Source organism: Amycolatopsis sp. NPDC102522 (genome assembly GCF_055584485.1).
In genome coordinates, this window is the sequence record NZ_JBVJLY010000002.1 from 403,975 (window position 1) to 460,937 (window position 56,963).

Here is a 56,963-nt window from a genome sequence, read left to right on the forward strand (position 1 = left end):
TTTACAGTTTTTGTGGTGGGGGGGGGGGGGGGTGGTCGGTTGTGGGTGTGTTTTTTTTTTTTTTTTTTTTTAAAAAAAAAAAAAAACCCCCCCCCCCCCCCCCACCCCGACCCACTCGCTACTCACCCCTTTGCGCTTAAGGCTCCGAAGTTTCCCTGAAGGACTCCTTGAGGACAGTGACGTAGCGCGGGCTGGGGCACCGGAACCCAGCAGAGTGACGCGAAGGGGACTTTCGCCGCACGCAATGCAACGAAAGTCCCCTTCACCAAACCCGACACATTTACCTTACCCCAAACACTCACGACACCAGGGACTTGACAAGCCACTATGCGGATGGTTCAAGATAGAGCGGCGACCACCGCGGACCCGAGTTCGGCGGTGGTGGACTTCCCGCCGAGGTCAGGGGTCTGCACGGTCCCCTCCTCGAGAACCTTCTCCACCGCCGCGTGAATATTTTGTGCCGCAACGGTTTCTCCGAGATGGTCGAGCATCATCGCACCCGCCAGGATCTGCGCCACCGGATTCGCGATGCCCTGCCCGGCGATATCGGGAGCGCTGCCGTGCACGGCTTCGAACATGGAAGGGAACTCACCTGTCGGATTGATATTGCCCGAAGGCGCCATTCCGAGCCCGCCCGTCACGGCCGCCGCCAGGTCGCTCAGGATGTCGCCGAAGAGATTGGAACCGACCACGACGTCGAGCCGGTCCGGCGCCTGTACCATCCGGGCGGCGAGCGCGTCGACATGGCACTGTTCGGCTTGCACGTCCGGATATTCCGAAGAAACTTCAGCGAAGATCTCGTCCCAGAACGGCATCGAGTGAATGAGCCCGTTGGACTTGGTCGCCGAGCAGACCCGTCCCGTCCGCGTCTTCGCCAGTTCGAAGGCATAGCGGATGATCCGCTCCACCCCGACCCGCGTGAACACGGATTCCTGTAAGACGAACTCGTTTCCCTGGCCGCGATTGTGCCTGCCGCCGATCTCCGAGTACTCGCCCTCGGAGTTCTCCCGGACGATCACCATCTCCAGCTCTTCGGCGGTGCGACCCGCCAACGCCGAAGTCGTCCCCGGCAGCAGGCGGACCGGCCGGAGATTGACGTACTGGGTGAACGCGCGCCGCACCGGAATGAGAAGGCCCCACAGCGACACATGGTCCGGCACGCCGGGAAAGCCGACGGCGCCGAGAAAGATCCCGTCGAACCGGGAAAGCTGCTCGATACCGTCGTCCGGCATCATCGCACCGGTCTTGGTGTACCGCTCACAACTCCAGTCGAACTCCTGCCACGACAAGGAGAAACCATGCGATGCCGCCGCGCGGTCGAGGACCTTGCGGGCCTCGACCGTCACGTCGACACCGATCCCGTCACCGGGAATGCTGGCGATCCGATAAGAGGAAGTCCCTGCTTGAGAAGTCACAAAGCCACCGCGATGTACTTGGTCTCGAGGAACTCGTCGATGCCGACGGTGCCGCCTTCACGGCCGAGCCCCGACTGCTTGATCCCGCCGAACGGTGCCGCCGGGTTCGAGACCAGTCCTTGGTTGAGGCCGATCATGCCGGCTTCCAGCCGTTCCGAAACCCGCAGTGCCCGTTTGAGATCGGAGGTGTACACATAGGACACGAGACCGAATTCGGTATCGTTCGCCGCCGCGATGGCCTCGTCCTCGCTGTCGAACGCAGTGATCGGAGCGACAGGGCCGAAGATCTCTTCCGAAGCGAGCTTGGCGTCCTTGGGTACGTCGGTGAGCACAGTGGCCTGATAGAAGTTGCCCGGACCGTCCACAGCAGACCCGCCGGTGAGGACGCGCGCTCCTCGCTCGGTGGCGTCGGAGACCAGGCCACCGACCTTCTCGACCGCGGCTTTGTCGATGAGGGGGCCGACGACGACGCCTTCCTCGGTGCCGCGCCCCATCGGCAGGGCCTCCATGCGCTCGGTGAGGCGCCGGGAGAACTCGTCGACGATGCCTCGCTGGACGTAGAAGCGGTTCGCGGCCGTGCAGGCCTCGCCGATGTTGCGCATCTTCGCGGTCATCGCGCCATCGATCGCCGCGTCGAGGTCCGCGTCTTCGAAGACGAGGAAGGGAGCGTTGCCGCCGAGTTCCATCGACGTGCGGAGCACCTTGTCCGCGCACTGTTCCAGCAGCTTCCGCCCGACGCCGGTCGAACCGGTGAAGGACAGCTTCCGGGCACGGCCGTCTCGGATCAGTGGCTCCATCACGCCGCCGGAGTCCGACGTCGTGAGCACGTTCAGCACACCTTCCGGCAATCCCGCTTCGGCGAGGATCGCCGCGAGGGCCAACATCGAAAGGGGGGTCTGAGCAGCAGGCTTGATGATCATCGTGCAGCCGGCCGCGACCGCGGGCCCGATCTTGCGGGTGCCCATCGCCATGGGGAAGTTCCACGGCGTGATCAGCAGGCACGGCCCGACGGGCTGCTTCGTCACCAGGAACCGGCCGGTCCCGTTGGGCGCGACGGCGTAGCCACCGTCGATCCGCACGGCCTCCTCCGCGAACCAGCGGAAGAACTCGGCCGCGTAGGTGATCTCGCCCTTCGACTCCGCGAGCGGCTTGCCCATCTCGAGGGTCATCAGCAGCGCGAGCTCGTCGGCGCGCTTGACGAGCAGTTCGTAGGCGCGGCGCAGGATCTCGCCGCGTTCGCGCGGGGCGACGTTCGCCCAGTCGGCCTGCGCGGCGACGGCGGCGTCGAGTGCGCCGACACCGTCCGCCGGTGACGCGTCGGCCACCTCGCACAGGGCTTCACCTGTCGAGGGGTCGAGAACGGGGAAGGTCTTCCCACCCGTGGCGGGCACCCACTTGCCGCCGATGAACAGTTCCTTGTCGACCGCCGCGACTACTCCGGCCTCACTGATCGAGCTCATCCCAACGCTCCTCCATGTTGTCCCGAACGCCATGCTATGGATATTGTCAACAATCGACAACAGCTCAGCCGACCTAGGAGCGCAGCCCATGGCCCAGCTATCACCGCTGCTCAAGCAGGCAACGCCGGTCGTGGTCGACCACGGTGCAGGGGTGTACCTCTACGACACCGACGGCAAACGTCACCTGGATTTCACCGCCGGGATCGGCGTGACCAGCACCGGCCACTGCCACCCGCACGTGGTGAGCGCCGCTCAGGAACAGGTCGGCAAGCTCATCCACGGGCAGTACACGACGGTCATGCACAAGCCGATGCTGGAGCTGACCGAGAAGCTGGGCGGAGTCCTGCCCGAAGGCCTGAATTCACTCTTCTACGCGAACTCGGGCAGCGAGGCTGTCGAGGCGGCGCTCCGGCTGTCGCGGCAGGCGACCAAGCGGCCCAACGTCATCGTCTTCCAGGGCGGGTTCCACGGCCGGACGGTCGCGGCGGCGACGATGACGACGTCGGGCACCCGGTTCAGCGCAGGGATCTCGCCGCTCATGTCCGGTGTGCACGTCGCGCCCTTCCCGTACGCCTTCCACTACGGCTGGGACGAAGAGACCGCGACGAAGTTCGCCCTGCGCGAGCTCGACTACCTGTTCGCGACGGTCTGCGCGCCGAACGAGACGGCCGCGTTCTTCATCGAGCCGGTGCTCGGCGAGGGCGGGTACGTCCCGGCGAACCCCGAGTTCCTTGCCGGGCTCCGGGAGCGTGCCGACAAGCACGGGATCCTGCTGGTGATGGACGAGATCCAGACCGGCTTCGGCCGGACGGGCCGGTTCTGGGGGCACGAGCACTTCGGGGTGCGCCCGGACGTCGTGCTCATCGCGAAAGGACTGGCGAGCGGATTCCCGATCTCGGGTATCGCCGCTTCGGAGGAGCTGATGACGAAGGCGCTCCCCGGTTCCCAGGGCGGGACCTACGGCGGCAACGCGGTGGCCTGCGCGGCGGCGATCGCCACGCTCGAGGTGATCCAGCGGGAAGGGCTGGTCGAGAACGCCGCCGAACGCGGACGCCAGCTGCTCGAAGGGGTCCGGGTGATCGCGGACAAGTCGCCGTCGATCGGCGACGTCCGGGGGCTGGGGCTGCTCGTCGGTTCCGAGTTCACCACACCGGACGGCGAGCCGGACACCGCGAAGGCCCAGGCCGCCCAGAAAGCCGCGTCCGCCAACGGGTTGCTGCTGCTGACGTGCGGGGCGTACATGAACGTCGTCCGGATGGTGCCGCCGCTGATCGTCGACACCGAGCAGGTCGACGAGGCGCTGCGGATCTGGGGCGACGTCGTGGCGGGGGTCGAGTGATGGCCCGCTACATCACGATCACCCTCGACAAGCGCGGGGTGTCCTGCCGGGCCCGGCTGCTCGACGCCGAAGCCCCGCGAACCTGCCGCGCCGTTTGGGACGCGTTGCCGCAAAGCGGCTCGGCCTACCACGCGAAGTACGCGCGCAACGAGGTCTACGCCCTCGTGCCGCCCTTCGCCGAACCGAAACCGGGCCGGGAAAACCCCACGATCACCCCGATTCCGGGTGATGTCGTGTACTTCGGGTTCGAAGCCTGGGAGATCGGCAATCCGGCGTACGGCTACGACCAGGACAGTGAGGCGCACAGCGACCAGGGCGCGACCGACCTCGCGATCTTCTACGGCCGCAACAACCTGCTGATCAACGGCGACGCGGGCTGGGTGCCCGGCAACGTGTTCGCGACGATCGAGGAGGGACTGGCCGAAATGGCGGAAGCCGCGCAGGACCTCTGGCTGCGAGGTGTCGAGGGCGAAACGCTTTCGTTCGCACGCGCGTGAAAAGCCCGTGGGCGGCGAAGGTTCCCCTTCCCTCGCCGCCCACGGGCCGGCACCCCTCCCTGGCTTACTGTCGTTCGCCCGCGAGCCGGTACTCGACGCCACCGACCTCTTCGCCGCGCTGGTCGACCTGGGTCACGTGGACGGTGTACTGCCCACCGGCTGCCTCGGCTCCGGCGGTGAAGCTCAGCTTGGCGTCGATCTGTTCGCCCGCCTTGAACGCCAGACCGCTGATCCTGGCCCGCTGCGGGTTCACGATGGCCAGCTCGGTCTCGCCGACCCGTTCGATGCCCTCACCCTTCGCGCCGCCTGCCCGCCAGCGTGCGGCGAGGTCGGGACCGAGGTCGATGGTGATCCGTCCCGGACCGGTGAACGGCTTGCCCGGCTGGGTGAAGACGATGTCGCCGACCGCCGTGGGGTCAGGACCGTGCCAGCCGAACACGATCGGCCGGATCACCGGGACCTTGATCTTGAACGGGACCGCGTTCACGTTGTGCCACGCGATGTTGTTGTTCTTCCGCGTGTTGACGGAGGTACTGATGCCTTCCGTCGGCAGGTCGGTCGGAGAGAGCCACCTGGCCAGCAGGCAGAAGTGCGAGCCGATCGGGACCTTCCACGGGATGACGACCGTCTTGGTGCCGTAGGGCACGTCCACGTCGAGCTTCGAACCGATGTAGTTCCACTGGTTCGGCCACTGGGCCACGGTGCCCTGCTTGGTGTACCAGACCTGCAGGTTCCCCTTCTCGTACGCGTCACCGTAGGGGCCGGGACGGTTGAGTGTGACGTGGATGAAGGCGTTACCGCCCTGGACGATCGGGTCGTCGGCGGCGCACAGGACCGTCGCCGAGAAACACACCCGGATGTCGGGGCTGGAGTAGAGCGAGCCGGACGAGTCCTCGTACCCGTAGTCGGATCCGTTGTCCCGGATGAAGACGTCGCTGCGGGTTCCCGGTGCGGCCTGCGCCGCCGGTGCGACACCGGCGAACAGCGTCGCGACGGCCAAGACGGCCGAGGCGAGCAGCGTTCGACGGCGCCGCGGGTTCGTGCTGATCATGTTTCCCTCCTTGGGCGAAACATTCGACCTTCTGACCGTCGATCAAGCCGGTTGTGGCGGGGTTGTAGAGATCGTGTGCCCTAATTGGCCGATTTCGGTGAGTCTTCGCCCGGATACGCTCACCGAGGTCACATGCCGGAGGGAGCAGGGTGCCCGGGCCAGGGGAATTACGGGTGCTGGGCCCGGTCGAAGCGATCGGCCCCACCGGGCGGGCGGAGTTGCATGGCGCCCGCCAGCGAGCCGTGCTCGGCGTTCTCGCCCTGCACGCGGGTTCGGTCGTCCCGATCCCCCGGCTGGTCGACGTCCTCTGGGGCGAGGATCCGCCCCGCACCGCGGTGAAGACCCTGCACAGCCACGTCGCCAGGATCCGGCAGGCGCTGGAGGACTGCGGGTTCCCGCCGGTCCTGCTCACGCGCAAACCCGGCTACGTCCTGACGGTCGCATCGTCCTCAGTCGACGCTCTCCGCTTCGAAGAAGAACTCCGTGCCGCCAAGCGGAGCAATCCCGGCCAAGCGGTGACGGTGTTGCGTGAGGCTTTGCGGCTCTGGCACGGCGAAGCGTTCGCGGACGCCGAACTGGACGGTTGGGGGCTACACGAGGTCGAACGGCTCCAGGAACTGCGGCTGTCCGCCTGGGAAGAACTCTGGGACGCCGAACTCAGGCTCGGCGAACACGAGGAGGTCCTCAGGGAACTTCCGCGGCTTCGGGCCGAGCAGCCGTATCGCGAACGGCTCGCCGCGCTCCACATGCTCGCCCTGCATCGCTGCGGAAGGCACCCCGAGGCGCTGGAGACGTTCCAGGCCGTGCGCCGGGGGCTGGCCGACGAGTTCGGTGTCGATCCCGGCCCGGACCTGATCGAGCTGCATACGGCGATCCTGCGCCGTGCGCCCGAACTCGACGCCCCCGTGCGGGGAACCGCTCCCGCGCAGCTCCCCGCCCGTGTCGGGCATTTCACCGGGCGACTGCAGGAGCTCGCTTCGCTCGACAGGCTCCTCGACGAACCGGAGCCGCCGGTCGTGGTCATCTCCGGCGCGGCTGGGATGGGCAAATCCGCGCTCGCCGTGCAGTGGGCGCACCGCATCGCGGACCGCTTTCCCGACGGCCAGCTCTTCCTCGACCTCGCCGGGCACGATCCGCACGAAGCGGTCTCGCCGGGCGACGCGCTCGCGCATCTGTCGCGCGGGCTCGGTCTCCCCGACGATCGGCTGCCCGACGCGACGGCCGAACGCGCGGCCCTCTACCGCTCGCTGCTGCACGGGAGGCGGTGCGTGATCGTCGCCGACAACGCGGGCGGCGTCGACCAGATCCTTCCGCTGGTCCCCGGGACGGCGAAAGCACTGCTGATCGTGACCAGCAGGCAGACCTTGGCCGCGCTCGGCAGCAGGCACGCGGTCCGGGTGTTCGCCCTCGACGCGCTGGCCGATCCGGAATCGATGACCCTGCTCACCCGGGTGCTGGGCGCCGACCGGGTCGCCCGCGAACCCGCGCAGGCCGCGCGGCTGGCCAGGCTGTGCGACGGGATGCCGCTGGCGCTGCGGATCGCCGCCGCGCGCCTGAGCGGCGAACCTGGGCGTCCGATCGCGGAACTCACCCGTGAGCTGACCGGCGTCGGCCGACTGGAAACCCTTGCGGTACAAGGAGATTCCCGGACGGTCAAAACCGTCCTCGCGAGCGCCTACCTGCCGTTGGAGCACGCTCCGGCGCAACTGTTCCGGCTGTCCGGGTTGATCCCGGGGACCTCGTTCAGCTCGGCCCTCGGCAGCGCGCTGTGCGGGGTGCCCGCCGAAGCGGGCCGGACGGCGATCGCCGCGCTGTCCGCCGCGCACCTGATCACCCCGGCGGGCCAGGATCGCCATCGCCTCCACGATCTGATCCGCGAGTTCGCCGTCGCGTGCGCCCGCGCCGACGAAACGACGTCGAGCCGCGCCGAGGCCGCGGACCGGCTGATCGACTGGTACCTGCATGTCGCCGCCGAGGCGAACCGGATCATCGACCCGAACCGTGATCTGGTCACCCCGGCGCTGCGCCACCCTCCGCCGGAGCGGCCGTTCCCGGCGGAAAGGCGTGCGGCGCTGGCGTTCCTGAGCGCCGAGCGCGCGAACCTGCTGCCCGTGGTGCGGTTCGCGCGCGAACACGGCCGCAACACCGCCGCCTGGCAGCTCACCTACCTGCTCACCAGTTTCTACGACACCACAGGTGGCTGGAACGAGCGGATCGGACTGTGCCGCGAGGGGGCCGCGGCGGCCGCTGACCTCGACGATCCCTTGGCGGAGGCGGAAATGCTGCGCGCGCTGGGCGCGGCCTACTTCATGACCCGCCGGCTGACGGACGCGCTCGAAACCAACGCCCGCGCGTTGAAGGCCGCCCGCGCGGCGGGCGATCTCGAAGGCGAAGGGCACATCTACAACAACACCGCGAACGCCTACGCCGCGCTGCGCCGCTTCGACGAGGCGATCACCGCGTACCGGCTCGCGGTGGAGCGCTGCACCTCGGCGGGCAACCGGCTCGGGCGCGCGCTGTCCCAGCGCAACCTCGGTCACGCCTACATCCGCCGCGGCCAGCCGATGGACGGCCTCAGCCCGCTGACGGCCGCGCTGGAGACGTTCCGGGAACTCGGCAACGCCCGGCTGGAAGCCGCCACGCTGGACACGCTCGGCGAGGCCTACGAGGAACTCGGCGATCACGACGTCGCGCTGGAGCATCTCGGCAAGGCGCTGGCCGCGTCCCGGGCGATCGGCGACCGGTGGCAGGAGTGGGAGTCGCTGCTGCACGCCGGCCAGGTCCACCTCGCCCGCCGCGACTTCCGGGCCGCGCGGGACGATTTCGACCAGGCGCTGCTGATCAGCCGGGACGTCGGGAACCGGCACAGCGAGGCGGCCGCGCTCGACAGGCTCGGCCGTGCCCACCTCGGCCTCGGCGACCTGGCCGCGGCGCGCGAAAACCTCGAACGCGGCCTCGCGGTCCGGGAAGGCGTCCCGGATCCGTACGAGGAGGCTCATCTGCACCGCGACCTCGGTGATCTCGAGGCACGATGCGGCGACACGGCCGCCGCGGCCGCCCACTGGGCTCGAGCGATCGAGCTGTACCGGCGGGCGAACGCGACGGCCGACGCCGACCTCGTCACCGGGCGGGGTTGATCACCACGGTCGAGGTCGCGTACACGAGCTTGCCCTGCGACGGCTCGAAGAACTCGACCCGCGCCTTCCCCGCTTGCCCTGGCAAGGGGGTGATTTCGGCGTATCCCCTGGTCTCACCGCGCTGGAAGGTGACGACACCGTCCTTCACCGGCACATGGCCGGAGCCTTCGGTGCGATAGCGGATCGTGAGCGGTCCCGGCCACGGCCGGGAGAGCACGACGGGCACCTTGCAGCTCGTGCCCTGCGCGAAGTTGGGCGGAACGAGCCAGCAGATCTCTCCGTCCTGTGTGGTGGCGAGCGGGGAGGTCTTCGTCGCGTCGTCGTCGGCCACCCACGCCACGCCGACACTGTGGCCGATCCGCACCCCCTTCTCGCCGTAGAGAAGCAGGGAGAACATCTCGTCGTTCTCCACGAGGGAATCGGCGCGGACCTTGACCGCGACGGTCTGCGTTCCCGATCCCCCGGACCAGGTCAGCGTGCCCGCGGCGGGCAGGTAGTCGACCCCTTCCTTGGCGGTGAACGCCGGATCGACCGGCGAGCCGTTGCCCTCGATCGTCCGGTACTCGACCGAGCCCTGCGGCGCGCAACCGCCGTCGTCGAGGGAAACGGTGAAGAGAAAGGTGGTGTACCCGGCGCTTGTCCCCTCGGCCCGGCTGACGCCGCTGACGTTCGCCACGGGCGCCGTGCAGCCCGCTTCCCCGCCTTCGGCCACCGGTACCGTGAGCCCGCACGTGATCGCGAGCGCCGCCCCCAGCGTCGCGATCCGTCTCATCCTTGGTCCCATCGAGCGTCCCACCCCTTCCGGCGGGCCGCCGCGGCCCGCTGCGACATGGGTAACCGAGTGCGGTTGTCGCGAGGTTGTGACCACCGGGAAGTAAACATGAAAATGATTCATGGCCATCCCCGCCCAGGACGTACTACGCTTCGGTAACCAGGCAAAGACGCGTGAGGAAGGGCAGTCGATGGGCGATGTTGCGGCACGGTTCGCCGAGATCGTCGGGGACACGAATTTGCTGACAGGCGAAGCGATCCCCGAGGACTACGCACACGACGAGGCTTTGACCATCAGCCCACAACAGCCCGCCTACCTGGCGAAACCTGGGAGCGCGGAAGAGATCGCGGAGCTGCTCAAGACCGCGAGTGAACACGGTGTGCCGGTGACCGCCAGAGGGTCGGGAACCGGGCTTTCGGGTGGTGCGCAGCCCCGCGAAGACGGCCTGGTGATCTCTTTCGAACGCATGAACGCGGTGCTGGAGATCGACACCGAAAACCACGTCGCCGTCGTCCAGCCGGGCGTCACACTGTCCGAATTGGACGAAAAGACCACGGCTGCCGGACTCGGCTACACCGTCCATCCCGGGGAACTGAGCGCGAGCGTCGGCGGCAACGTCGGAACGAACGCGGGCGGCATGCGCGCGGTCAAGTACGGCGTCACGCGGCACAACGTCGTGGGCCTGCAGGCGGTACTGCCGACCGGCGAGATCATCCGGACCGGCGGCAAGACCTCGAAGGTGTCGACAGGGTATGACCTGACGCAGCTGATCATCGGCTCCGAGGGCACCCTCGCGATCGCGACCGAGGTCATCGTGAAGCTGCACCCGCGCCTGCCGCACGGCGCCACGGTGTTCGCCCCGTTCGAGACGTTCGACGAGGTGATGACCGTCGTCCCGAAGATCGTCTCCAGCGGGCTCTCGCCGCACATCCTCGAGTACATCGACAACCTGACGCTCGCCGCGATCAGCTACAACGAGAAGCTCAGCCTCGGTGTCCCGGACGCCATCCGCGACACCGCGCAGGCTTATCTGGTGGTGGCGCTGGAAAACCGGGACAACGACCGGTTGCACGCCGATATCGAGGAACTCGGCGGCATGCTGGGCGATGTCGGCGCGATGGACGTGTACGTGCTCGAAGGCAGTTCGGCACGCAAGCTCATCGAGGCCCGCGAGAAGGCGTTCTGGACGGCGAAGGCCGCCGGTGCCGACGACGTCATCGACGTGGTGGTGCCGAGGTCCGCGATGCCGGAGTTCATGCGCCGGAGCAGGGAAATGGCGCTCTCGCGCGAGGCGGGCGCACTCGGCTGCGGGCACGCCGGCGACGGCAACGTCCACCTCGCCATCTTCTGCAAGGACCCGGAAAAGCGGAAGAAGCTGCTGACCGACATCTTCGCGCTCGGTATGGAACTCGGCGGCGCGATCTCCGGCGAGCACGGCCTCGGGAAGGCCAAGGCCGGCTACTTCCTCGATCTGGAGGACCCGGCGAAGATCGCGCTGATGCGCCGGATCAAGGAGAGCTTCGACCCGGCCGGGATCCTCAACCCCGGCGTTCTTTTCGCTGAGAGGGCTTGAAAGTGAGTGACATGAACGGCGCCCAGTCCCTGATCCGCACGCTCGTCGACAGTGGTGTCGACGTGTGCTTTTCGAATCCGGGCACCTCGGAGATGCACTTCGTGGCCGCGCTCGACGCCGTGCCCGAGATGCGCGGCGTGCTCGGCCTGTTCGAAGGCGTCGTCACCGGCGCCGCGGACGGGTACGCGCGTATCGCCGACAAGCCGGCCGCCACGCTGCTGCACCTGGGCCCCGGCCTCGGGAACGGGCTGGCGAACCTGCACAACGCACGCCGGGCGCACACCCCGATCGTCAACGTGATCGGCGATCACGCGACCTACCACAAGCAGTACGACGCCCCGCTCGAATCGGACATCGAAGCCGTCGCCGGGTCGCTCGAGGGCTGGGTCCGCCGCTCGGAGCACACGAAGGACGTCGGTGCCGACGCCGCCGCGGCGGTCGCGGCCTCCCAGGACTCCCCCGGGCAGGTGGCGACGCTGATCCTCCCCGCCGACGCGTCCTGGGGCGAAGGCGGCGAGACCTGCGCGCCCATCCCGCCGCGGATCCCGCAGGCCGTCGACGCGACGACGGTGAAGAAGATCGCCGAGGTACTGGCCAGTGGTGAATCGGTCGCGCTGCTCGTCGGCGGCAACGGCTGCCGCGAAGCCGGACTGCTCGCGACCAGCCGAATCGCCGCCGCGACGGGAGTGAAGGCGTTCGTCGAGACCTTCCCCGCCCGGCTCGAACGCGGCGAGGGCCTGCCGACGATCGAGCGGCTGGGCTACCTCGCCGAGCAGGTCGCGTACCAGCTCGACGGGGTCAAGCACGTGATCGTCGCCGGGACGAAGGCGCCTGTGTCGTTCTTCGCCTACCCCGGCAAGGCGAGCAACCTGGTGCCCGAAGGCGCGCAGGTCCATGTGCTGGCCGAAGTCGGGCAAGACGTCCCGCGGGCCCTGAACGACGTCGCGGACCTGGTCGCCGCCGAGACGCAGCCGGTGCTGCAAGAGGCCTCGCGGCCCGCGCTGCCGTCCGGCCCGCTGACGCCGCAGAACTGGGTCGAGGTGATCGGCGCGCTGCTTCCGGAACGCGCGATCATCGCCGACGAGGCGAACACGTCCGGTCTGCTGCTGCCCGCCGCGACCGCGGGTGCGCCGCGGCACGACGTGCTGACGCTGACCGGTGGCGCGATCGGTTACGGCATGCCCGTCGCGACCGGGGCGGCCGTCGCCGCGCCGGACCGGCCGGTGATCAACCTGCAGTCCGACGGCAGCGCCCTGTACACGATTTCGGCGTTGTGGACGCAGGCACGGGAAAACCTCAACGTCACCACGGTCCTGCTGAACAACCGCGCGTACGCGATCCTGCGGCTGGAGTTGCAGCGCGTCGGCGCGGACGCCAGCGGCCCGAAGGCGAACGAGCTGCTCGACCTCTCCCGGCCCGACATGGACTTCGCCAAGATCGCCGAGGGGATGGGCGTGCCGGCGACCCGGGCGACGACCGCGGAGGAGCTGGCCGAGCAGTTCCAGCGCGCGCTCGCCGAGCCGGGACCGCACCTGATCGACGCGATCGTTCCGACGCTGTTCTGAGCGGAGCGCCCTATGTGCGATGAAGTCTCTTCATCGCACATAGGGAGCTACCGGACCGCCGCGACCAGCGGTTCGGGCTGGCGCTGCTTCGGCACGAAAGCGGTCAGGACGAGCCCCAGGAGTGCCGCACCGGCGGCGACCACGAAACTCAGCCGGAACCCGTCCGCGGACGGGACGGAAACCCCGCCGACGGTGATCGCCAGCGACGCGAGCATGGTCGCCATCACCGCGCTGGACGTCGACGTGCCGACGGAACGCATCAGCGAGTTCAACCCGTTCGCGGACGCGGTCTCGGTGACCGGGACCGAGCCCATGATCAGCGCGGGCATGGCCGCGTAGGCGATGCCGACACCGCCACCGATGATGATCGACGCCGTGATCAGCTCGAAGGCGTTGTCCATCAAAACGGTCGCGAAGACGTACCCGGTCGCGATGGTGGTGGCACCGACCATCAGCGTCGTACGCGGGCCGTAGCGCTCGATGAGCCGGGCCGAAACCGGCGACAGCAGGAACATGACGACACCGTTCGGCGCCAGGCAGAGCCCGGCCTGCACCATCGTCAAGCCGAGGCCGTAACCGGTCGACCCGGGCGCCTGCAGCAACTGCGGGAACGACAACGCCATCGAGTACAGCGCGAACCCGATCATGATCGACGCGAGGTTGGTGAACAGCACCGGGCGCCGCGCGGAGACCCGCAGGTCCACGAGCGGATCGCGGCGCCGCAGCTGGTAGACACCCCAGACCAGCAGGATCAGCACCGCGATCCCGGCGAAGCCGAGGGTGCGGCCGCTGCCCCAGCCCCATTCGCCGCCCTTGACGATCGGCAGCAGCAGGCAGACGAGCCCGGCTGTCAGCCCCACGGCTCCGAGGTAGTCGAACGGCGCCGGTGTCTTCACCGGCGACTCCGGCACCACGAACAGGATCAGCAGGCCACAGACGAGCCCGAGCCCCGCCGACGCCCAGAAGAGGACGTGCCAGTCGGCGTTCTGCGCGACCAGCGCCGACACCGGAAGTCCGATGGCGCCGCCGACGCCGAGCGTCGAACTCATCACCGAGATCGCGGCACCGACCCGTTCCGGCGCGAGTTCGTCGCGCATGATGCTGATCCCCAGCGGGATCGCGCCCATCGCGCAGCCCTGCAGCCCCCGGCCGACGACCATCAGCGCGAGCGAGCTGGTCAGCGCGGACACCACCGAACCGGCGACCAGGAAACCCAGGCTGATCAGCAGCAACCGGCGTTTACCGTAGAGATCGCCGAGCCTGCCGCTCACCGGCATCACCACGGCTCCGGCGACCAGGGTCACCGTCACCACCCACGACGCGTCAGACGGGGTCGCGTTGAGCAGCCGGGGAAACGCTGGAATGAGCGGGACGACGAGCGTCTGCATGAACGAGGCCACCAAACCGCAGGTGGCGAGCACGACGACGAAGACCCGGGGCGAAGGTGCCCGTCCGACCGGTTTCACCGTGCGCATCCCATGATCCGACCTTACACAGCACCACCCTCCTGAGTGAACGCTTCACCGACGGGATCACAACCAGGTGCGAACCCCACCATGTCCGGAACAAGTACCGCGGCGATTCTGGCTGTAGCTATAGGAACCGTCTTTGCAGAGGGCTGTCGCGCCGTCGGCGGCTCCGGGCCCTGTCGCCGGCCGATGGACACAGACACCATCGGTGTTGCGGTAGTAGTCGCTTCCGCACGCCGCCGGATTCGGCGCCTTCGCCGTGGGTGTCGTCTTCGGCCGTGCTTGCGACGGTGTCGGATCGGCCTGCTTCGGCACCGCGACCGCGGTCGTGGTCGTGGTCGTGGTCGGCGGCACGAACTGCTGCGGTGCCGGCGTGTCCGTGGTCGTCGGTGCTGCCCAGCTAGTGGTCGGCGTCGGTGATGTTGACGACGTTGACGCCGTCGTCGTTGTCGACGCCGAACTGCTCTGCGTCGTGACCCGCCCGGCGGGCACGGTCTCCACACCGCAGCCTCCGGCGACCAGAAGTCCGATCGCCAGTGCCATGCCCAGCTTCGTTGCTCTCTTCGGCATAACGGCCTCCCCAGCACTTGGTAGTGCCGCGTAGTCGGGAGATCGTTCGCCGGTGTTACTTCCGGCTGGAGGGTCAGTCGACCATCGTGCCGCAACTGATATTCAGCGCTGTCGCCGTCATGCTGCGTGCATGGTCCGACGCGGCGAAGGCGGCCACACGGGCGACGTCTTCCAGTGACGCCGTCCGCTTGAGCATCGTCGCGTCGACCATGTCACGGATCGCCTCGTCGAGTCCGGCGCCCGCCGGGATCGTCTCCGGAATACCGCCGGTACGCAGGGTCACGACACGGATGCCGTGCGGTCCGAGCTCGCACGCCAACCCTCGCCGCAACGCTTCCATCGCGCTGAACGCGACTTGCAACCCGCCGAGGTGGTAGCCAGGCAACGGATCGCCGTCGCCGCCGAACATCAGGATCACCCCGGACCCCTGCCCGATCATGTGCCGGGCGGCCGCCCGCGCGGTCAGGAAGTTCGTCTGAACCGCCGTGCGGACCGGGCTTTCGAAGTCCGCCAACGACATTTCGACCAGTGGGGTGCCCTGGACGTCGTTGTGCGTGATCACGTTCATCGAGATGTCGACGCTGCCCGCCGAAGAAGCCACCGAAGCGGCGTGCTCGTCGATGGCCGCTTCGTCGAGCGCGTCGAACTCCGCCGTTTCGACTTTCCCGCCCGCCGACCGGATTTCGTCGGCCAGCGCGTCGAGCTTCTTCAACGTGCGGCCGACGAGGTGGACTGTCGCGCCCTCCCTGGCGAATCCGCGAGCCACCGCGCTCCCGATTCCGCCCGCCGCCCCGTAGATGATCGCGTTCCTGCCTTCGAGCAACATCTGATCCTCCTTATTTCCCGTCCAGCGTGATGAGTCCTTCGGGCATTCCTTCCAAGTGGACATCGGCCCACAGCGGGAGCCAGCTGTCGATCTCGTGGAACCGGCGCAGTTCCGCCAAACCGCTGAGCCAGCCCATCCAGGCACCGTAGGGCGGCTTCTCGTCGGAGAATCCACTTTGGACGAAAGTCAGCTTCGTGCCACCATCGGAGTCCTCGAGTTCCCAGGAGGCCACGACGCCGTCTTGGTACGCGAGCGACATCCTGGAACCGGGCACCAGGTCGACGATCTTCGCCGGATCCGGATCCTGTTCAAGCGAGCCCATCGCCCACCGGCCGCCGACATGAGGCTCCGCCTCTATCCGGGCGCCGAACCAGCGGGTGAACACGGCGGGGTCGGCGATCGAGGCGTAGACCTCGCCGCGCGGCGCGTCGATCCGCACTTCTTCGCTCATCAGCGGGGAAGTGAGGTCGCAGCGGGCGGTGAGCGGGCGTCCCTCGACGTGATCGACGAGGTTCGCGACGGACAGCGCCCAGAACGTGTACAGCATTCCGGGCGGCGAGTCCGGGTCGGCGAGCATCGCGTCATAGTCCGGCAGACCGGTCTGACTGAGCGACAAGGAGGTCTCGTCCCCCTCTTCCGTCAGCGCGATCTCGACGACGGTCTCCGTCCCGCCGACGGTCCAACCGAACCGCAGGACGTGATTCTCGGCCGCCAGCAAGCGCTGACGCGGAACGTCCCCGTCCGGTGTGTAGCGGCCCCAGAACTCGTACCGGGACGGCAAGTCGACTTCCGCGTGCTCGGAAAGCCACGTCCGCAGTGCCGCGGGATCGAGCAGCGCGTGCCAGACCTCGTCGATCGGCGCGCGCACGCTCACTCGGAATCTCGTCGGTTCAGTCACGTGCCTCTCCCTTCGGGTAACAGGCCACGGCGAGCTTGAAGGCGTCACCTTCCGCTCCGCCGTAGCGGGTGAACAGATCCTGCAAAGTCGTCTTCAGTTCGTCGAGGAACTCCTGGCGGCGCTCCGGCTCCACCCGGATCTCGCCGGAGACGCCGATCGACGGCAGTTCCGGTGCGGCCCTGTCGAGCGCGGCCACGTCCGACTGAACCTCTTCCATGAGGTCGATCAGATAGCCGAGGCTCAGTTCGTCCCGCGCCGCCCGCGGGCCGATCCGGCCCACCAGCCCGGGCGACAGCCAGTACGAACGCGCGCTCGCCTGATACACGCCCTCACTGACGGCGCGCACCTTCCGCTCGGACACCTGCTTCACGAGCCCGGCTTCCACCAGGCGTTTCACGTGGTAATAGACCCGCTGCGGCGTCTGGTCCAGCACCGCCGCCACCTCGGTGCAGGATCGCGGCTCCGCCAGTTGCCGCAGAACGTCCACCCTCTGAGGCTTCAGCAACGCCTCTGCCTGCTCGAGCCGCTCCAGGTACTCCACATCCTTCACGGCGCCACATCCTCGATCACAAAAATGAGTTTGAACGTAAAAATCCATTTTGTCAATCGAGCCGGATCGCGCTACTCTCGTCGTGTGGCGATCCTGCGGCGGTACGCGGCGGACATCGCGGTCACCGTGGCGGTGATCGCGGGCTCTGTCGCGGCTTCACTCGGCGACAGCGCCGAGGCGCCGCGCAACGCGGCCGTCGGCTGGGTCTGCGTGGTACTCGCTTGTGCCGCGTTGTTCCTGCGCCGCCGGTATCCGCTCCCCGTCACGATCTTCACCGCGGTCTGCTGCGCGATCTACTACCCGCAGACCGATCCGGACGGGTTCGTCCTGCTCGCGTTCGCCTTCGCGCTGTACAACAACGCCTCGACAGGGCGGATCCGCAGCGCGGCGGTCGTCGCGGCGGCTTCGCTGGGCGGTGTCGCGATCGGCGAGTCACAGGCCGGCGCCACACGGCAGGTGGACAACTTCGCCTTCCTGCTGATGGCGGGCTGGTTCATCGCGCTGGTCGCGGTCGGAGCCGTGACGTACTACCGCCGCGAAGCCGAGCGCACCAAGGAGGCCGAGGCACAGCGAAGGGCCTCGGACGAACGGCTCCGGATCGCGCGCGAACTGCACGACGCCCTCGGCCACCACCTCGCGCTCATCAACGTCCAGGCGGGTGCGGCGCTGCACGGCAAGGATCCGGCGAAATCCGAGGAAGCCCTGGCCACGATCAAACAGACCAGCAAGGAGGCGTTGCGTGAACTCCGCGCCACACTGGGAATGTTGCGGCAGGCGGATACGCCGAGCCTGGCGAGGGTCGCCGAACTCGCCGAGTCGGCGGGCGCGCACGGGCTGACCGTCCGGACAGAGATCGATGGCACGGCCAAGGATCTGCCGCCCGACGTCGAGCACGCCGCCTTCCGCGTCGTCCAGGAGGCGCTGACCAACGTCGCGCGCCACGCCGCCGCGAGCACCGTCGTGGTGCGGATCGGCTACACGCACCATGATGTGTCCGTGCAGATCGACGACAACGGCCGGGGAGGCACGGCGGAGCCCGGCAACGGGATCCGCGGGATGACCGAACGGGCCGAGGCACTCGGTGGCGAACTCACCGCGGCCGCCCGCGAAGACGGCGGCTTTCGCGTGCACGCCCGGCTTCCCTTGCGGGTGAAGAAATGATCCGGGTCCTGCTCGTCGACGACCAGCGGCTGGTCCGCGCCGGGTTCAAGTCCATCTTGGACGGTGAGCACGACATCACCGTGGTCGCCGAGGCGGCGAATGGGCGTGAATCCCTCGAAGCCGCGCACGAACACAAACCCGACGTCGTCCTGATGGACATCCGGATGCCGGTGATGGACGGGCTCACCGCGACCCGGCATCTGCTCGAAGATCCGGCGCTGACCGGGATCAAGGTCGTCATCCTCACCACCTTCGACCTCGACGAGGACGTTTACGGCGCGTTGCGCGCGGGCGCCAGCGGGTTCCTGGTCAAGGACACCGAACCGGAGGAACTGATCCACGGTGTCCGGGTGGTCGCCCGGGGCGACGCGCTGCTCGCGCCGTCGATCACCCGCCGCCTGATCTCCGAATTCGCGGGCCGGGTGGCGCGGCCCGCGCCCTCGCCCACCCTGAACCGGCTCACCGAACGCGAACGTGAGGTGATGAGCCTCGTCGCGGCCGGTCTGTCCAACGACGAAATCGCGAAGGAACTCGTGCTCAGCCCAGCGACGGCGAAGACGCACGTCAGCCGCATCATGACCAAAGTGGACGTCCGCGATCGCGCGCAACTCGTCGTACTCGCCTACGAATCGGGCATGGTCACCCCTCGCTGGTTGACCCCGTGACCACAACCCCAGTAGTACGGGAAACGCCTTAGGGGTATCCAGAAGTTGTGGCCGGAGTGCCCGCCGCAGCCCGACGATCCGCGGCCCCGGAACGCCGATGCTTTCCGGCATGGACACCATCACACCTTCCGAGAGCCGGCCCGGGAGCCGGCCAGAGGGGCAGCCTGGGGGCGGCCTCTCGAAGCTGGCGGGCTGGTCGCAGCGCCACCGCTGGCTCGCCGTTTCGCTTTGGCTGCTCACCCTCATCGGCGTCACGCTGGGTTCACAGCTGGCCGGAAGCGCCTACCACGACGACCATTCGTTGCCGGGCACCGAATCCCAGCAGATCATGGACCTGTTCAAGACACAGGCGCCCACGCAGACCGGTGCGACCGCCGAGATCGTCTTCAAGACCGCCAGCGGCCTCGCGACCGCACGCGGGCCGATCGACTCGATGCTCGCCGAAGTCCGTACCCATCCCCATGTGAAGGCGGTGACGAGCCCCTTCGACAACCCGTCCGCGGTCTCCCGCGAGGGCACGATCGGGTACGCCGCGATCGCTTTCGACCTGGAGTCGAAGGATCTGCCGTACGACGACATCGTGCGCGTCGTCGACACCGCGAAGAAGGCGGAGTCTGCCGGGCTTCAGGTCGAACTCGGTGGCGAGCCGATCAAGCGGACCAGCGGGGGCGGTGGCCCGTCGGAAGGTGCCGGGTTGCTGGCCGCGCTGGTGGTCCTCGTCTTCCTGTTCCGTTCGATCCTCGCCGCGGGGCTCCCGGTGATCGCGGCGATCTTCGCCGTCGGCAGCACGCTCGGCGTGATCGTGCTGGTCAGCAGGTTCGTCGACATCGCGAGTTACACGGTGCCGCTGATGATGCTGGTCGGATTCGGTGTCGGCGTGGACTACGCGCTGCTCATCTTTTCCCGGTATCGCAGCGAAATCCTGGGCGGTCTCGACCGGGAACGGGCGGTGCGGCGGGCACTCGACACCGCAGGGCGATCGGTGCTGTTCGCCGGTGGCACGGTGATCATCGCGCTGCTCGGCCTGCTCGCGCTCGGCCTCGGTTCGCTGCGCGGTGTCGCTCTCGCGGTGGCGTTGACCGTTCTCGTGACGATGCTCGCGTCGGTCACCCTGCTGCCCGCGCTGCTCTCCCTTTTCGGCCGCCGCCTGGAAAAGGGCATTCGCAAGCACGCCACGAAACGGGAACACGGCAGGACCTGGGGCAAGCTCGGGGACGCGGTCCAGCGACGACCGATGGTGCCGCTGGCGATCGGATTGCTCGTCCTCATCGGACTCTCCCTGCCCGCTCTCGGCATGCGTCTCGGATTCGCCGACGCCGGCACGGACCCCGGGACCTCGACCACCCGCCAGGCCTACGACCTGATGACCGAAGGCTTCGGCCCCGGGTTCAGCGAGCCGCTGATCGTGGTCGCCGAAAACGGCGACGGCGCCGCCCTGCGAGGGAAACTCGAAGCCACCCCCGGCATCGCCGAGGTGACGCCGCCGATGGGGCAGGGTGTCACGACCGTCCTCGCCTTCCCGACGTCGTCGCCGCAGGACGAAGCGACCGCCGATCTGGTGGAACGGCTCAGGACAGAGGTGTTGCCGACTCTGCCCGGCAAGTACCTGGTCGGCGGGAGTGTCGCGGCCGCGGTGGACTTCGCGGACGCCGTCGGCGACCGGCTGCCGCTGTTCGTGCTGGTGGTCGTCGGGTTGTCGGCGTTGCTGCTGATGGTCGTGTTCCGCTCGATCCTGATCCCGCTGAAGGCGGCCGCGCTGAACCTGCTGAGCATCGGCGCCGCGCTCGGCGTGATGACGGCGGTGTTCGGCGACGGCCTGTTCGGGGCGCAGCCGGGACCGATCGAGGCGTTCGTGCCGGTGCTGATCTTCGCGATCGTGTTCGGGCTTTCCATGGACTACGAGGTGTTCCTGGTGTCCCGGATGCACGAGGAATGGCGGCGCACCGGCGACGCGCGCCACGCCGTCCGCGAGGGGCTCGCCTCCACCGGCGGGGTGATCACGGCCGCGGCGGTGATCATGATCCTGGTGTTCGGCGCGTTCCTGCTCAACCCCGATCGGATGCTGGCGCAGTTCGGTCTCGGGCTGGCGGTGGCTGTGCTGGTGGACGCGTTCGTGATCCGCTGTCTCGTGGTGCCCGCGGTGATGCGGCTGCTCGGGGAACGCGCTTGGTGGCTGCCGCGATGGCTGGACCGACGGCTGCCGCACGTGGCCCTGGAACCGTCGTCCCGCTAGACCCCCGAACGCTATGAAAGGTCCTTTCCTTGCAAATTTCGCAAGGAAAGGACCTTTCATAGCACGCTAAAGCGGGCGAAGCGGCTTACTCGTAGATCTCGCCCTTCGCGGCCTTCTCGACCAGCGAAGCGGGCGGGGTGAAGTGGTCGCCGTAGCGCTCGGCCAGCTGACGCGAGCGGTCGACGAAGCCCTGCAGGCCACCCTCGTACTGGTTGATGTACTGGATGACACCACCGGTCCACGCCGGGAAGCCGATGCCGAAGATCGAGCCGATGTTGGCGTCGGCGATGGTGGTGAGCACACCCTCGTCGAAGCACTTCACGGTCTCGAGCGCCTCGGCGAACAGCATCCGCTCCTTGAGGTCCTCGAACGGGACATCGGCGCTGCCCGACTTGAACGCGTCGCGCAGGCCCGGCCACAGACCGGTCCGCTTGCCCGCCTCGTCGTAGTCGTAGAAGCCCGAGCCCGTGGAGCGGCCCTTGCGGTCGTGCTCGTCGAGCATCTTGTCGATGACGGCCTCGGACGCGTGCGGCGTCCAGGTGCCGCCGGCCGCCTCGATCGCTTCGCGGGTCTCCTTGCGGATCTTGCGCGGCAGCGTCAGGGTCAGCTCGTCCATCAGCTGCAGCGGCGGGGCCGGGTACCCGGCCTGCGCACCGGCCTGCTCGATCGACGCCGGCTCGACACCCTCGCCCAGCGCGGCGACGGCCTCGTTGATGAAGGTGCCGATGACGCGCGAGGTGAAGAAGCCGCGGCTGTCGTTGACGACGATCGGGGTCTTCTTGATCTGCAGGGTGTAGTCGAAGACCTTCGCCAGCGTGGCGGGCGAGGTCTTCTCACCGCAGATGATCTCGACCAGCGGCATCTTGTCCACCGGCGAGAAGAAGTGGATCCCGATGAAGTCCTCGGTCCGCTGCACGCCCTCGGCCAGCGAGGTGATCGGCAGGGTCGAGGTGTTGGAACCGAGCACCGCGTCGGGGTTGACGAAGCCCTCGATCTCCTTGAACACCTTGTGCTTCAGCTCGACGCTCTCGAAGACGGCCTCGATCACGAAGTCGACGCCGGCGAAGTCCTCCGCCTTGTCGGTCGGCTTGATCTTGGCGAGCAGCGCGTCGGAGCGCTCCTGCGTGGTCTTGCCGCGGGAGAGAGCCTTCTCCTCCAGCTTGACCGCGTAGCCCTTGCCCTTTTCGGCGCCTTCGAGCGTGACGTCCTTGAGCACGACGTCGATACCGGCCTTCGCCGAGACGTACGCGATCGCGGCGCCCATCATGCCCGCGCCGACGACGCCGACCTTCTTGGCCGTGTACTTCTCGAAGCCGTCCGGCCGCGAACCGCCGGAGTTGATGCTCTGCAGGTCGAAGAAGAACGCCTTCGTCATGTTCTTCGAGACCTGGCCGGTCGCGAGGCTGATGAAGTAGCGGGTCTCGACGGTGATCGCGGTGTCGAAGTCGACGGTCGAACCCTCGATGGCCGCGGCCAGGATCGCGCGCGGGGCGGGCATGTTCGCGCCCTTGATCTGCTTGCGCAGGTTCGCCGGGAACGCGGGCAGGTTCGCCGCGAAGCTCGGGTTCGACGGGGTGCCGCCCGGGATCTTGTAGCCCTTGACGTCCCACGGCTGCACGCCGCCCTCGGGGTTGGCCTTGATCCACGCCTTCGCGGCCGGGACCAGTTCCTCGACGGTGCCGACGAGCTCGTGCACGAGGCCGAGTTCCTTGGCCTTGGCCGGGCGATGCCGCTGGCCCTGGAGCAGCACGTTCAGCAGCGCGCTCTGGATGCCCAGCAGGCGTACGGTGCGGACCACGCCACCGCCGCCGGGGAGCAGGCCGAGGGTGACCTCGGGGAGACCGATCTGGCTGCCCTTGACGTCGGCCGCGATGCGGTAATGCGTCGCGAGCGCGATTTCGAGGCCGCCGCCGAGCGCGGCGCCGTTGATGGCGGCCACGACCGGCTTGCCCAGCTGCTCGAGCCGGCGCATCTGGCCCTTCATCAGGCCACTGCTCTCGGTGATCTCGGCCGCGTTCTCGGGCTTGGCCTTGATCAGGTCGTTGAGGTCGCCACCGGCGAAGAAGGTCTTCTTGGCCGAGGTGAGGACGACACCGGTGATGCTGTCCTTCTCCGCCTCCAGGCGGTCCACGACCACGCCGAGCGACTCGCGGAAGTCGGCGTTCATCGTGTTGGCGGACTGCTTCGGGTCGTCCAGGGTCAGCACGACGATGCCGTCGGCGTCCTGCTCCCAGCGGATGGTCTTCGCTTCAGTCATTGTCTCTTCCTCAGACCCGCTCGATGATGGTCGCGACGCCCATGCCGCCGCCGATGCACAGGGTGACCAGGGCGCGGCGCGCCTGACGACGCTCCAGCTCGTCGACGACGGTGCCGACCAGCATCGCGCCGGTGGCGCCCAGCGGGTGCCCCATGGCGATGGCGCCGCCGTTGACGTTGACCTTCTCCTCGTCGAGGTGCAGGTCCTTGATCCACTTGAGGACGACCGAGGCGAAGGCCTCGTTCAGCTCCCACAGGTCGATGTCGTCGGGGGTGAGGCCGGCGATCTTGAGGACCTTCTCGGTGGCCGGGGTCGGGCCGGTGAGCATGATCGTGGGCTCGGAGCCGACGGTCGCGGTGGCCACGATGCGGGCGCGCGGGGTCAGGCCGAAGTCCTTGCCGATCTGCTCGTTGCCGACCAGCACCACCGCGGCGCCGTCCACGATGCCGGACGAGTTGCCGCCGGTGTGGATGTGGTTGATGCGCTCGACCGAGTGGTACTTCTGCAGCGCGACAGCGTCGAAGCCGCCCAGCTCACCGATGCCGGCGAAGGCGGGCTTGAGCTTGCCGAGGCTTTCGACGGTGCTACCGGGGCGACGGTGCTCGTCGTGGTCCAGGATCGTGACGCCGTTGATGTCCTTCACCGGGACGACGGACTTCGCGAAGTAGCCGCCGGACCAGGCCGCTTCGGCCTTCTCCTGCGAGCGGACGGCCCACGCGTCGACGTCCTCGCGGGAGAAGCCCTCGATGGTCGCGATCAGGTCGGCGCCGGTGCCCTGCGGGACGATGTAGTTGTCGTACGCGGTGGCGGGGTCCATGAACAGCGCGCCGCCGTCGGAGCCCATCGGCACGCGTGACATCGACTCGACGCCACCGGCGATGATCAGCTGGTCCCAGCCGGAGCGCACCTTCTGCGCGGCGGTGTTGGTGGCTTCGAGGCCGGAGGCGCAGAAGCGGTTCAGCTGTACGCCGGCGACCGTTTCGGGAAGGCCCGCGTTCAGCGCGGCGGTGCGCGCGATCACGGCGCCCTGCTCGCCGACCGGGGACACCACGCCGAGGACGATGTCGTCGATCACGGCGGGGTCGAGGTTCGGGTGCCGGACCTTCAGTTCCTCGATGAGGCCGACCACGAGATCGACCGGCTTGGTGCCGTGGAGGGCACCGCCCTTGTTCTTGCCGCGAGGCGTACGGATCGCCTCGTAGATGTAGGCCTCGCTACTCACAGAAAAACTCCTCCGCGTACGGCGCTGTATCAAGGATGAACACAGCCGGATCGTACCGGCCAGTAGCCATGCTAATGGTCATTAACATAAACCGCGATAACCCCATGGTGTCAATGGGTTGCGATGCACGCAACCGACGCTATCGTGTGTTCACCTATGGATCACCCGACCGAGCGTTCAGCCCGACCGCGCGACCGCAAGGCCCAGCTGGCCGGCATCGCCGCGGAGCTGTTTCGCGCCCGCGGGTTCCACGGCGTCGGCATCAACGACATCGCCGCGGCGGCGGGCATCACCGGGCCCGCGCTGTACCGGCATTTCTCGGACAAACAGGCGGTGCTGTCCTACGTCGTGCTGTCCGGCATCGACGACATGGAGACGGCCACCCTCGAGACGCTCTCGGACCTCGACACCCCGGTTCCCGCCCAGGTCAAGGCCCTGTTGGACACCCTCGCCGCGCAGGCCGTGGAGCGGCGCGAGGTCGCCGCGCTGTGGCGCTGGGAGGGCAGGCATCTACCCCGGGAGGGACGGCGGGAGATCCGCCGCCGGTCGAGCGCGGTCCTCGCGGCGTGGTCCAAAGCGCTACTCGCGCTGCGTCCCGAACTGACCGCCGACGACGCCGAGCTGCTGTGCTGGGCGGGGCTGAGCGTCTTCGGCAGCGTGTCCGTCCATCACACGTCCGTGGCGAAGAAACGCTTCGCGCAGATCCTGGTGCAGCTGGCGGAGTCGGTGCTGCATGTCACACTGCCCGAGCCCCTGGAGCCCGCGGACGAGACGCCGTCGATCGCGCTCGGCGAGCCGTCCCGCCGCGAGCAGATCCTCGCGGCCGCGACAGAGCTCTTCGGGCAGCGCGGCTTCCGCGCGGTGAGCATGGAGGAGATCGGCGCGGCGGCCGGGATCGCCGGGCCCAGCGTGTACCGGCACTTCCCCAGCAAGGCCGCGCTGATGGTGGCGATCGGACATCGAGCGGCCGACAGGCTGGCGCTCGCGGCGGAACGCGCGCTGCGGACCGAAGACGCACGCGACGCGCTGCGCAGGCTGGCAGCGTCCTATGTCCACACCCTGCTGCACACGCCCGAGCTGCTGGTGTCCTTTTCCGGCAGCCCCATGGAGCTGCCGGAACGCGACAAGGCGGACCTGCTCCGGGTCCAGCGGGACTACGTCGCGCGCTGGATCGCGCTGACTTCGGACGTCCGCCCAGAACTGAGCCTGCGCGAAGTGAAGATCACCGTGCACGCGGCGCTGACCATCGCGAACGACCTCGCGCGCACCCGCCGGGTCAACGGCCGGGCCGGCATCGAAGCCGAGCTGACGGCGCTGATGCACGCGGTCCTGAAAGTCAGCTCTCAGTAAACTCGCGTGTCCCGCAAAGGCCCGCGGTGCACGATATGCGCGTGCCCACGAAACGCGGCCTGCATCTGGTGACCAAGGAAGAAGACCACAAGGTCACCACGCTGGAGCTCTTCTTCGATTTGGTCTTCGTCTACGCCATCACCCAGACCACGCAACTGATGGCCGATCACCTCACCCCGCTCGGCATCGGGCAGGGGGTGGCCATGATCGCCGTGCTGTGGTGGTGCTGGTGCGCCTACGCCTGGCTGGCCAACACCCTCCACGTGGACCGGGGCAGCACCCAGCTGGTGATGTTCGCCGCGATGGGGACGATGTTCCTGGTCTCACTGACCATTCCCGAGGCGTTCACCGACCTGCCTGGCGGCCTGTACGCGCCGCTGATGTTCGTCGGCTGCTACTTCGTCGTGCGGCTGCTGCACCTGACCGCGTACATCGGCGCCGCCCGGACCGATCCGGAGCTGCGCAAGGTCGTCCTGAAGATGTTCGTCGGCCTGCTGCCGAGTGTCGCACTACTGACGGCCGCGGCGTTCTTCACCGGCTGGGTCCAGCTCGGCATCTGGGCGGTCGCGATGCTGGCCGACTACGTCAACGTCTTCCGGACCCGGTCCTCGGACTGGCGGCTGCACCAGCCCGGTCACTTCGCCGAGCGGTTCGGGCTGATCGTGATCATCGCGCTCGGCGAGTCGATCGTGGCGATCGGCATCGGGATCAGCTCGTATCCGATGTCGTGGCCGATCACGCTGGCCGCCGTCTTCGGGCTCGTGCTGGCGTCGGCGATGTGGTGGATGTATTTCGCCGTCGTCGCGCACGTCTCCGAGCGCAACCTGAAGCTCGCGGAGGGCGTGGAGCGGGTGCAGATCGGGACGGACACCTACACGTTCCTGCACCTCCCGCTGATCGCCGGGATCGTGCTCGTGGCCCTGGGCCTGAAGAAGTCGCTGCTGTACGTCTCCGACACCGAGCACCACAGCCTCTCCGACGGCCTGCACGGGACGCCGATCTGGGCGCTGACCGGCGGGCTCGCGCTCTATCTGATCGCGTTGAGCGGGCTGCGGCGGCGGAACCTGGGCGCGTGGAACGTGCGACGGCTGGTGCTCGCGATCGTCCTGCTGGCGGCGACGCCGCTGCTCGAACTGGTGCCTGCGGTCGTGCTCGTGGGGATCGTGGCGACGGCGGTGCTGGGGCTGGTGTTGTTCGAGAGGCGCAAGGTCGTGAGTAATCCGGACCTGCACGACCACCCAAATCACTCACGAGCGTGACGTTCGCCTCCCCCCTGGTGGCGCATCGGCCCCGAGGGAGTTAACCTACTCACGAGTAGGTAAGCGAGGCAGGGAGACTCACCGTGGGTGCGCCTAGGAAACGAGACGCGATGGGCCTTGGCCTGTCCGCGCTCACCCGGCTGGCCGGGAGCAAGGTCATTGAACGGGCCGGACTTCGGAAGCCCGTGCAGAACCTGGTCAGTGCCGGGACGCGCAACGGCTTCCGGGTCGCGGGCGCGGCGGGACGGACGTTCAAGTCCGCACAGAAGCTCGGCAAGCCCGCGCGGCTCGCGCCGGCCGAGGACACGGGACTGTTCGACCTCACCCCGAGTGAGGACCAGCAGCTCATCGTCGAGACCGTGACGGAGTTCGCGGCCGAACAGCTGCGGCCCGCCGCGGCCGACGCCGACGCCAAGCTCCAGGCCCCCGAAGGCCTGCTGAGCCGCGCCGCCGAACTCGGCATCACGCTCGTCGGCATCCCCGAGGAGCTGGGCGGCATCGGCACCGAGCGGTCGGTCGTCACGAACGCGCTGGTCGCCGAGGCCCTCGCGCACGGCGACCTCGGCCTGGCCGTCGCTGTGCTCGCGCCGTCCGCGGTCAGCACCGCGCTGGTGGCCTACGGCGACGAGCAGCAGCAGGCGGACTACCTGCCCGCGTTCGTCGGCGAGAACGTCCCGGCCGCGGCGCTCGCGCTGCAGGAACGCACGGCGTTGTTCGATCCGTTCAAGCCGGCCACCAAGGCCCGCCGCACGCCGAAGGGCTACCAGCTCGACGGCGTGAAGTCGCTGGTCCCGCGCGCCGCGGACGCCGAACTGTTCATCGTCTCGGCAGACCTCGAAGGTCGCGGCCCGGCGCTGTTCCTCGTGGAATCGTCGAACTCCGGCGTCACCATCGAGACCGAACCGGCGATGGGCCTGCGCGGCGCGGCGACCGGGAAGCTGCACCTGGAGAAGGTCGCCCTGCCCGCCGGAGCACTGCTCGGCGGCGGCAAGGCCGAGGTCTTCACCGAGGTCGTCCGGCTCTCGCGGCTCGGCTGGGCCGCGCTGGCCGCCGGTACCGCGAAGGCCGTCCTCGACTACGTGGTGCCTTACGTCAACGAGCGCAAGGCGTTCGGCGAACCGGTGAGCCACCGGCAGGCCGTCGCGTTCTCGGTGGCCGACATCGCCATCGAGCTGGAAGGACTGCGGCTGGTCGCGCTCCGCGCCGCCGCCCGCGCCGAACAGGGCAAGCCGTACGCCCGCGAGGTCGCGCTGGCCCGGAAACTGGCCACCGACAAGGGAATGCAGATCGGCAGCGCCGGTGTGCAGTTGCTCGGCGGGCACGGGTTCGTCAAGGAGCACCCGGTCGAACGCTGGTACCGCGACCTCCGTGCCATCGGCGTGATGGAAGGCGCCGTCCTTCTTTAGGTCGTGCCCTGCAAGTCATGTCCGCGGTCTTCGCGCCCATGCGGCCCCTGACGGCACGGGCGGTCCAGCCGAGTACGACCCCGGTACGAGGCTGAACCGCCCGCACCGCCAGGAACCACCTGGATCACGAAGCCCATCGAACGGACTCACAGGACACGACCTAGGACTTTCGAAAGGCAATCATGATCAACCTTGAGGTTCCGAAGCAGGCCGGCGCCCTGGTCAACCAGGCGTACCAGGCCGCGGCCGAGGTGTTCCGGCCGATCTCGCGCAAGTACGACCGCGCCGAGCACACCTATCCGGCCGAACTCGACATGTTCGCCGCGTTGCTGGACGGGCTGAACTCCTCCGGCGAGGGCGGCGCGGGCGCGGCGGGCGTCCGCCGGTCCGAGAAGAACGAGAAACCGGGCAACCGCAACGGTTCCAACCTCAACATCGTGCTCGGCACGATCGAGATGTGCTGGGGCGACGTCGGTTTGCTGCTGTCCATGCCGCGCCAGGGGCTCGGCAACGCCGCCATCGGCTCGGTCGCCACGGACGAACAGCTCAAGAAGTTCTCCGGGCTGTGGGCCGCGATGGCGATCACCGAACCGGACTGCGGTTCGGACTCGGCCGCGATCACCGCCACCGCGCGCCTGGACGGCGACGAGTACGTGATCAACGGCGAGAAGATCTTCGTGACCGCCGGCGAGCGCGCCGACGCCGTCGTCGTCTGGGCCACTCTGGACAAGACGAAGGGCCGCGCGGCGATCAAGTCGTTCGTCGTCGAGAAGGGCACGCCCGGCTTCGAGGTGGTGCGCGTCGAGCACAAACTCGGCATCCGCGCCTCCGACACCGCCGTGCTGCGCTTCGAGAACGTCCGCGTGCCCAAGGAGAACCTCCTCGGCACGCCGGAGATCGACACCGCCAAGGGTTTCGCCGGGGTCATGCAGACCTTCGACAACACCCGTCCGCTGGTCGCCGCCATGGCCATCGGCGTCGCCCGCGCGGCGTTGGAGGAGACCCGGAAGATCCTCGCCGACGCCGGCGTGACGATCGACTACGACAAGCCCGTCCACAGCCAGCACGCGGCCGCCGCGACCTTCCTGCAGCTGGAAGCCGACTACGAGGCGGCGTACCTGCTGACCATGGAATCGGCGTGGATGGCCGACAACCGCAAGCCGAACTCGCTGCAGGCTTCGATGGCCAAGGCGAAGGCGGGCCGGTCGGTCGTCGAGATCACGCTGAAGTGTGTCGAGCTGGCCGGAACCCTGGGCTATACCGAGGAATCGCTGCTGGAGAAGTGGAGCCGGGACGCGAAGATCCTCGATATTTTCGAGGGGACACAGCAGATCCAGCAGCTGATCGTGGCTCGCCGGATCCTGGGCAAGACGTCGGCCGAGCTCAAGTAGCGCCGAAAGTGCCATGAAGGGGCCCGTGCAGCTGCACGGGCCCCTTTTTTGTTTATTCCCAACAGACTCCGCCAGTACGACAACACCATCAAGTGAACCTCCGCCGCGGCCGAACGGAGGTAGTCTCGTAGCTTTCCCTGCCCGCGAAGGCCGGAGTCGCGATGAGGCTCGCCGCTCGACAGCTGTCCCCTGCCGCACGCTGGTGCCTCATCGTCCTCGGCATCACGGCCTGCTACTTCGCGGCGGGCCAGATCGGCATCCAATGGGCGATCGTGCGGGGGCAGATCTCGCCGCTGTGGCCGGCGGCCGGGGTCGCGCTGGCGGTGCCGATGCTGCTGGGGCCGCGGTTCTGGCCGGGGATCTTCCTCGGCGCCCTCCTGACGAACATCACCCTCGGGCCCTCGCTGCCCACGGTCCTGGCGATCTCGTCGGGGAACACGATCGGCCCGCTGCTGGCCTACGCGGTGATGCGGCGGCTGGGTTTCCGCAACCAGCTCGACAGGCTTCCCGACGCCGTCCTCCTGGTGGCGGTCGGGGCGGCCGGGGGCACGGCCGTCAGTGCCGGACTGGGCACCGGCATGCTGGTCCTCGACGGCGCGTTGAGCCCGGGTGACTTCTGGGACACGGCGCTCGTGTGGTGGACAGGCGACGCGATGGGCGTCCTGACGATCACGCCGCTGCTGCTCCTGGCGCCGAGGTTCCGCCTGCCGGCACAGGTTTCCCTCGCCCGTTGGGGTGAGGCGGTGGCGCTCGCGTTCTGCGGCCTCGGCACGGCGATCCTCGCGGCCGCCACCACGTCGAAGCTGTTCTTGGTCTTCCCGGTGCTCGTCTGGGCGGCTTTGCGCTTCCGCCAGGCCGGGGCGATGCTGTGCTCCCTGTGCGTCTGCACCTTCACGATCTACGCCGCCGTACACGGGCACGGCCCCTACGGCACCTACGAGCTGGCCGCCCGGATGCTGCACGTACAGGCCTTCGACGCCACTGTCGGGTTGACGGCGCTGGCGTTGTCCACGATCGTCCTGCAACGCGACCGCGCGACCGCCGAAATCACCGACGCCTGGCGCCAGATCACCGAAATGGTCGACCTCATCGAGCCACGCCAGTCCTTGCGCAGCGCGATGACGACCCAGCGCGAGCCGGAGGACGACGAACTCGCCGGCTGAGGCTCAGGCGGCCTGATCGTCGAGGAAACGGTCGAGGTAGCGCCAAGTGGTCCCGCGCGCCTTCCGGCCGGTGAGGACGCCCAGGTGCCCGCCGGGCGCGGTCTCGAAGGTCACCGACGGCGAGTTGTCCAGCAGGTCGGTGAGCCGTTCGACGGCCGCGCGCGGGGCGATCGTGTCGTTCTGCCCGGCGATGATCAGGGTCGGCACCTTGACCCCGGACAGCGCGATGATGCGGCCGTTGAGGTCGACAGTGCCCTCCGCGAGGTCGTTCGCGCGGAAGAACCGGTGGTAGATCTGGCCGAACGTCCGCCCGGGGTAGGCGATCATGTTGTCCATGAAGTGGTCGACGGCCTCGATCTGCGCCAGGTAGTCCCGGTCATCGAGATTCTTCAGGATCGCGAGGGGTTTGGTGATCTCCTTGCTGATCCCGGTCGCGCGGAAGACGCGGCTGACCAAATAGGACGGTGCGCCGCCGAGCACGCGGTAGATCGGGGTCAGCAGGTGGCCGCCGGTGAGGTCCACCAGCGGGCGGAACGGGGCGATCAGCGGGATCGCGGTGAAGTCGAACGGCGACGCGATGGTCGCGATCGACTCGATCGGCAGATCGGGCTGGTCGGCGGAGGTGAGCAGGGAGAAGATCCCGCCGAGGCACCAGGCGATGACGTGCACGCCCTGGCCGCCGGAGTCCTCGCTGACCTTGCGGATCGCGCGCGGGAGAACCTCTTCGATCCAGTGCTCGATGCCGAGGCGCCGGTCCGAGAAGGCGACGTTCCCGTAGTCGACCAGGTAGGTGTTGCGGCCGCCTTCGACCAGGTGCTCGGCGAGGCTGCAGCCGCGGCGCAGGTCGAAGCACAGCGCGGGCGCGGCCAGCGGCGGCACCAGCAGCACCGGCGGGCCGGACTCCGGGCCTTTGCCGTTCGTCAGCCGGTACACCGACCGGTTGGGACCCTGGTCGATCAGGACACGCGGAACGGGGCGGAGATCGGCGACACCACCGTGCAGCACCTTCCCGACGACGTTCGACGCGGCGGCGGCGAGCCGTGCCGGGGGTGTGGCCATGAGGTGCCTCCTGAGGAATCAACGCGGTAAGACGTAATCTTGCCGCCTGGGGGCGCACGACTCAACACCACGGCCGTCACAGGCCGTCCATTTCGGACAGTGGCTAGGCCGTCCGAGTTAAGTATCCGCGTTCTTTTCCGCCGCCGGGGCACTACGCGCGGCACGCGACTCGTACTCGGCGCGAGCGCTGGAATGCGTTGCGGAGGACAAAATCTTGTCGCCGCCGAGTGCGCGAAGCAGGCCTTCACCGAGGCGGCGCGGAAGCAGCCGTGTGATCCTGCCCATGGCGTCCAGCGATGCGGGAACGAAGACGTCGAACTTGGGACGGCGCAACGCATCGACAATGGCCTGCGCCACATCTTCGGGCTGCACCGACTTGAAGAACTTCGCCTCGCCGAGCCCGCTGGCCAGTTCCGTGCGCACCACCGCGGGCATCACGCAGGACACCAGCACGCCCGTTCCGTGCAGTTCCAGATGCACCGATTCCGACAGGCCGACGACGGCGTGCTTGGTGGCGCAGTAGGTGGCGGCGCCGGGGAAGCCGGACTTGCCCGCCATCGAGGCGATGTTGACGATGTGGCCGGTGCCACGCGGGCGCATCCGTTTCACGGCTTGCCTGGTGCCGTGGATGACCGCGTGCAGGTTGATCTCGAGGAGCCGCCGGGTCGCCGCGTCCTCCTCTTCTTCGAGCGGCGCGAGCGGCATGATGCCCGCGTTGTTGATCAGCACGTCGATCGGGCCGACGCGCCGCTCGACCTCGTCGAGGAACTCGGTGAAGCCCTTCGTGTCGGTGACGTCGAGCGGCAGCGCCTCCGCGCCCAGTTCGGCCGCGGTCTTCTCGGCGAGGACCTGGTCCAGGTCGCCGATGACCACCTTGGCGCCGAGCCGGGACAGCGCCGTCGCGGTACTGGCGCCGATGCCCTGCGCCGCTCCGGTGATCACGACGACCTTGCCTGCCAGGGAACGTTCACGCTTGGCCACGGGGGCCTCCTCTGCGACTTCGCTGTCCGGGGCACTGTTGGCGATGTGTCAACTATGGTGCACCCGTAGCCGCGAGGACGCCAGCCCTACGGCCGCTGTTCGAACACCTGCCCGATCCAGCCCTTGACGTCGAACTGCTCTGTCGGCTTGAAGCCCTGGCTTTCGTAGTACCGCTGCAGGTCGCCGTCGCCGCCGGCCCAGCAGTCGACCCGCACCAGCCCGATCCCGCGTTCCCGCGCCTCGGCCAGCGCGAACTCGATGAGCCGCGAGCCGACCCGGTGCCCGGTGAACCTGCGCGAGGTCAGCAGCAGGCCGAGGTAGATCTCCGGCTCGTCGACCGGCGAGACGTGCGGAAAGCGGTCGCCGAGGACGATCGCCCCGGCCGCCTCGCCGCCCACCTCGCCGATGTACAGCCCCGGCCCGTCGGCCATCCCGCGGACCCGCTCGATCCGCTTCGGGATCGTGGACCACGGCTCGGTCCCCCACTGGCCCGCGCTGCCCCGTCCGGCCAGCCACGCGACGGCCTCGTCGAACATGTCCAGCAAGGTTTGGAAGTCCCCGGAACCACCCTGGCGGATGATGAAGTCGCTCATGCTTCCGTTCTACAACATCGCGTGATCAGAGCCGTAACTCACGTGACCAGAGCCGTGACTCACGTGACCAGAGCCGTGACGGCCCCGATCACACGAGTCACGGCTTCAAGCACGGTCAGGCGACGCCGAGGTGCCGCGCGATCAGCATCCGCTGCACCTCCGAGGTCCCCTCACCGATCTCCAGGATCTTCGCGTCCCGGTAGAAGCGGCTCACCGGGAACTCGTTCATGAAGCCGTACCCGCCGAAGATCTGCGTCGCGTCGCGCGAGTTGTCCATGGCGGCGTTCGACGCCACGAGCTTCGCGATCGATGCCTCCTTCTTGAACGGTTCGCCGCGCAGCATCTTCGACGCCGCCGCGTAGTACGCGAGCCGCGCGGTGTGCGTGCGCACCTCCATGTCGGCGATCTTGAACTGGATCGCCTGGTACTCGCCGATCTTGCGCCCGAAGGCCTCGCGTTCCTTGACGTACTTGAGGCATTCGTCGACACAGCCCTGCGCGAGCCCGACGCTCAGCGCGGCGATCGCGACCCGGCCTTCGTCCAAAATGGACAGGAACTGGGCGTAGCCGCGGCCGCGTTCGCCGACCAGGTTCTCGGCCGGGACGCGGACGTCGTCGAACGAAAGTTCGTGCGTGTCCGAGCAGTTCCAGCCGACCTTGGAGTACTTCGGCGCCACGGCGAAGCCCGGGGTGCCGGACGGGACGATGATCGCCGAGATCTCCTTGCGCCCGTTCTCCTTCACGTCGGTGACGGCGGTGACCGTGACCAGTTTCGTGATGTCGGTACCGGAGTTGGTGATGAACGATTTGCTGCCGTTGATCACCCAGGTGTCGCCGTCGAGTTTCGCGCGCGTGCGGGTGGCGCCGGCGTCCGAGCCGCCGCCGGGTTCGGTGAGCCCGAAGGCGCCGAGAGCGGTTCCGGCACACAACTCCGGGAGCCACTTCTCCTTCTGTTCCTCGGTTCCGAACCGGTAGATCGGCATGGCGCCGAGGGAAACCCCGGCCTCGACGGTGATCGCGACCGAGGAGTCGACGCGCGCGAGCTCTTCCAGCGTCAGGCAGAGCGCGAAGTAGTCGCCGCCCATGCCGCCGTATTCCTCGGGGAACGGCAGGCCGAACAGGCCCATGTCGGCCATCTTCGCGACGATTTCGTACGGGAACTCCTCCCGTTCGTACAGGTCGCCGATGACCGGGGCGACCTCGGAGCGCGCGAATTCCTCGACCGTCTTCCGCAGCGCCTCGTACTCGTCATCCAGCCGAAAGTCGATCATTGGCCATCCTTTTGGGGTGTCACAACGGCTACTGTTTCGTCCAGCGCGACCTGTTGGCCCGCCCGGACGGGGAGTTCACTGACCACGCCGTCGATCGGCGCGGTGATCGTGTGCTCCATCTTCATCGCCTCGACGACCACGAGCGGCGTCCCGGCGCTCACGACGTCGCCCGCGGCGACCTTGACCACGAGCACGGTCCCGGGCATCGGGCTGGTCACCGGTCCGGCGCCGCCCGCGGCACCGGCGGCCGAGCGCAGCCTTTCGCGCTCGCCGATCGCGAAGCTGTGACCGTCACGCGCGAGCCACACGGTCTTCCCGCTGCCGGCCGCGTGCCGGTAGCGGTGGAAACCGGTGGGATGCCGGACTTCCAGCAGGTCACCCTCGCGCCGCGCGGAAACCCGCACGGCCTCGGCGCCGTCAACACTGACGAGCGCGTTCGCCGGAGTGCCCTGCACGCGCACGACGGCCTCGGAACTTCCCGACTTCAGGGCGAAATCGATCCCGCCCGACGCGCCGAGCCGCCAGCCGTCGGGAACGTCCCACGGATCGACGACGGATCCTTGCGGCTGCAAGGAAAGCAGCCTGTCCAGCGCGGCGGCCACGAAGAACTCCGACGGCACTTCTTCGGAGACCAAAGTGGACAGTTGCCTGTCGACGAGGCCGGTGTCGAGCTTGCCGTCACGGACGTCACTGTCGGCGAGAAGCCCGCGCAGGAAGGCGACGTTCGTGCCGAGACCGAGCAAAGCGGTGTCGGCGAGCGCCAGATCCAGCCGGTGCAGCGCGGCCGCGCGGTCCGGCCCCCAGGCGATGACCTTGGCCAGCATCGGGTCGTAGTTCGACCCGATGACCGCGCCCTCGCTCATCCACGAGTCGACGCGGACACCCTCGCCGGACGGTTCGTGGACCGCGAGCACGGTCCCGCCCGTCGGGATGAATCCGCGAGCGGGATCTTCGGCGTAGACACGGGCTTCGACGGCGTGACCGTTCAGCCGGACGTCCTCCTGCGCGACGGTGAGCACGTCACCGGCGGCGATCTTGACCTGCCACTCGACGAGGTCGAGGCCGGTCACCAGTTCGGTCACCGGATGCTCGACCTGCAGGCGGGTGTTCATCTCCATGAAGAAGAACTCGTCCGGCGCCTTGGCCGACACGATGAACTCGACCGTCCCCGCGCCGACATAGCCCACCGAGCGTGCGGCCTCGACAGCGGACGCGCCCATCTTCGCGCGCGTGGCTTCGTCGAGGAGAACGGACGGCGCCTCTTCGATGATCTTCTGGTGCCGCCGCTGCAGGCTGCATTCGCGCTCACCGAGGTGGATCACGTTGCCGTGGGTGTCGGCGAGCACCTGGATCTCGATATGGCGCGGTGTCGTGACGAACCGCTCCATGAGCAGCGTGTCGTCACCGAAGGAACCCTTGGCCTCCCGGCGGGCGGATTCGATGGCGGGGTCCAATTCGGACAGTTCGGTGACGAGCCGCATCCCCTTGCCGCCACCACCGGCGGACGGCTTGAGCAGCAGCGGGAAGCCGACCTTCTCCGCGGCGTCGGCGAAACCGCCTTCGGGAATGTCCACATCGGACGCACCGGGCACCACCGGGACGCCCGCCTTGGACACCGTCGCCTTGGCGCGGATCTTGTCGCCCATGGCGTCGATCGCCTCGACCGGCGGGCCGATGAAGACCAGCCCGGCCTCGGCGCAGGCACGGGCGAATTCCGCGTTCTCCGCGAGGAAGCCGTAGCCCGGGTGGACCGCTTGCGCGCCCGTGTCGAGCGCCGCCTGGACGATCGCCGGAATGGACAGATAGCTTTTCGCCGCTTCGGCGGGGCCGATGCGGACAGCCGTATGCGCCTCGCGGACGTGCCGGGCGTCGGCGTCCGCGTCGCTGTAGACCGCGACCGAGCGGATGCCGAGCCCCTGCAGCGAACGGATCACGCGGACGGCGATCTCACCGCGGTTGGCGACCAGAACCGTGTCGAACATGCTCACATCCTGAAGACGCCGTAGTTGACATCGGAAAGTGGCGCGTTGGCCGTCGCGGACAGCGCGAGGCCGAGCACCGTGCGGGTGTCCGCCGGGTCGATCACGCCGTCGTCCCACAGCCGCGCCGTCGAGTAGTACGGGCTGCCCTGCGCCTCGTACTGCTCGCGGATCGGGTCCTTGAAGGTCTCTTCGTCCTCCGTGGACCACTCGCCGCCGCGGGCCTCGATGGCGTCGCGCCGGACGGTCGACAGCACCGAAGCCGCCTGCTCGCCGCCCATCACCGAGATCCGCGCGTTCGGCCACATCCACAGGAAGCGGGGCGAGTACGCGCGGCCGCACATCGAGTAGTTGCCCGCGCCGAACGAGCCGCCGATGACGACTGTCAGCTTCGGCACCCGGGCGCAGGCCACCGCGGTGACCATCTTCGCGCCGTGCTTGGCGATGCCGCCGGCTTCGTAGGCCTTGCCGACCATGAAACCGGTGATGTTCTGCAGGAACAGCAGCGGGATGGAGCGTTTGTCGCACAGCTCGATGAAGTGCGCGCCCTTCATCGCGGACTCGGCGAACAGGACGCCGTTGTTCGCGATGATGCCGACGGGGTGGCCGTGGATCCGGGCGAACCCGGTGACCAGCGTCGAGCCGTACTCCTTCTTGAACTCGCCGAACCGGCTGCCATCGACGATCCTGGCGATGACCTCGCGGACGTCGTAGGGCACGCGCGGATCGGTCGGGACGACGCCGTAGAGCTCGTTCGGATCGGCGACGGGCGCCTCCGTCGGGAGGACGTCCCACGGGCGCGGCGCGCGCGGGCCCAAAGTAGACACGATCGAGCGAACAATGCGCAGAGCGTCCGCGTCGTCTTCGGCCAAGTGGTCGGTGACGCCCGACTGACGCGAATGGACGTCTCCGCCGCCGAGCTCCTCGGCCGTGACGACCTCGCCCGTCGCGGCCTTCACCAGTGGCGGGCCGCCGAGGAAGATCGTGCCCTGATTGCGCACGATGACCGCTTCGTCGCTCATCGCCGGGACGTACGCGCCGCCCGCGGTGCAGGATCCGAGCACCGCGGCGATCTGCGGGATACCGCGCGCGGACATCGTGGCCTGGTTGTAGAAGATCCGGCCGAAGTGCTCACGATCCGGGAAGACCTCGTCCTGCCTCGGCAGGAACGCGCCGCCGGAGTCCACCAGGTAGACACACGGCAGATTGTTGTGCAGCGCGACCTCTTGCACGCGCAGGTGCTTCTTGACCGTCAGCGGGTAGTACGTGCCGCCCTTGACCGTGGCGTCGTTGGCGACGATCACGCATTCACGGCCCGAGACCCGCCCGATCCCGGTGATGATCCCGGCCGACGGCGCCTCGTCGTCGTACAGTCCGGTGGCGGCCAGCGGGGACAGCTCCAGGAACGGTGAACCCGGGTCGAGGAGGGTGTCGACCCGGTCGCGTGGCAGGAGCTTCCCTCGCTCGACGTGGCGGATCCGGGACTTCTCCGGGCCGCCGAGCCGGGCCGCGGCGAGACGCTTGCGCAGGTCCTCGACCAGCTCGGCGTGGGAGATGACACCGCGGGCGTATTCGTCGCTGCCGGGGTCTGCGGAAGTGCTCAGTACGGGTGTGTCCATGGCTCCTCGTCGCCAAGTTAGCCGTCGTTAACTCGCGCCGTCAGGTTAACGCCCACTAACCTCACTTGTCCACCAGGCCCGGGGGCTGAAGGACGCCATACCCGCGTCAGACGCGACGAAGGGGCCCTTCACCGCGCGCAATGCGGTGAAAGGCCCCTTCAGCCCTCGCAGGAGAAATCAGCCGATCGCGGAGACCAGCGGGTTGTAGTAGCCACCACGCTGGCCGGTGGCCGTCGGGTGGTACGAGTTCACGATCGGCCAGGTGAGGCTGTGCAGGTAGTCGTCGGCCGACGAACAGATGTTGTGCCCGGTGAAGGCACTCCGCACGTCGACGAACTTCGCGCCGTTCGCCGAGGCACGGGCCGAGAGCACCGACGCCAGCGCGTCGGAACCCGAGTTGATCGCCGAGCGCTTGGTGTCGCTCAGCCCGACCGAGCACGAACCCGGCACCGTGTAGAAGCGCGGGTAACCGAGGACGACCAGCTTCGCGTTGGGCGCCTTCGACTTGATCTTGCTGTAGACGTTGTTCAGCAGCCCGGGAAGCGTGTTGTTCACGTAGGTCTTCGCGGTGTTGACCCGGTTGACGCAGGTCTGGTCGCTGCCGGTGGTGCAGCTGGTCATGACGTCGGCGAACCCGGCGTCGTTGCCGCCGACCGAGACCGTCACCAGCGTGGCGCCGGAGGTGACGTTCGCGATCTGGTTGAGGACGTCGCCGGTGCGCGCCCCCGAGCACGCGACGAACTTGAAGGTGGTCCCAGCGTGGGCGTTGGCCCACAGCTGGGGGTAGGAATTGGTACTGCGCATGCAGTCGCCCGAGTTCCCGTAGCTGCCGGCACCGACGCCGGACGAGTACGAGTCACCGAGCGCCACGTAGTTGGTCGCCGCTTGGGCGGTGCCCGCGAGACCGAGCGTGGCGAGGACAGCGACCCCCAGGGCCGCACCTAAACGAGTGAAGGAAAGTGCTTTGATCCGAGCAGGGACGGACATGGTCACTCCTTTGTGACAAGTTAACGAGTCACAGCATTACCAGGTGGTAGCCCCACGCAAAAGGGTCATTTCCCCAGGTAACCCGCTTGGCTCAGGCTGGAAGTACGGCTGCGTGTTAGCGCTCGCTAACACACGGCCCTAATATGGCCAGATGCCGGCGAACCCCACCCCACTCGTGAACGGCGAGAAGGCGAACAGGCGCGAACAGATCATGGCCGCCGCCGCGGAGCTCTTCGCCCACCACGGCTTCCACGGCGTCGGCATCGACGACATCGGCGCGGCCGTCGGCATCTCCGGCCCGGCGCTGTACCGGCATTTCCGCAGCAAGGACGCCATCCTCGGCGAGATGCTGAACTCGATCAGCCGCTACCTCCTCGACGGTGGGACGGCCAGGGCGAGCCAGCGGGACGAGCCGGGCGAGGTTCTCGAAGCACTGGTGAATTTTCACGTGGACTTCGCGCTCGCGCATCCCGCGTTGATCACCGTCCAAGAGCGCAACCTCGCCAATCTCACCGACAGTGACCGCAAGCAGGTCCGCGCCATGCAGCGCCAGTACGTCGAGGTCTGGGTGCGCGCGATCAGCGACGCCGTCCCCGGCATCGGCGAGCGGCAGGCGCGCTCGGCGGCGCACGCGGTCTTCGGGTTGATCAACTCGACGCCGTACAACCGCCATCTCGGTGACAGCGAACTGGCCGAGATGCTCTGCCGTCTCGCGCTGGGTGCACTGCACGCCGCGATGTGACCACGTCCGGGTTTCGGCCTGTCCCCACTTTTCCGTCCTCTGGTGTTTGATAGGCACGTGGAGCCGGACAGGAGCGAGTACGAGCGGAGGCTCGTCGAAAAGGCGCAGCGTGCGCTCGTGGCGATCAGCCTCGGGGAGGACGCCGAGGCGCTCGACGAGCTCACTCCGACCGCCGTCGAGCCCCGGGCCCGCTCGGAAGAGACCAAAGAGCTCGTGATGATGCTCTTCGGCGAATGCAGCGCCATGGTGTCGACGCTGGGTGATGGAGGAAGTGCGCCGGTCAAGGTGCAGGTGTTCGACGAGGACGGTGAAGAGGTCTCGATCGATCAGGCGGATCCGCCCGTGCGGACGGCCGTGCGCACCCTGCTCGCCGAAGTGCACGGCAACAGCGAGGCCGCGCAGGAGCAGGTCGAGATCGCGCTCGCCAACGCCGCACCGGACGAGGTGGACAGCCTGGTGCTGCAGGCGCTGCGCTGGACGATCCGGCTGTCGGCGGAATGCCTGGACCGGGATCTGCCGGTGGCGCCCTGGATTTCGGACGCTGTCGCGGACTAGGGCGGTCGCTCAGTGGCCGCTTGCGAGTACATGAAGGACCCCTTCCTTGCGCTAGGCGCAAGGAAGGGGTCCTTCATGTACTTGGCGGAGCCCGGAAGGCGTCGCTAGCCGAGCAGGAGTTTCACCAGCCGCGCGATCTGGTCGGTCTCGATCAGGAACGAGTCGTGCCCGTAGGGCGAGCCGATGACGGCGAATTCCGCCCCGGCGACCCCGTCCGCGATCGCCTGCGACTGGTACAGCGGGTAGAGCCGGTCACTGTCCACTCCGGCGGCGACAGTGCGCGCGGTGATCCGGCCGAGCGCGTTCGCGACGCCGCCCCGGCCGCGGCCGACGTCGTGGGTGTTCATCGATTCGGTGAGCACCACGTAGCTGCCGGCGTCGAACCGGCGGGACAGCTTCCCGGCGTGGTGGTCCAAATAGGACTCGACGGCGAACCGGCCACCACGCAACGGGTCCTCTTCGTCCTGGTAGCGGCGGCCGAAGCGTTGCTCCAGCTCGGCTTCGCTGCGATAGGTCGCGTGCGCGATCCGGCGGGCGACACCGAGACCGGCGTGAGGGCCGCCGCCGGGGACGTCGTAGTAGTCGCCGCCGTGCCAGCCCGGATCGGAGCGGATGGCGTGCAGTTGCGGCGCGGCCCAGGCGATCTGGTCCGCCGACGCCTGCGCCGTCGACGCGAGGACGAGCAGTGCGGCGACCCTGCCGGGCTCGCTCACCGCCCATTCCAGCGCCCGCATCCCGCCCATGGAACCGCCGAGCACCGCGGCCCACCGGCCGATGCCCAGCGCGTCGGCCAGGACGACCTCGGCGGCCACTTGGTCCCGGACGGTCACGGCGGGAAACCTGCCACCCCAGGGACTTCCGTCCGGATGCGACGAGGACGGGCCGGTCGAGCCCTGGCAGCCGCCGAGCACATTCGGGACCACGACGAAGAAAGCGTCGGTGTCGATCGCCTTGCCCGGTCCGATCAGGCCGTCCCACCAACCAGGGCTGACGTGGCCTTCCTCCGCTGGTCCGACGGCGTGGCTGTCCCCGGTGAGCGCGTGCTCGACGAGGATCGCGTTGGAGGCGCGCGAATTCAGTGTCCCCCAGGTCTCGTAGGCGAGCGTGAACGGGATTTCGCCCCCGGTTTCGAGCGGCTGGACGCCGGTGACGAACCGGCGACGGCCGGGCGGGTCCCCCTCCCGCCACGCACCGGTGGCGGGAGGGGGATCGGGAGCCTGGGTCACAGAGCCGCCTTGGCCGCCCGGAATCCGGCCTCGAGGTCGGCCTTGAGGTCCTCGACTCCTTCCAGCCCGACGGCGAGCCGCACGAGGCCCGGCGTGACACCGCTGGATGCCTGCTCCTCCGGCGTCAGCTGGCTGTGCGTCGTCGAGGCGGGGTGCACGATCAGGCTGCGCACGTCGCCGATGTTGACCAGCTGGCTGTGCAGTTCCGTACCGTCCACAAAGGCCCGTCCGGCCTCGACACCGCCGCGCAGGTCGAACGACAGCACGGCGCCGGCGCCCTTCGGCAGGTATTTCTTCGCGGCCTCGTGGAACGGGCTCGACGGCAGCCCGGCGTAGTACACCTTCTCGACCTCGTCGCGCTGCTCCAGCCATTCGGCCAGCGCCTGCGCGTTGGACACGTGCCGCTCCAAGCGCAGCGACAGCGTCTCGATCCCTTGCAGGATCAGGAAACTGTTCAGGGGCGCGATCGCGGCACCGGTGTCACGCAGGATCTGGACGCGGGCCTTGGCGGCGAACGCGCCGGGGCCGAGCGCCTCCCAGTACTTGAGACCGTGATAGCTCGGGTCGGCCTCGTTGAAACCGGGGAACCGCGCGGGGTCCTTGCCGAAGTCGAACGTTCCGCCGTCGACCAGCACACCGGCGACCGTGGTGCCGTGGCCGCCGAGGTACTTGGTCGCCGAGTGGACCACGATGTCGGCGCCGTGCTCGATCGGGCGGACGAGGTACGGGGTCGGCACGGTGTTGTCCACGACCAGCGGGACCCCGACCTCGTGCGCGGCGTCGGCGACCTTGCGGATGTCGAGGACGTTGCTGCCCGGGTTGGCCAGGGTCTCGGCGAAGAACAGCTTGGTGTTGGGCCGGGCCGCGGCCTTCCACTGCTCGATGTCGTCCTGGTCCTCGACGAACGAGACCTCGATGCCGAGTTTCGGCAGCGTGTAATGGAAAAGGTTGTAGGTGCCGCCGTAGAGCGCCGGGCTGGAGACGAAGTGGTCACCCGCGTTCGCGAGGTTGAGGATGGCCGCCGTCGTGGCCGCGCTCCCGGAGGCGAAGGCCAGCGCCGCGACACCGCCTTCGAGCGCGGCGAGGCGCTGCTCCAGCACGTCCTGCGTGGGGTTGTTGATCCGCGTGTAGATGTTGCCCGGCTCAGCGAGACTGAAGAGGTCGGCGCCGTGCTGGCTGTCGCGGAACACGTACGAGGTGGTCTGGTAGATCGGGGTCGCCCGCGCGCCGGTGGCGGTGTCCGGCGCCGCACCCGCGTGGATCTGCTTGGTCTCGAACGACCATCCGTCCGCGCTCATCGCGATTCTCCTAGCGGTTCAAGGGTTTCGGCTGTTGCCACCGAAGTTAGCTCCGCCGAACGGAGCACCCAACCGCTCTCAGGACGTGGGATGCCGCCCCGAAAGGGCGAACCGATTGCCCTCCGAATCGGTGAACATCGCCCACCAGCCCCACGACCCACTTGCCCCCGTCGTCACCGTAGGGCGCGTCGGTGGTGACCTCCGAATCCGGCGACCTCGGTCCAGAACTTCTTCGCCCGTTCTTGATCGCTCACCTCGACGACGATCTTGTGCACGACTCGAATCGCCACCGCCGGCCGCGGTGTTCGCGGGCGCCCGGGTGGAGGCGCCGGTCGAGGAGATGTTCTTCGGCGAGCGCTACGGCCGGATCGTCGATCCCGACGGACACCGCTGGGCGCTGACGACCAAACGTGAGCGGTTCACGCCCGAGGACATCGACGCCAGGACACCGCGCGAGGTCTGACGTGTGCGGCGGTCCCACCTGCTGGACAATCGCACCATGGTTTCCGTACGCAGTGTCGTCGACCGGGTGGGACCGACGCTGTTGCACGCCCTTCAGGTCCCCGAGGAGTCCCCCGCCGTCGGCGACGTCGTCATCGCCGAACCCGGCAACTCCCTCGCCGCGGGCGACCTCGTCCTCGGCGTCGCGATCACCGAAACCGCGGACGCCGCGGAACTCGTCAAGCACAGCGCGGCCAAAGGCGCCGCCGCCGTCCTGCTGAAGCCGCCGCTCGCGGCGAAACCGTCGGTGAAGCGGGCGGCGAAGTCGGCGGACATCGCGTTGATCGAAGTGCGGTCGGCGACGTCGTGGGCCCAGCTCGTCTGGCTGCTCAGGACGGTTCTCGACGCGCTGGCCGACGAGTCGGACGCCCTGGAGGACGGCGGCGGCCCCGGTTCCGGCGACCTGTTCCGGCTCGCGGACGCCGTCGCTTCGGTGGTCGACGCGCCGGTGACGATCGAGGACACCAACTCGCGGGTGCTCGCCTACTCGGCCCGCCAGGACCTGACCGACTCGGCGCGCGTGTCCACGATCATGGGCCGCCGCATTCCCGACGACGTGCTCGCGCGGTTCCGGTCGCGGGGGGTGTTCCGCGAGCTTTCCCGTGGGCGGCAAACGATCTTCGTGCCCGCCCAGCGCGACGGCACCCTGCCCCGGCTCATCGTGCCGATCAGGATGGGCGGCGAGCTGCTGGGGTCGATGTGGGCGGTCGTCGCGGGCCCGGTCTCCGACGAACGCGCGGCCGCGTTCGCCGACGCGGCGCCCGTCGTCGCGCTGCACCTGCTGCGCCGTCGCGCGCACACCGATTCCCAGCGCCGGGTCTCGGCCGAGCTCCTGCGTGCCGTACTCGAAGGGAAAGCCAGCCCGCGCAAGGCGATCGCGGAACTGGACCTGTCCGAGGAGCCGCACCGCGTCGTCGTCATCGAGGTCTCCGGCGGCGACGGGCGCGACGACGAAGGGCTGCGGCTCGCCCTTCTCGAACGGATCTCGCAGGGTGTCGGCAGGCGGCCGGTGGCCACCGAACTCGGTGGCGTGCTCTACGCCGTCGTCCCGGACGGCGACAGCTGGGGCGAACTCCGGGCCGCGCTCGAAGCCCTGCCGTCGTCGAGGAAGGGCGGGACCCCGCGGGCGGCCGCGGGCTCGGCCTGCGAAATCGGCGAGCTCGCGACATCGCGGGTCCAGGCCGACGAGGCGCTGAGCCTGCTCCGCGCGAAGCTCGTTCCCGGCCGTGTCGTGGTCTTCGACGAGGCGTGGACGGCCCTTTCACTGCACCGCGGAGCGACGGCGGCGAGTACGGCGAAGGTCGCCGAGCTCGGCCCGCTCGGCCTGTTACGCGCGCACGACGAAGCCCACGAAAGCGGCTACGTCGACACGCTCTACCAATGGCTGAGGCATCCCGGCGACCCGCGCGCGGCCGCGAAAGAACTTCGGATCCATCCCAACACCTTGCGATACCGCATGCGGCGGCTGCTCGACCTCGTCCCGCTGGATCTCGACGATCCCGACGTCCGGCTGGCGCTGATCACACAACTCGTTTCCCTGCGCTGGAGCTGATCGGCATTCCACGAGAAACTGTTCATTGACGAACACTTTGTAGCGCGACGAAACTGCGTGCAGACGTCATGAAAGGGTCTTTCAGGACGAAAAACGTCTTGAAAGACCCTTTCATGACATCCGACAGATTAGTGCGCGCTGGCGCGATATCCGTCCTCAATGGTCTGCCGTACCGCGGCGAGCAGATCGGCACCGGGGTAAAGCGGCAAAAGCACACCGGGGCCACCGTCGACCCGCAGCGCGGCTTCGTAGCCGTGCCCAGGGGTTTCGACCAGGCCGACGACGACATCAGCCGGATTGCCTTCGGTGTCGACGGTGCGGACACGCCGCTCCCGCCGCCAGTCCTGATTTGTCATGCGGAACAGAATGGCAGCTTACCGGCCAGTAAGATCAACATCTTGACTCGATCGTGCTGCATTTACCGTTTCGCAGGTTGCACGGCCGCGTCCACCCCCAGCGAACGCGGCCGTGCGTCATACCCGATAACCGAGGTCGTCGGCGACGAATCGCTTCGGCACCATCCGGAGCCAGACCGTCCCTTTGGCCTCGGGATCATCGTGCAGGTAAGAAAGAAAACGCGCATCCCATTTGTCCTCGTCGGACCCGAGGTACCGGCTCAGCAGCCGTCGTCCACGAGGGACGTCGAACGGCCGCACCTCCGCTTCACCTCGCGCGAGCACCTGCCGCACCAGGCCGGTGCCGACGTCACAGACGTCGACGGTCACCGCGATCGACGGTGCTTCGCGGACGAGACCGGCCAGCTTCGCCCACGGTCCGGCGAGGATCCAAAAGGCCCGGTCCTCCCAGAGATACCAGGTCGGGCGCACGGTCGGCCCGGCCGTGGCGACCCTGGCCGTCAGCGGACCGGCGAGGAATTCGTCGACGTCGAACATCAGATCTCGAGCACCGTCTTGCCGATCGCGCCCCGCGACTGCATGACCGCGTGCGCGTCCGCCGCCCTGGCGAGCGGGAACCGTTGGCCGATCACGGGTTTCAGCCGCCCGGCGGCGGCTTCGGCGAGCGCGGACCCGGTGAACGCCCGCATCTCGGCCGGTCCGCCGAGGTCCCGGATCACCGTGACCCCGCGCGCGGCGGCGTCCTCTTCGGGCACCTCCGTCCACGAACCACTCGACAGCCCGTAGATCAGCATCCGGCCGCCGGGCCTCAGCAGCCCGAACGACGTCGTCCCGATCTCGCCCCCGACCCCGTCGAACACGACGTCGACCTCGCCCGCCTTCGCCGCCCAGTCCGGCTCGCGGTAGTCGACAGCCAGATCGGCGCCGTGCTCCCGGACATGCTCGACCTTCGCCGGGCCTCCCGCCGCACCGACGACCTCGGCGCCCGCGGCCTTGGCGAGCTGGACGATCAGCCCGCCGACACCGCCCGCCGCGGCCTCGACCAGCACGCGCTCCCCCTGCCGGAGGCCCGCCGCCGTCACCAGCGCCGTCGCCGTGCGGCCGTCGGCGAGGATCGCCACCGCGGCGTCGAGGGCCAGGCCGTCCGGCACCTCGAAGACGGAATCGGCGGCGACAGCGACCCGTTCCGCGTACGCCCCGGAGCCGCCTGTCGAGGTCACGACGCGCTTCCCGACCAGGTCGAGGTCGACCCCGTCGCCGACAGCGCTGATCACGCCGCCGACACCATTGCCGGGGATCAGCGGCGGTTCGGCCCGGAACGGCCCGCCGCCGCCGGCGCGGAACTGCGTCTCGACGAACGTGATGTTGGCGAACGCCACCTCGACCAGCGCCTGGCCCGCCCCGGGGACCGGATCGGGAGCCTCGCCCGCGACGAGCACTTCGGGCCCGCCGAACTCTTTCAACCACACCGCTCTCATGTGACCCAAGGTGCAAGCTCGACTTGACTGGAGGTCAAGCGATTGTGCCGGGAAAACCATGACCGGCTCTCAATATTGTCCCGGGCACACGATGACACCGCCGTCCGGGTACATCACCGTGAGTGGCAGCACTTGTCGTAGACCCCGCCGCTGGAGGCACTCCGTGCGTATCGCCGTCCCCCGTGAAATCAAGAGGCACGAGTACCGGGTGGCGCTCACCCCGGCGGGCGTGCACGAACTGACCGGGCGCGGCCACGACGTCTTCGTCGAGACCGGCGCCGGCCTCGGCTCGTCCATCACCGACGAGGAGTACCTCGCCGCGGGCGCGAAGATCCTCGCGACGGCGGAGGAGACCTGGTCCGAGGGCGAGCTCGTGCTCAAGGTCAAGGAGCCGATCGCCGAGGAGTACCCGCGGCTGCGCGCCGACCAGGTGCTGTTCACCTACCTGCACATCGCCGCGGACCGGCCGCTGACCGACGCGCTGCTGGCCGCGGGCACCACCGCGATCGCCTACGAGACCGTGCAGACCCCGAACCGCGCGCTGCCGCTGCTGGCGCCGATGTCCGAGGTCGCCGGACGGCTGGCGCCGCAGGTGGGCGCGTACTCCCTGATGAAGCCCAGCGGGGGCCGCGGTGTGCTGCCCGGCGGCATCCCCGGTGTCCACCCGGCGCGCGTGGTCGTGATCGGCGGCGGTGTCGCCGGCATCAACGCGGCGCGGGTCGCGCTCGGCCTCGGCTCGGACGTCGAGATCCTCGACACCAACGTCGACCGCCTCCGCCAGATCGACAACGACTTCGGCGGCCGCATCCGCACGGTGACCTCGAACGCGCTGTCGGTCGAGCAGTCCGTGCTGGAGGCCGACATGGTCATCGGCGCGGTGCTCGTGCCCGGCGCGAAGGCGCCGAAGCTGGTCTCGAACGATCTCGTTTCGCGGATGCGTCCGGGCAGTGTGCTGGTGGACATCGCGATCGACCAGGGCGGCTGCTTCGCCGACTCGCGGCCGACCACGCACGACGAGCCGACCTACAAGGTCCACGAGTCGGTGTTCTACTGCGTCGCGAACATGCCGGGCGCGGTGCCCCGCACGTCGACCTACGGGCTGACCAACGTGACGCTGCCGTACGCCGTGCAGCTCGCGGACCACGGCTGGCACAAGGCGCTGCAGGCCGACGCTTCGCTGGCGAAGGGCCTCAACACGCACGCGGGCGCCCTGACCAACGCCCCTGTCGCGGCCGCGCACGGCCTGCCCGCCACCGATCTGGCCGCCGTCCTGGCCTGATCCCCCAAGCCACTCTCCTACGCGAGGGGCCTTTGCCACCCCAGTGGGCAAAGGTCCCTCGCTCCCAAGCACCACGAAGGCCCCTCGTTCACACGGGGGGGCCTTCAGCCTTTCGGGACCTAAAACACCGTTCAACCCCTCGGAACCGAGTAAACCTCGCGAACCGCCACCGACCGCACCGTGGGGTCTGGGGCTCGGGCCCCAGAAATAAGGGCGGCCCGCTCAACCAACCTGGGGGTCATTGGGAGCGGGCCGCCTCCTACATCGTAGGTAATAAGTCGCCGCCGCGCTGCATGGGGTTGCCATGTCTTCGGAATTACTTCTTCACAGACCACCCCGACAGTCGGTGATTTTCCGCGCTCTACGGCGCATATCCGGTAGTCAGCGGCCATTCGGCCCAGTTCCGGGTGCGCTGAGGGACGGAGTCGTCACCGCGTCGAACGTGACGAACGTCGCTTTCGACGGATTGACCCCTTCCGCGAGTGCGGACACACCCCGTGAGGCAGGATGTCGCGTGATCGGCCTTCGTCAACAAAAGGGGACGGTATGCACGACGGCAGTGGCCGCATCGCGGTGCAGAACCTGAGCAAGCAGTTCGGCGCGGTCAACGCGGTCCAGAATCTGAGCTTCACGGTGGAGCCCGGTTCGGTGACCGGCTTCCTGGGGCCCAACGGGGCCGGGAAGACCACGACGCTCCGGATGCTGCTCGGGCTGGTGACGCCCACGAACGGCACGGCGACCATCAACGGGCGCCCGCACGACCAGCTGGGGAATCCGGCAAGGGTCGTCGGTTCGGTGCTGGAGAACGAGGGTTTCCACCCGGGACGCACGGCACGGAATCACCTGCGCGTGTACGCGGCGGCGATCGGGATGCCGGATCAGCGCGTGGACGAGGTGCTGGGCCTGGTGGGCCTCTCGTCGGCGGCGGACCGCAAGGCGGGCGGGTTCTCGCTCGGTATGCGGCAGCGGCTGGCGCTGGCGACGGCGTTGCTGGGGAACCCGCAGGTGCTGGTGCTGGACGAGCCCACGAACGGTCTCGACCCCGAAGGCATCCTGTGGCTGCGGAACTTCCTGCGCGCGTATGCGCGTGAGGGGCGCACGGTGCTGGTCTCGAGCCACCTCCTGAACGAGGTGGAGCAGACGATCGACCAGGTCGTGATCATCAGCCAGGGCATGACGCGCTACAACGGCTCGCTGGACCAGTTGCGCAAGGGCAACCAGTCTCGCGTGCTGGTGCAGTCCGCCGACGCGAACGGCCTCGTCGCCGCGTTGCAGGAGGCGGGCATCACGCAGGTCTCGCCGATGCAGGACGGCCGGGTCGCGGTCTCCGGTGCGACGGTGCAGCAGATCGGTGACATCTCCGCCAAGGCGAGCATCGCGGTCTACGGCATGCAGGAGGAGACAGCGGATCTGGAGCGGATGTTCTTCCAGCTGACGCAGGGCCAGTACTCCGCGCCGCAGCCCGGTTTCCAGCAGCAGGGCCCGCCGCCGGGCTACCAGGGTCCGCCCCCGGGTTATCAGGGCCCGCCGCCCGGATATCAGGGTCCGCCTCCCGGCTACGCGCCCCAGAACACCGCTGCACCGAACACGCCGCCGCCCGGTTTCGCGCCTCCGCAGCAGTACCAGCAGCAGGGTCAGCCGCCGCAGCAACAGCAGCAGTACCAGCAGGCGCCGCCTCAGCAGCAGGCGCCGCAGCAGGGCCAGAACGAGGGCTGGGGAGGCCAGGGCTGATGGGCAACCTGATCAAGGCGGAGTTCCGCAAGACGCTCACGCTCAAGGCGTGGTGGGCGCTGATGATCCCCGCGGTGGTCTTCGCGTTCGCGTTCGCCCTGTTCTGGGGCATGGTCACGAACGACTTCAGTGACTTCCTCGGCCGCTCGGACACCCGTGAGCTGACCGAAGCGCTCGGCATCTCGACCGGCGCGCTGCCCGTCGGCCTGCTCGCCCTCGGACACGGCATCAACATCGGCACGATGATCCCGATCATCTTCGGTGTCTTCGCCCTTGCAGGCGAGTACACGAAGAAGACGATCACCACGACGTTCCTCACCGCCCCGAACCGGGTTTCGGCGTTGAGCGCGAAAATGATCACCTACGTCGCGTGGGGCGCGATCTACGGCGTGATCATCGTGGCCGCGGCGAGCCTCGGCACCGTGATCACGGTCGACAGCGAGCGCCTGCCCACGGCGGGCCAGTGGCTGGGTGTGCTCGGCGCCGGTGTCCTCGCGACGATCCTGGCGACCCTGTTCGGCATCGGGGTCGGCGCCGTATGGCGCAGCGTGATCGGCAGCATCATCACGCTGACCATCTGGATGCTCGTGGTCGAGAACGTCCTGGTGTTCGTGTCCTTCGGCGCCTGGGACATCACGTGGCTGGGCGGAGTCCTGCCGAACGGCACGGTCAACGGCATCGTGGGCGCCATCGGCGCGGAGGCGTTCGGCGCCGCCGGCGTGAAGGTGCCCGGCCTGCAGGACGAGACGGCGTGGGCGCTCCAGTACGCGGCGGGTGCGCCCGGCGCGTTCTCGTGGTGGGCCTCGGCGCTCATCTTCTTCGGCTGGACGATGGTCTTCTTCCTCGCCGGCTGGGCCGTGAACCAGAAGAAGGACATCACCTGATTTATCGCGCGCTGACGTAAACGTGCCGAAGGGGCGTCGGACCGCTTCAACCTGCGGGTTGGGTGGGAAGGCGCCCCTTCATCACGTTTACGTGGGCCTTCGGCCCGAAAGAGGGCGCGCGACGGGTGAAGTCTCCGTCGGGCGCGGGGCGCCCTTGGGGAGACCGTTCTGGGGCGTCGACGTAGGTCACCCTTTCGCTGGACGTGCGGCACTTGGTCCGCGGACGTGGGCTACCTCACCACCGGGCGTGCGGCACTCGCTCTGCCGACCGTGGGCTATCGCCCCGCTCTCCATGGATCACGTCTCGCTGGACGTGGGTCACCTTCCCTCTCGGCGTGGGGCACGGCTCCACCACGTGTGACGTGAAGGGTCCTTTCCTTGCGAAATTTGCAAGGAAAGGACCCTTCATGGCGTTCGGCCCTCCGCGAACCGGCCGATCATGTCGGTGGGGCCGCCTAGGCTGACGGGGTGACTACTGCTCCACCTCGTCCGCGTCAAGCCAGTCCGGCTCGTGAGACCACCCCCGCACCCGCCGGAGGCTGGATCCGCCGCCTGGCCGCTTCGTGCTGGAAACATCCGTGGCTGGTCGTACTGTCGCTGGGCGCGGCGATCATCGGCGTCGGACTGCAGGCCGCCGGACCGCTGCTGATCCGCGAGGCGCTCGACGGCGCCGTCGCGGGCGACACCTCCAACCTCGGCCTCCTCGCCGCCGTGATGGCGGTGCTGCAGGTGCTGACCTTCGGCAACGCCTTCGCCCGCCGGTACGTCGGCGGACGGCTGGCCCTCGACGTCCAGCACGATCTGCGCCGCCAGGTGTTCAACGCGGTCTCCCGGCTCGACGGCGGCAAGCAGGACGCGCTGCGCACCGGGCAGGTCGCCTCCCGCGCGATCTCGGACCTGCAACTGGTCACGTCGGTCCTGATGCAGGTGCCGCTCTCGGCGGGGTCGGTGATCTTCGCGCTCCTGTCGCTCGGCGCGATGCTGTGGATGTCGCCGACGCTGACCCTGATCGCGATGGTGGTCGCCCCGGCGATCGCGATCATCATGGCCGTGAGCCGGAAGCGGCTCTTCCCCGCGACCTGGGCGGCCCAGCAGCGCGCGGCCGACGTCGCGCAGCAGGTCGAGGAGACCGTCACCGGCGTACGCGTCGTGAAGGGCTTCGGTCAGGAAGCGCGCGAAGTCGCGAAGCTGGAGAAGACGGCGAAGAAGCTCTTCGCGGAACGCATGCGCGCGGCAAGGCTGTCCTCTTTGCCCACGGCGACGACAGCGGCACTGCCCGCGGCCGGTCAGGTCGCGGTACTGGCGGTCGGCGGCGTCCTGGCGCTGAAGGGCGAAGTCAGCCTCGGCACCTTCCTCGCCTTCGCGACCTATCTGTCCATCCTGATCGGCCCGGCGCGGATGATCTCGAGCCTCGTCGTCCAGGCCCAGCTGACCAGGTCGGGCGCGGAGCGGGTCAACGAACTGATCGACGCGCAGCCGGACGTCGTCGACAGCCCGGACGCGCGGCCGCTGCCCGATGGCCCTCTCGGCGTCCGGCTGGAGGACGTCTCCTTCGGCTACACGCGGTCGGATCCCGTGCTCGACGGGCTCACCCTGGCGGCACTGCCGGGCGAGACGCTCGCTCTGGTCGGCACGGCCGGTTCAGGCAAGTCGACGATCTCCTTGCTGCTGCCCCGGTTCTACGACGTGCACAGCGGTTCGGTCCAGGTCGGCGACCTCGACGTCCGCGACGTGCGGCAGCACGACCTGCGCAGCGTGATCGGCGTGGTCTTCGAGGAGGCGTTCCTCTTCTCCTCGTCGGTACGCGACAACATCGCCTACGGCAGGCCGGACGCGAGCGACGAGGAGATCCGCGCGGCCGCGCGGGCGGCGGAGGCGGACGAGTTCATCCAGCGGCTTCCCGACGGCTACGACACGCTCATCGGCGAGCGCGGCCTCACGTTGTCGGGCGGCCAGCGGCAGCGGCTCGGCCTGGCCAGGGCACTGATGACCGACCCGCGCGTACTGGTCCTCGACGACGCGACGTCCGCCATCGACACGGTCACCGAGGCCGCGATCCACGACACGCTGCGTTCGGTCACCGCGAGCCGGACGACCCTGCTGATCGCGCACCGCCGCTCCACCCTCGCCCTCGCCGACCGGATCGCCGTGCTGGACAAGGGCCACGTCGTCGACGTCGGCACCGAGGAAGAACTGCTGGCCCGCTGCCCGCTGTTCCGCGAACTCGTCGCAGGGCCGGGTGACGACGTCGAGGAACCGCATCGCTGCGAGGGTCTCGACTGCGGCCCCGCGGGGATCACCCCCGCCCTGTGGCCGGAGCAGGACAAGGCCGACGACCTGGCGGACGAGCGGAAGGGCACCGGCGGCGAGTGGGACGTCAACCTGCCGCCGAGCGAGGAACTCATCGAAGGCGTCCGGAAACTGCCACCCGCGAACGACGTCCCGGTGTTGCCGGGTACCGACGTCACCGCGCCCGAACCGAAGTTCCGCCTCGGCCGCCTGCTGAAACCGGTGCGCGGCCCGCTCGCCGTGGTGATCGGCCTGGTCGCGGCGGACGCGCTGGCCACCATCGCGATGCCCGCGCTGTACCAGTACGGCATCGACAACGGGGTGCGCGCCGGCGCGGAGGCGGTGATCTGGCTGGCCGCCGGGATCGGCGCGCTGGTGATCCTCGCGGACTGGCTGGTGATCTACCTCCAGACCAAGATGACCGCGCGCGTCGGCGAGACGGTGCTGTATTCGCTGCGCGTGCGCAGTTACGCCCATCTGCAACGGCTCGGGCTCGACTTCTACGAACGCGAACTGTCCGGGAAGATCATGACCCGGATGACGACCGACGTCGACGCGCTCTCGACGTTCCTGCAGACCGGCGTCGCGCAAGCGGTGGTGAGCGCGCTGACCCTGGTCGGGATCGCGGCGGCGCTGATGGTCACCGACCTCGGGCTGGCGGCGTACGCGCTCGCGGTGCTGCCGATCCTCGTCGTGGCGACGGTGATCTTCCGCCGGGCTTCGTCCAAGGCGTACACCGAAGCCCGGGAGCGGGTCAGCGTCGTCAACGCGGACATGCAGGAGAACGTGAACGGCCTGCGGGTCGCGCAGGCGTACACGCGCGAGGAGCGCACGGCGGAGAAGTTCGCGTCCCGAAGCGACGAGTACCGGCGTTCGAGGCTTCGCGCCCAGCGCCTTGTCGCGACGTACTTCCCTTTCGCGGCAATGCTTTCCGGACTGGCCGAGGTCGTCGTGCTGATCGTCGGCGCGAACCGGGTCGCGGCGGGCACGCTGTCTGCCGGTGTCCTGGTGGCGTTCCTGTTGTACCTCGGCCAGTTCTTCTCGCCGATCCAGCAACTGTCCTCGGTGTTCGACGGCTACCAGCAGGCACGGGTCGGCCTGTCGCGCATCGGCGATCTGCTGCGCACGCCGACTTCCGTCCCGGAGGCGGAGAAACCGGTCGCGGTCCCGGAGCGGCTGCGGGGAGAGGTCTCCTTCAAGGACGTCGATTTCGCTTACACCGCAATGGACGAGCCTGCCCTGACGCAGCTTTCACTGGAGGTCGCGCCCGGGGAGACCGTCGCCTTGGTCGGGGCGACAGGCGCCGGGAAGTCGACGGCGGTGAAGCTCGTCGCACGCTTCTACGACGCGACAGGCGGTGTGGTCCGGATCGACGGAACCGACATCCGCGAGTACGACCTCGCCGCCCTGCGCACCCGGATGGGCGTGGTGCCACAGGAAGCGCATCTGTTCTCGGGGACCGTCGCGGATAATGTGCGCTACGGCAGGCCTTCCGCGACGGACGCGGAGGTCGAGGAAGCGGTCCGGTCCGTCGGCGCGCTCGACGGTGTCGCCGCGCTCCCCGCCGGTTTCCACCAGCCCGTCGGTGAACGCGGACGGTCGCTTTCGGCCGGACAGCGACAACTCGTCGCCCTCGCCCGCGCCGAACTCGTGGACCCGGACGTCCTCCTGCTCGACGAGGCGACCGCGGCCCTGGACCCGTCCACCGAAGCCGCCGTCCTGCGCGCGACGGAACAACTCGCGCGCCGCCGCACGACTTTCGTGGTCGCGCACCGCCTCGCCACCGCCGCCAAGGCGGACCGGATCGTGGTGCTGGACCACGGCCGGATCATCGAACAGGGCACGCACACGGACCTGGTCGCCGCCGGCGGCCATTACGCGCGCCTTTGGTCTCTGGGCTGAGCGGGTCGTGAGTGGCGATTCGGACCGACGCGCCACCGCCGCCTCACCCACCTGAAGTACGTGAAGGCCCCCTTCATTGCGCTAGGCGCAATGAAGGGGGCCTTCACGTACTGCGGCAAAGTGCGAAGGGTAGGCAAGGGGCCCTTCACGGACCGCACCCGCTCTCGGCCCTAACCGCCGGCACCGCTCACGAGCCCGCGGTCGCGAGATCCAGCTGGAACTGAGCCCCCGGAGCCGTTGGTTCCCACCCGCGCTCCAGCGCCAGCCGGATCGCCCGTTCGACATCCGAAGGCAGCACCGCTTTCGACGGGACTCCCATGTAGTTCAACGGATGCGCATGATCCGTCTGGACCACCAGCACCGCACCCCGCGCGTCCTCGAGTTCCACCCCGTACGAAAGGAAATATCCGCCCTCTTGCGCATAGGTCGGCTTCCGTCGGATGTTCCACCGATAGACGGCCTCGTCGACCACGATCCGTCGCGACCCCTTACGCAACAATGCCATGGAGTCAGCATGCCCCGACGGGCAAGGGAATTTCGGTCGCGCAGGAACACCCCACCTGTCACGCCGAGCGGCAAAGGGAAGAAGAGACCCCGGCGCGCCTTCCTCTGGATGGCGTACCGCTGCGGCTGGGCCGCGAAGCCCGGCCAAGAGCGCGCGCTCGCCCTCGATCGCCATGTCGACAAATAGATCACCCGCGGCCATGCGCGAGATCGGCGCCCTGGTCGCGGCGAACCGCATCGAAGACGCCGAAGCGCTGCTAGCTGCTACCCCCAGAGCGCCCGTACCGGCTAAGGCCGCCACTTGAGGCCGCTCATCCCGGCGACCTCGACGTCCTGGGCCGAAGCCCACCGGAAGGTCCCGGGCCGGACGTGCACCCCGGCCGTCACCGCCCAGTCCGGCTCGTCGGGCTCGACGTGCTCCATCTCCTTGAAGTCGGCCAGCGTCGGCCACACCGCGAAGCACGAGTCGCACATCAGGACGACCTTGCCGGACTCGGTGACCAGTGGGCGCACACGCCCCTCGTCCCAGAACGACGGACACTCGTCCAGCCACATCGGCTGCCACCACCTCGCGGGCGATCGGCGGCCGGCACGACACCGGCCGCATCCTCCACCGAGCAAAACCCTCCGACGTGAACTCCAGGCTGTCCCGACACGACCACCTCGTCAATCTTTCACCACAAAACAGTGACCTGACCTGCACATACTGCGAAACGACAGCAAAGGTCCCCCGCTCCCCCGAACGGTCGCGAGCCGGTTGGCGGGGTGTCCGGGTTTCGATCTCTTGATCGAGACAGTGACCCATCGCCTAGTGCGCCACGCCTCACACAGGCCAGTTCCATCACACGGCCGCCACCGAGGGGGTTAGCCTGGTAGGCGCATCAGCGGTGTTCAAGATCTCGAGACGGATAGAGGCGAGTCCAAGCCGTGTCCAGCAGCAGCCCTGCGT

At 68.5% G+C, this 56,963-nt stretch carries 48 protein-coding genes (1 of these 48 running past the window's edge); 23 read left to right on the plus strand and 25 right to left on the minus strand.

Going from position 1 to position 56,963, the window contains the following annotated elements; translation table 11 throughout:
* Window positions 1–338 precede the first annotated feature (338 nt).
* Together ACZ6YV_RS07835 and ACZ6YV_RS07840 are read right to left on the minus strand one after the other, a co-directional pair.
* Window positions 339–1,415 carry a tartrate dehydrogenase gene (locus tag ACZ6YV_RS07835; RefSeq protein WP_465508898.1) on the minus strand — a complete coding sequence of 359 codons (1,077 nt, stop codon included), beginning with the start codon at window positions 1,413–1,415 and terminating at the stop codon, window positions 339–341.
* Complete coding sequence (locus ACZ6YV_RS07840; RefSeq protein WP_465508899.1) at window positions 1,412–2,875, minus strand: NAD-dependent succinate-semialdehyde dehydrogenase; 1,464 nt, start codon at window positions 2,873–2,875, stop codon at window positions 1,412–1,414. The genes ACZ6YV_RS07835 and ACZ6YV_RS07840 overlap by 4 nt, the downstream gene beginning before the upstream one ends.
* An 88-nt stretch (window positions 2,876–2,963) precedes the next feature.
* Here ACZ6YV_RS07840 and ACZ6YV_RS07845 point away from each other — a divergent pair, with 88 nt between their 5' ends.
* Both ACZ6YV_RS07845 and ACZ6YV_RS07850 read left to right on the plus strand, forming a co-directional pair.
* The gene (locus ACZ6YV_RS07845) at window positions 2,964–4,214 is read left to right on the plus strand and encodes an aspartate aminotransferase family protein (RefSeq protein ID WP_465508900.1); all 1,251 of its coding nucleotides are present in this window, start codon (window positions 2,964–2,966) and stop codon (window positions 4,212–4,214) included.
* Window positions 4,214–4,711 (plus strand): DUF3830 family protein, encoded by a 498-nt coding sequence (locus tag ACZ6YV_RS07850; protein WP_378239945.1) that lies wholly within the window; start codon window positions 4,214–4,216, stop codon window positions 4,709–4,711. Before ACZ6YV_RS07845 ends, ACZ6YV_RS07850 begins: the two co-directional genes overlap by 1 nt.
* A 64-nt stretch (window positions 4,712–4,775) precedes the next feature.
* Here the strand turns inward: ACZ6YV_RS07850 and ACZ6YV_RS07855 are convergent, their stop codons facing one another.
* A complete protein-coding gene (locus ACZ6YV_RS07855) occupies window positions 4,776–5,762 on the minus strand; it encodes a hypothetical protein (RefSeq protein ID WP_465508901.1) in 987 nt (328 codons plus the stop codon).
* Window positions 5,763–5,911: 149 nt separating this feature from the next.
* On the opposite strand from ACZ6YV_RS07855, the gene ACZ6YV_RS07860 reads away from it, so the two are divergent.
* Window positions 5,912–8,899 (plus strand): AfsR/SARP family transcriptional regulator, encoded by a 2,988-nt coding sequence (locus ACZ6YV_RS07860; protein WP_465508902.1) that lies wholly within the window; start codon window positions 5,912–5,914, stop codon window positions 8,897–8,899.
* Here ACZ6YV_RS07860 and ACZ6YV_RS07865 read toward each other — a convergent pair.
* Window positions 8,883–9,671, minus strand: a complete 789-nt coding sequence (locus ACZ6YV_RS07865) for a Calx-beta domain-containing protein (protein ID WP_465508903.1) — start codon at window positions 9,669–9,671, stop codon at window positions 8,883–8,885. The genes ACZ6YV_RS07860 and ACZ6YV_RS07865 overlap by 17 nt on opposite strands.
* 190 nt (window positions 9,672–9,861) lie before the next feature.
* Between ACZ6YV_RS07865 and ACZ6YV_RS07870 the strand changes: the two genes are divergently transcribed.
* Window positions 9,862–11,244 carry an FAD-binding oxidoreductase gene (locus tag ACZ6YV_RS07870; protein ID WP_465508904.1) on the plus strand — a complete coding sequence of 461 codons (1,383 nt, stop codon included), beginning with the start codon at window positions 9,862–9,864 and terminating at the stop codon, window positions 11,242–11,244.
* An 11-nt stretch (window positions 11,245–11,255) separates the two neighbouring features.
* Window positions 11,256–12,809 carry an acetolactate synthase large subunit gene (locus ACZ6YV_RS07875; RefSeq protein WP_465508905.1) on the plus strand — a complete coding sequence of 518 codons (1,554 nt, stop codon included), beginning with the start codon at window positions 11,256–11,258 and terminating at the stop codon, window positions 12,807–12,809.
* A gap of 47 nt (window positions 12,810–12,856) precedes the next feature.
* Here the strand turns inward: ACZ6YV_RS07875 and ACZ6YV_RS07880 are convergent, their stop codons facing one another.
* From ACZ6YV_RS07880 to ACZ6YV_RS07900, 5 genes are all read right to left on the minus strand, one after another.
* Window positions 12,857–14,284 carry an MFS transporter gene (locus ACZ6YV_RS07880; RefSeq protein ID WP_465508906.1) on the minus strand — a complete coding sequence of 476 codons (1,428 nt, stop codon included), beginning with the start codon at window positions 14,282–14,284 and terminating at the stop codon, window positions 12,857–12,859.
* A gap of 57 nt (window positions 14,285–14,341) precedes the next feature.
* Window positions 14,342–14,848 carry a DUF3761 domain-containing protein gene (locus ACZ6YV_RS07885; protein ID WP_465508907.1) on the minus strand — a complete coding sequence of 169 codons (507 nt, stop codon included), beginning with the start codon at window positions 14,846–14,848 and terminating at the stop codon, window positions 14,342–14,344.
* 73 nt (window positions 14,849–14,921) lie between these two features.
* A complete protein-coding gene (locus tag ACZ6YV_RS07890; RefSeq protein WP_465508908.1) occupies window positions 14,922–15,674 on the minus strand; it encodes an SDR family NAD(P)-dependent oxidoreductase in 753 nt (250 codons plus the stop codon).
* 10 nt (window positions 15,675–15,684) lie between these two features.
* Window positions 15,685–16,572: an SRPBCC domain-containing protein gene (locus tag ACZ6YV_RS07895; RefSeq protein WP_465508909.1), complete on the minus strand. Its 888-nt coding sequence runs from the start codon at window positions 16,570–16,572 to the stop codon at window positions 15,685–15,687.
* Window positions 16,565–17,122, minus strand: coding sequence for a helix-turn-helix domain-containing protein (locus tag ACZ6YV_RS07900; RefSeq protein ID WP_378239935.1), 558 nt, complete (start codon window positions 17,120–17,122; stop codon window positions 16,565–16,567). Before ACZ6YV_RS07900 ends, ACZ6YV_RS07895 begins: the two co-directional genes overlap by 8 nt.
* 84 nt (window positions 17,123–17,206) lie before the next feature.
* On the opposite strand from ACZ6YV_RS07900, the gene ACZ6YV_RS07905 reads away from it, so the two are divergent.
* The 3 genes from ACZ6YV_RS07905 to ACZ6YV_RS07915 all read left to right on the plus strand — a co-directional run bounded on the left by ACZ6YV_RS07905 (window position 17,207) and on the right by ACZ6YV_RS07915 (window position 21,181).
* A complete protein-coding gene (locus ACZ6YV_RS07905; RefSeq protein ID WP_465508910.1) occupies window positions 17,207–18,283 on the plus strand; it encodes a sensor histidine kinase in 1,077 nt (358 codons plus the stop codon).
* A complete protein-coding gene (locus ACZ6YV_RS07910) occupies window positions 18,280–18,948 on the plus strand; it encodes a response regulator (protein WP_465508911.1) in 669 nt (222 codons plus the stop codon). The genes ACZ6YV_RS07905 and ACZ6YV_RS07910 overlap by 4 nt, the downstream gene beginning before the upstream one ends.
* A gap of 109 nt (window positions 18,949–19,057) precedes the next feature.
* Window positions 19,058–21,181, plus strand: coding sequence for an MMPL family transporter (locus tag ACZ6YV_RS07915; protein ID WP_465508912.1), 2,124 nt, complete (start codon window positions 19,058–19,060; stop codon window positions 21,179–21,181).
* An 85-nt stretch (window positions 21,182–21,266) separates the two neighbouring features.
* Here ACZ6YV_RS07915 and ACZ6YV_RS07920 read toward each other — a convergent pair whose 3' ends face one another.
* Together ACZ6YV_RS07920 and ACZ6YV_RS07925 are read right to left on the minus strand one after the other, a co-directional pair.
* On the minus strand, window positions 21,267–23,438 hold the full coding sequence (locus tag ACZ6YV_RS07920; protein WP_465508913.1) for a 3-hydroxyacyl-CoA dehydrogenase NAD-binding domain-containing protein: 2,172 nt from the start codon (window positions 23,436–23,438) through the stop codon (window positions 21,267–21,269).
* Between the two features lie 10 nt (window positions 23,439–23,448).
* The gene (locus tag ACZ6YV_RS07925; protein WP_378239929.1) at window positions 23,449–24,660 is read right to left on the minus strand and encodes an acetyl-CoA C-acetyltransferase; all 1,212 of its coding nucleotides are present in this window, start codon (window positions 24,658–24,660) and stop codon (window positions 23,449–23,451) included.
* A gap of 156 nt (window positions 24,661–24,816) precedes the next feature.
* Between ACZ6YV_RS07925 and ACZ6YV_RS07930 the strand changes: the two genes are divergently transcribed.
* From ACZ6YV_RS07930 to ACZ6YV_RS07950, 5 genes are all read left to right on the plus strand, one after another.
* On the plus strand, window positions 24,817–26,010 hold the full coding sequence (locus ACZ6YV_RS07930) for a TetR/AcrR family transcriptional regulator (RefSeq protein ID WP_465508914.1): 1,194 nt from the start codon (window positions 24,817–24,819) through the stop codon (window positions 26,008–26,010).
* A gap of 35 nt (window positions 26,011–26,045) precedes the next feature.
* Window positions 26,046–27,269 (plus strand): low temperature requirement protein A, encoded by a 1,224-nt coding sequence (locus ACZ6YV_RS07935; protein WP_465508915.1) that lies wholly within the window; start codon window positions 26,046–26,048, stop codon window positions 27,267–27,269.
* Window positions 27,270–27,379: 110 nt separating this feature from the next.
* Window positions 27,380–28,675: an acyl-CoA dehydrogenase family protein gene (locus ACZ6YV_RS07940; protein ID WP_465508916.1), complete on the plus strand. Its 1,296-nt coding sequence runs from the start codon at window positions 27,380–27,382 to the stop codon at window positions 28,673–28,675.
* Between the two features lie 182 nt (window positions 28,676–28,857).
* A complete protein-coding gene (locus tag ACZ6YV_RS07945; RefSeq protein ID WP_465508917.1) occupies window positions 28,858–30,066 on the plus strand; it encodes an acyl-CoA dehydrogenase family protein in 1,209 nt (402 codons plus the stop codon).
* A gap of 161 nt (window positions 30,067–30,227) precedes the next feature.
* The gene (locus ACZ6YV_RS07950) at window positions 30,228–31,229 is read left to right on the plus strand and encodes an MASE1 domain-containing protein (RefSeq protein WP_465508918.1); all 1,002 of its coding nucleotides are present in this window, start codon (window positions 30,228–30,230) and stop codon (window positions 31,227–31,229) included.
* 3 nt (window positions 31,230–31,232) lie between these two features.
* Here the strand turns inward: ACZ6YV_RS07950 and ACZ6YV_RS07955 are convergent, their stop codons facing one another.
* The 7 genes from ACZ6YV_RS07955 to ACZ6YV_RS07985 all read right to left on the minus strand — a co-directional run bounded on the left by ACZ6YV_RS07955 (window position 31,233) and on the right by ACZ6YV_RS07985 (window position 39,717).
* Complete coding sequence (locus tag ACZ6YV_RS07955) at window positions 31,233–32,288, minus strand: alpha/beta fold hydrolase (protein ID WP_465508919.1); 1,056 nt, start codon at window positions 32,286–32,288, stop codon at window positions 31,233–31,235.
* A gap of 117 nt (window positions 32,289–32,405) precedes the next feature.
* Window positions 32,406–33,269, minus strand: coding sequence for an SDR family oxidoreductase (locus ACZ6YV_RS07960; RefSeq protein WP_465508920.1), 864 nt, complete (start codon window positions 33,267–33,269; stop codon window positions 32,406–32,408).
* Window positions 33,270–33,355: 86 nt separating this feature from the next.
* Window positions 33,356–33,862 carry a GNAT family N-acetyltransferase gene (locus tag ACZ6YV_RS07965; protein WP_465508921.1) on the minus strand — a complete coding sequence of 169 codons (507 nt, stop codon included), beginning with the start codon at window positions 33,860–33,862 and terminating at the stop codon, window positions 33,356–33,358.
* A 115-nt stretch (window positions 33,863–33,977) separates the two neighbouring features.
* On the minus strand, window positions 33,978–35,132 hold the full coding sequence (locus ACZ6YV_RS07970; RefSeq protein ID WP_465508922.1) for an acyl-CoA dehydrogenase family protein: 1,155 nt from the start codon (window positions 35,130–35,132) through the stop codon (window positions 33,978–33,980).
* Complete coding sequence (locus tag ACZ6YV_RS07975; protein ID WP_465508923.1) at window positions 35,129–37,114, minus strand: acetyl/propionyl/methylcrotonyl-CoA carboxylase subunit alpha; 1,986 nt, start codon at window positions 37,112–37,114, stop codon at window positions 35,129–35,131. The genes ACZ6YV_RS07970 and ACZ6YV_RS07975 overlap by 4 nt, the downstream gene beginning before the upstream one ends.
* A gap of 2 nt (window positions 37,115–37,116) precedes the next feature.
* The gene (locus tag ACZ6YV_RS07980) at window positions 37,117–38,730 is read right to left on the minus strand and encodes a carboxyl transferase domain-containing protein (protein ID WP_465508924.1); all 1,614 of its coding nucleotides are present in this window, start codon (window positions 38,728–38,730) and stop codon (window positions 37,117–37,119) included.
* 177 nt (window positions 38,731–38,907) lie between these two features.
* Window positions 38,908–39,717: an SGNH/GDSL hydrolase family protein gene (locus ACZ6YV_RS07985; RefSeq protein ID WP_465508925.1), complete on the minus strand. Its 810-nt coding sequence runs from the start codon at window positions 39,715–39,717 to the stop codon at window positions 38,908–38,910.
* A 151-nt stretch (window positions 39,718–39,868) separates the two neighbouring features.
* On the opposite strand from ACZ6YV_RS07985, the gene ACZ6YV_RS07990 reads away from it, so the two are divergent.
* A complete protein-coding gene (locus ACZ6YV_RS07990; RefSeq protein ID WP_465508926.1) occupies window positions 39,869–40,459 on the plus strand; it encodes an SACE_7040 family transcriptional regulator in 591 nt (196 codons plus the stop codon).
* A gap of 57 nt (window positions 40,460–40,516) precedes the next feature.
* The gene (locus ACZ6YV_RS07995) at window positions 40,517–41,014 is read left to right on the plus strand and encodes a hypothetical protein (protein WP_005150645.1); all 498 of its coding nucleotides are present in this window, start codon (window positions 40,517–40,519) and stop codon (window positions 41,012–41,014) included.
* Window positions 41,015–41,118: 104 nt separating this feature from the next.
* Here the strand turns inward: ACZ6YV_RS07995 and metX are convergent, their stop codons facing one another.
* On the minus strand, window positions 41,119–42,240 hold the full coding sequence (gene metX, locus ACZ6YV_RS08000; protein WP_465508927.1) for a homoserine O-acetyltransferase MetX: 1,122 nt from the start codon (window positions 42,238–42,240) through the stop codon (window positions 41,119–41,121).
* Window positions 42,237–43,538, minus strand: a complete 1,302-nt coding sequence (locus ACZ6YV_RS08005; protein WP_465508928.1) for a bifunctional o-acetylhomoserine/o-acetylserine sulfhydrylase — start codon at window positions 43,536–43,538, stop codon at window positions 42,237–42,239. The genes metX and ACZ6YV_RS08005 overlap by 4 nt, the downstream gene beginning before the upstream one ends.
* 301 nt (window positions 43,539–43,839) lie before the next feature.
* Here ACZ6YV_RS08005 and ACZ6YV_RS08010 point away from each other — a divergent pair, with 301 nt between their 5' ends.
* Entirely contained in the window at window positions 43,840–44,001 is a 162-nt protein-coding gene (locus tag ACZ6YV_RS08010) for a hypothetical protein (RefSeq protein WP_465508929.1), read from the plus strand.
* Between the two features lie 36 nt (window positions 44,002–44,037).
* Window positions 44,038–45,591, plus strand: coding sequence for a PucR family transcriptional regulator (locus ACZ6YV_RS08015; protein WP_465508930.1), 1,554 nt, complete (start codon window positions 44,038–44,040; stop codon window positions 45,589–45,591).
* Window positions 45,592–45,719: 128 nt separating this feature from the next.
* Here the strand turns inward: ACZ6YV_RS08015 and ACZ6YV_RS08020 are convergent, their stop codons facing one another.
* The 3 genes from ACZ6YV_RS08020 to ACZ6YV_RS08030 all read right to left on the minus strand — a co-directional run bounded on the left by ACZ6YV_RS08020 (window position 45,720) and on the right by ACZ6YV_RS08030 (window position 47,425).
* The gene (locus ACZ6YV_RS08020; protein ID WP_005150660.1) at window positions 45,720–45,947 is read right to left on the minus strand and encodes a hypothetical protein; all 228 of its coding nucleotides are present in this window, start codon (window positions 45,945–45,947) and stop codon (window positions 45,720–45,722) included.
* A gap of 117 nt (window positions 45,948–46,064) precedes the next feature.
* Window positions 46,065–46,484, minus strand: coding sequence for a pyridoxamine 5'-phosphate oxidase family protein (locus ACZ6YV_RS08025; RefSeq protein WP_465508931.1), 420 nt, complete (start codon window positions 46,482–46,484; stop codon window positions 46,065–46,067).
* Complete coding sequence (locus ACZ6YV_RS08030; protein WP_465508932.1) at window positions 46,484–47,425, minus strand: zinc-binding dehydrogenase; 942 nt, start codon at window positions 47,423–47,425, stop codon at window positions 46,484–46,486. Before ACZ6YV_RS08030 ends, ACZ6YV_RS08025 begins: the two co-directional genes overlap by 1 nt.
* 163 nt (window positions 47,426–47,588) lie before the next feature.
* Between ACZ6YV_RS08030 and ald the strand changes: the two genes are divergently transcribed.
* From ald to ACZ6YV_RS08050, 4 genes are all read left to right on the plus strand, one after another.
* On the plus strand, window positions 47,589–48,704 hold the full coding sequence (gene ald, locus ACZ6YV_RS08035) for an alanine dehydrogenase (RefSeq protein ID WP_465508933.1): 1,116 nt from the start codon (window positions 47,589–47,591) through the stop codon (window positions 48,702–48,704).
* A 546-nt stretch (window positions 48,705–49,250) separates the two neighbouring features.
* Complete coding sequence (locus ACZ6YV_RS08040; protein ID WP_465508934.1) at window positions 49,251–50,435, plus strand: ABC transporter ATP-binding protein; 1,185 nt, start codon at window positions 49,251–49,253, stop codon at window positions 50,433–50,435.
* On the plus strand, window positions 50,435–51,319 hold the full coding sequence (locus tag ACZ6YV_RS08045; RefSeq protein WP_465508935.1) for an ABC-2 transporter permease: 885 nt from the start codon (window positions 50,435–50,437) through the stop codon (window positions 51,317–51,319). Before ACZ6YV_RS08040 ends, ACZ6YV_RS08045 begins: the two co-directional genes overlap by 1 nt.
* Window positions 51,320–51,787: 468 nt before the next feature.
* A complete protein-coding gene (locus ACZ6YV_RS08050) occupies window positions 51,788–55,510 on the plus strand; it encodes an ABC transporter ATP-binding protein (protein WP_465508936.1) in 3,723 nt (1,240 codons plus the stop codon).
* 187 nt (window positions 55,511–55,697) lie between these two features.
* Here ACZ6YV_RS08050 and ACZ6YV_RS08055 read toward each other — a convergent pair whose 3' ends face one another.
* Complete coding sequence (locus tag ACZ6YV_RS08055) at window positions 55,698–56,015, minus strand: hypothetical protein (protein WP_465508937.1); 318 nt, start codon at window positions 56,013–56,015, stop codon at window positions 55,698–55,700.
* Between the two features lie 9 nt (window positions 56,016–56,024).
* On the opposite strand from ACZ6YV_RS08055, the gene ACZ6YV_RS08060 reads away from it, so the two are divergent.
* A complete protein-coding gene (locus ACZ6YV_RS08060; protein ID WP_465508938.1) occupies window positions 56,025–56,201 on the plus strand; it encodes a DUF4291 family protein in 177 nt (58 codons plus the stop codon).
* 101 nt (window positions 56,202–56,302) lie between these two features.
* On the opposite strand, the gene ACZ6YV_RS08065 is transcribed toward ACZ6YV_RS08060, so the two are convergent.
* Window positions 56,303–56,569: a hypothetical protein gene (locus ACZ6YV_RS08065; protein WP_465508939.1), complete on the minus strand. Its 267-nt coding sequence runs from the start codon at window positions 56,567–56,569 to the stop codon at window positions 56,303–56,305.
* 372 nt (window positions 56,570–56,941) lie between these two features.
* Between ACZ6YV_RS08065 and ACZ6YV_RS08070 the strand changes: the two genes are divergently transcribed.
* Window positions 56,942–56,963, plus strand: partial view of a multifunctional oxoglutarate decarboxylase/oxoglutarate dehydrogenase thiamine pyrophosphate-binding subunit/dihydrolipoyllysine-residue succinyltransferase subunit gene (locus tag ACZ6YV_RS08070; protein WP_465508940.1) — the 5' portion only. The gene runs 3,692 nt beyond the window's last position; the window shows 22 of its 3,714 coding nt (coding positions 1–22); it begins with the start codon at window positions 56,942–56,944; the stop codon falls past the right edge of the window.

What these genes read in the sequence shown, in the direction of transcription:
- ACZ6YV_RS08045 (WP_465508935.1), top strand. Translation starts at nt 50,435, where the DNA reads ATGGGCAACCTGATCAAGGCGGAGTTCCGCAAGACGCTCACGCTCAAG.
- ACZ6YV_RS07955 (WP_465508919.1), bottom strand. Translation starts at nt 32,288, where the DNA reads ATGGCCACACCCCCGGCACGGCTCGCCGCCGCCGCGTCGAACGTCGTC.
- ACZ6YV_RS08015 (WP_465508930.1), top strand. Translation starts at nt 44,038, where the DNA reads ATGGTTTCCGTACGCAGTGTCGTCGACCGGGTGGGACCGACGCTGTTG.
- ACZ6YV_RS07950 (WP_465508918.1), top strand. Translation starts at nt 30,228, where the DNA reads ATGAGGCTCGCCGCTCGACAGCTGTCCCCTGCCGCACGCTGGTGCCTC.
- ACZ6YV_RS07970 (WP_465508922.1), bottom strand. Translation starts at nt 35,132, where the DNA reads ATGATCGACTTTCGGCTGGATGACGAGTACGAGGCGCTGCGGAAGACG.
- ACZ6YV_RS07935 (WP_465508915.1), top strand. Translation starts at nt 26,046, where the DNA reads ATGCGCGTGCCCACGAAACGCGGCCTGCATCTGGTGACCAAGGAAGAA.
- ACZ6YV_RS07980 (WP_465508924.1), bottom strand. Translation starts at nt 38,730, where the DNA reads ATGGACACACCCGTACTGAGCACTTCCGCAGACCCCGGCAGCGACGAA.
- ACZ6YV_RS07985 (WP_465508925.1), bottom strand. Translation starts at nt 39,717, where the DNA reads ATGTCCGTCCCTGCTCGGATCAAAGCACTTTCCTTCACTCGTTTAGGT.
- ACZ6YV_RS07920 (WP_465508913.1), bottom strand. Translation starts at nt 23,438, where the DNA reads ATGACTGAAGCGAAGACCATCCGCTGGGAGCAGGACGCCGACGGCATC.
- ACZ6YV_RS07870 (WP_465508904.1), top strand. Translation starts at nt 9,862, where the DNA reads ATGGGCGATGTTGCGGCACGGTTCGCCGAGATCGTCGGGGACACGAAT.
- ACZ6YV_RS07930 (WP_465508914.1), top strand. Translation starts at nt 24,817, where the DNA reads ATGGATCACCCGACCGAGCGTTCAGCCCGACCGCGCGACCGCAAGGCC.
- ACZ6YV_RS08060 (WP_465508938.1), top strand. Translation starts at nt 56,025, where the DNA reads ATGCCCCGACGGGCAAGGGAATTTCGGTCGCGCAGGAACACCCCACCT.
- ACZ6YV_RS07850 (WP_378239945.1), top strand. Translation starts at nt 4,214, where the DNA reads ATGGCCCGCTACATCACGATCACCCTCGACAAGCGCGGGGTGTCCTGC.
- ACZ6YV_RS07910 (WP_465508911.1), top strand. Translation starts at nt 18,280, where the DNA reads ATGATCCGGGTCCTGCTCGTCGACGACCAGCGGCTGGTCCGCGCCGGG.
- ACZ6YV_RS08055 (WP_465508937.1), bottom strand. Translation starts at nt 56,015, where the DNA reads ATGGCATTGTTGCGTAAGGGGTCGCGACGGATCGTGGTCGACGAGGCC.
- ACZ6YV_RS07855 (WP_465508901.1), bottom strand. Translation starts at nt 5,762, where the DNA reads ATGATCAGCACGAACCCGCGGCGCCGTCGAACGCTGCTCGCCTCGGCC.
- ACZ6YV_RS07945 (WP_465508917.1), top strand. Translation starts at nt 28,858, where the DNA reads ATGATCAACCTTGAGGTTCCGAAGCAGGCCGGCGCCCTGGTCAACCAG.
- ACZ6YV_RS07880 (WP_465508906.1), bottom strand. Translation starts at nt 14,284, where the DNA reads ATGCGCACGGTGAAACCGGTCGGACGGGCACCTTCGCCCCGGGTCTTC.
- ACZ6YV_RS07865 (WP_465508903.1), bottom strand. Translation starts at nt 9,671, where the DNA reads ATGAGACGGATCGCGACGCTGGGGGCGGCGCTCGCGATCACGTGCGGG.
- ACZ6YV_RS07915 (WP_465508912.1), top strand. Translation starts at nt 19,058, where the DNA reads ATGGACACCATCACACCTTCCGAGAGCCGGCCCGGGAGCCGGCCAGAG.
- ACZ6YV_RS08065 (WP_465508939.1), bottom strand. Translation starts at nt 56,569, where the DNA reads ATGTGGCTGGACGAGTGTCCGTCGTTCTGGGACGAGGGGCGTGTGCGC.
- ACZ6YV_RS07975 (WP_465508923.1), bottom strand. Translation starts at nt 37,114, where the DNA reads ATGTTCGACACGGTTCTGGTCGCCAACCGCGGTGAGATCGCCGTCCGC.
- ACZ6YV_RS07885 (WP_465508907.1), bottom strand. Translation starts at nt 14,848, where the DNA reads ATGCCGAAGAGAGCAACGAAGCTGGGCATGGCACTGGCGATCGGACTT.
- ACZ6YV_RS08025 (WP_465508931.1), bottom strand. Translation starts at nt 46,484, where the DNA reads ATGTTCGACGTCGACGAATTCCTCGCCGGTCCGCTGACGGCCAGGGTC.
- ACZ6YV_RS07990 (WP_465508926.1), top strand. Translation starts at nt 39,869, where the DNA reads ATGCCGGCGAACCCCACCCCACTCGTGAACGGCGAGAAGGCGAACAGG.
- ACZ6YV_RS07940 (WP_465508916.1), top strand. Translation starts at nt 27,380, where the DNA reads ATGGGCCTTGGCCTGTCCGCGCTCACCCGGCTGGCCGGGAGCAAGGTC.
- ACZ6YV_RS08020 (WP_005150660.1), bottom strand. Translation starts at nt 45,947, where the DNA reads ATGACAAATCAGGACTGGCGGCGGGAGCGGCGTGTCCGCACCGTCGAC.
- ACZ6YV_RS08040 (WP_465508934.1), top strand. Translation starts at nt 49,251, where the DNA reads ATGCACGACGGCAGTGGCCGCATCGCGGTGCAGAACCTGAGCAAGCAG.
- ACZ6YV_RS07840 (WP_465508899.1), bottom strand. Translation starts at nt 2,875, where the DNA reads ATGAGCTCGATCAGTGAGGCCGGAGTAGTCGCGGCGGTCGACAAGGAA.
- ACZ6YV_RS08030 (WP_465508932.1), bottom strand. Translation starts at nt 47,425, where the DNA reads ATGAGAGCGGTGTGGTTGAAAGAGTTCGGCGGGCCCGAAGTGCTCGTC.
- ACZ6YV_RS07890 (WP_465508908.1), bottom strand. Translation starts at nt 15,674, where the DNA reads ATGTTGCTCGAAGGCAGGAACGCGATCATCTACGGGGCGGCGGGCGGA.
- ACZ6YV_RS08005 (WP_465508928.1), bottom strand. Translation starts at nt 43,538, where the DNA reads ATGAGCGCGGACGGATGGTCGTTCGAGACCAAGCAGATCCACGCGGGT.
- ACZ6YV_RS07845 (WP_465508900.1), top strand. Translation starts at nt 2,964, where the DNA reads ATGGCCCAGCTATCACCGCTGCTCAAGCAGGCAACGCCGGTCGTGGTC.
- ACZ6YV_RS07965 (WP_465508921.1), bottom strand. Translation starts at nt 33,862, where the DNA reads ATGAGCGACTTCATCATCCGCCAGGGTGGTTCCGGGGACTTCCAAACC.
- ACZ6YV_RS07875 (WP_465508905.1), top strand. Translation starts at nt 11,256, where the DNA reads ATGAACGGCGCCCAGTCCCTGATCCGCACGCTCGTCGACAGTGGTGTC.